Here is a 54,240-nt window from a genome sequence, read left to right as displayed (position 1 = left end):
CCCGACAGCGAGGCGCTCCGCACCGCACCTCACGCCTCCCCAGCCTCGTCGGCTCGGCTTTCACGACCGCCGCGCCGACTCCCTCGCGTTCCGGTCGCGGCCCGTCGGCCGCTCGTAGGCGCGCGCCACCGCGTCGATTTCGGGGGAACCGAACCGTGTTCTCCTCCGGCTCGTCCCTCCTCGACCGCCGTTCCGTTAGGCCTTTGCGCGGCCGTCCCCTCCCTGCGGTAGATGGAGTACCTGGAGCGCCGGGTCGCGCTGGTCGAGGAGCGGATCGAGGGGGTCATCGACCGCGTCGAGCCCGAGGAGCTGTCCGACGAGCTCGCGCACGTCGTGCTCGCGGGCGGCAAGCGCGTGCGCCCGGCGGTGACGATCCTCGCCTGCGAGGCGTTCGACGGCGACCCGGACGACGCCGTCGACTTCGCGGCCGGCATCGAGTTCGTCCACAACGCCTCGCTCGTGATCGACGACATCATCGACCGCTCGGACGTCCGTCGCGGGACCCCCTCCGCGTGGGCCGAGTTCGGCTACGGTCCGGCGATGATCACGAGCGACGGGCTTCTCGGGGAGGCGTTCGCGCTCTTCTCGGCCGACGAGCGGGCGATGCGGACCGTCGCCGAGGCGATGGTCGAGCTCGGCGAGGGGGAGGCGACGGAGCTCGCCGCCCGCCCGACCACGGAGGCCGAGTACATGGAGCTGGCTCGCCGGAAGACCGGCGCGCTGTTCCGCGCGGCCGCGGAGCTCGGCGCGGTCGCGGGCGGCGCGGAGCCGGCCGCGATCGAGTCGTTCGGCGAGTACGCCGAGCGCGTCGGCGTCGCCTTCCAGATGCGCGACGACGTGCTCGACGCCACCGCCGACGCCGACGACCTCGGGAAGCCGACGGGCCAGGACGCCGAGATGGACCGGCCGTCGGTCGTCCAGGTGACCTCGCTCTCGCCGGCGGAGGTCGACGAACGCGCGCGCGAGCAGTCCGAGCTCGCGCTCGCCGCGCTCGAGGACGCGAACCCGCCCGAAACGGAGGCGATCGAGTACCTCCGTGACCTCGCGGAGTTCGTCGTCGTCCGCGAGCGATAGCCGCCCCGGAGTTCGTCGTTCGTGGATACACTCACGCGATGGAACTTCGATGTATTCATACTTGTGCGATCACGATCATTAATATGAACCGCGCAGAGAAGGCGGCCCTCCAGTTACAGGCGGTCGCCGTGTTGCGGACGTTGAAGGAGACGCGGACGTACGAGGAGCTGTCGACGCTCACCGGGCTGCCGGCGGGCGACCTGAACCGGTACGTCAACGGCCACGTGCTCCCCGGCGCCGACCGGGCGCGCGAGGTGGTCAGCGAGGTCGGCCGCGACGCGCTCGCCGACGAACTCGTCGCCCGCGTCGCCTTCGACGACGAGGGATACGTCGACAACAGCGGCGTCGTCTTCGACCAGTCCTTCCTCGACCTGGTCGCGCCAGTCGCGGCCGAGACGTTCGAGTTCGCCTCGCCCGACGTGGTGCTCACCGCCGCGACCGACGGGATCACTCTGGGTGCGGCGATGGCCTCCTTCTTCGACGCCCGGCTGGCGTACGCCAAGAAGTCGAAGGAGACCGCCGTCGAGGAGTTCATCGAGTCGCGCCAGCGGCTCGCCTCCGGCATCGAACTCACCTACTACCTGCCGAAACGCGCCATCGAGGCGGGCGACACCGTCCTCGTCGTCGACGACCTGATCCGGTCGGGCGAGACCCAGGAGCTCCTCCTCGACATCGCGTTACAGGCCGACGCCGACGTCGGCGGCGTGTTCACGCTCATCGCCGTCGGCGACGAGGGCATGCGCCGGGCCCGCGAGATCACCGACGCCCCCGTCGGCGCGCTGACGACCTTCGAGTAGGAACCGGACCCGTCGCGGCACCGCGCCGTTCGCACGTTCGACCAGTTTTTGACGATGAAACGACAGCTCGACGAGATCTATATGCACATTTGTGTATCTCTGCTCATTTCAGGTAGAAATACTTATGTTTGACACCGGGAGTATCCACGAGTAACCAATGGGGATCGCAGACACGTTGGCGACACGGTTCGACGTCGAAGGGCACGGATCGGACTTCCGGACCGAGTTGGTGGCGGGGCTCACGACGTTCCTCGCGATGTCCTACATCATCGTGGTGAACCCGTTCATCCTCGCGGAGGCGATCCAGATCCCGGGATACGAGTTCATCGAGGTGGTCCAGATGATCGCCATCGCGACGATCCTCGCGTCCGCGGTCGGGACGCTGGTGATGGCCGTCTACGCCAACCGACCGTTCGGGCTCGCGCCCGGGATGGGGCTCAACGCCTTCTTCGCGTTCACCGTGGTGATCGGTCTGGGCATCCCGTGGCAGACGGCGCTCGCGGCCGTCTTCGTCGAGGGGCTGTTGTTCATCGCGTTGACCGCGGTCGGCGCACGCAAGTACGTGATCCGGCTGTTCCCCGAGCCGGTCAAGCGCTCCGTCGGCGCGGGTATCGGGCTGTTCCTCCTGTTCATCGGCCTTCAGGAGCTCCGACTCGTCGTTCCCGACGACGCGACGCTCGTCACGCTCGGCGCGGTGTTCGGAAACCCGTGGTCGATCCTCGGGATCCTCGGACTGGCGTTCACCTTCGCGCTGTGGGCCCGCGGGATCACGGGCGCGGTCATCCTCGGCATCCTGACCACCGCGCTCTCCGGCTGGCTGCTCACGCTCGGCGGGGTCTTCGAGCGCGGCGTCGTCACGCCCGAGTCGCTGCCGGCCGCCCAGTACGACATCACCCCGCTCGCGGGCGCCTTCCTCGAGGGGCTCGCCGACATCGAACCGCTCACCTTCACGCTCGTCGTCTTCACGTTCTTCTTCGTCGACTTCTTCGACACCGCCGGGACGCTCATCGGGGTCTCGCAGTTCGGCGACTTCCTCGACGAGGACGGCGACCTCCCGGAGATGGACGAGCCGCTGATGGCCGACGCGGTCGGCACCACCGTCGGCGCGATGCTCGGCACCTCCACGGTGACGACGTACATCGAGTCGTCGGCCGGGGTCGAGGAGGGCGGACGCACCGGTCTCACCGCGCTCGTCGTCGCCGCCGGCTTCCTCCTCTCGCTTCTCGCGGTACCCGCCGTTGCGGCCATCCCCGCGTACGCCTCCTTCATCGCCGTCATCGTCGTCGGCGTGATGATGCTCCAGGGGGTCACCGAGGTCGATTGGTCCGACCCGGCGTGGGCGGTGTCCGCCGGACTCACCGTCACCGTGATGCCGTTCGCCTACTCGATCGCCGACGGCCTGGCGGCCGGGATCGTCGCGTACCCGCTGATCAAGGTCGCGACCGGCGAGTACGACGACGTCGACCTCGGCCAGTACGCCATCGCGGCGCTGCTCGTCGTCTACTACGTGCTCCAGACCCGCGACGTGATCCTGTAGCGCCCCCCTCGAGCGCCGCGATCGGTGCCGCGGTCAACGGCGGCCGCGACCCGCCCGTGCGCGTCCCTCCACCGACCGCGGAGGTTCTTTACCTCCCGAGCCCGTATCCTCGGGCGATGACGGACCTGAAACTCTACGAACTGGAGGGTTGCCCCTACTGTGCGAAAGTCAAGGAGACGCTCGCCGAGCTCGACCTCGAGTACGAGTCGATCATGGTCCCGCGCCCGCACGGAGAGCGGACCGAGGTCGAGGAGGTAAGCGGCCAGACGGGCGTCCCCGTCCTCGTCGACGAGGCGAACGGGATCGACGCGATGCCCGAGAGCGACGACATCGTCGAATACCTCGAGGAGACGTACGGCAACGCGAGCTAAACGGACCGGGACGAACGGTCGTCGTTTCCGAAGGCCAACGTTGATACGTTCCGAGACGGATCCGTCGGCATGGATCTCCCTCGCCTCCCGAAACAGCGATGGGCGAGGGCGACGCTCGGGCTCTCGCTGCTCTTTGCGGTCGCCGCGTTCGCGTACTTCGCGTCCGACGGCGCGCTGTTTCAGGGCGTCGTGTTCGCCGTTCTCATCCTCGGTGCCGGGTACTGGGAGTACAGAAAGAAGCTGCAAGAGAAGCGAGTGGCGAGGCAGTACGAGGCGGAAGCGGAGGAACAACGCCGGAGAAACGAACGCTGATCCGCACGACGCCTCGAGTTCACGGATCGCCGAACAGTCCTTCCGGAAGTCACGGGTTTCATGTGTGAGAGCGGCGATCACACCGTTATGACCGACGAACGTGAGGACGTGTTGGACGCGATGGACTGGTTGCTCGACAGCTTGGAGGCGAACGATGCGGTGTCGTACGCGGAGGTCGGCGGCGTCTACCAGGAGAAGACGGACGCGGTCGTCACGGGCGATGGCCCGCGGAGCGCGACCGAGTTCACCGAGACCGGCGTCTGGCTCCGGGTCTTCGCGAACGGCGCGGCCGACTACCGGTACACCAACTCGATCGACGAGGAGAGTCTCACCGACGTCGCCGACCGCGCGATCCGCAGCGGCGAGGTGCTCGCCCAGGACCAGCCCGGCCGCTTCGACGCCTACACCACCCACCGAGCGACCCACGGCGGCTGGTCCGAGGAGGGGATCGAGTCGGTCGACGTCGACGAGAAGGTCGCGGCCGTCGAGGCGGGCTTCGCGGCCGCCGCCGACCTCGATCTCGACCGTCGGTGGGCGAACTACGTCGACGCCCATATCGAGGAGGCCGTCGGAACCACCACCGGAAGCGTCATCCAAACGACGCTCGACCGGGCGAGAGTGGAGTTCAGCCTCACGCTCGCCGACGGGGCGAAAGTGAGACGTCACGCGGGCTCGACCGAGGGAGCGGCCTTCCTCGAGGAGATACCGGACGCCATCGAATCCGCTGCGGCGGACGCGCGTACGCTCGCCGATGCCGATCCCGTCGACGTCCCGTCCGGCGAGACGACGGTCGCGTTGAGCCCCCAGGCGGCCGGCCAGCTCTTCCACTTCGTGTCTCACTACCTCGAGGCCGACGCCGACTACATGGGAATGAGCCCCTACGAGGTCGGCGACCGGATCGGCCCGGAGACGCTTTCGATCGAGGACACGGTTCACGCCGGATCCTTCGCGGCTCGTGCGTACGACGCCGAGGTGAAACCGACCGCGCCGACGCGACTGGTCTCCGACGGCCGGGTCCGGCGTCGCCTCCACAACACGACCACCGCCGCCGAGGAGGACACGTATCCGAGCGGAAACAGCGTTCCCAGCCTCGGGTTCACCGAACCGCCCCGGATCCACGCCCGGCACCTGGACGTTGACGCCAGCGACGCGACGGCGGCGGGGCTCGAAGCCGACGCCGACGTGTACGTCGAGCGGTTCAAGAAGCCGTGGCTCCGCGACGAGTTCGAGCGCGTCCAGCGGGCGGGCGTCTTTCCGGCGAGCGCCCTATACGCGAAGGACATCGACGACATGACCGAGGATCGGCCGGAGTGCGGGTCCGCGGAGTTCCCGCTCGCCGAGGCCTACCGTCTCGACGATGGGGAACGGAACGGCCGCGTCGACGGGATGTTCCTGGAGTATACGCCGGACGTGCTCCGTAGCGTCTCGCGGATCGGCGATGCTCGCGGGACGGTGACGGGCGTCTGTGAGAAGCACAAATCACAGATCCCGTTCGCGGTGACCGCGCCGGGGCTCCTGCTGGAAGCACCCATCGAGAAGGGAACCTAGTCCTTATCGACGGAGACGAGCCGTCGACGGGGAACGGAAATTAGTCGTCCGCGGGCGTGGATTCGGGCTCGTCGCCCGTCTCCGCCGCGCTCGGACTCCCGGTCATCTCCTGATAGGGGTCGTACCCCTCCGCGCTGTCGTAGAGGTGACAGGCGACGTCCTGTTCGAAGTCCGTCTTCGCCTCCAGCGGCGGGACGACCTGGTCACAGACGTCGCCGATGTACTCCGAACACCGGTTCTTGAACCGACAGCCGGTCGGGATGTCGATGACGTCGCCGACCTCTCCCTGAAGCTCGACCCGCTCGCGACCCACGGCGGGGTCGGGAACGGGAACGGCGTTGATGAGCGCCTGCGTGTACGGGTGTTGCGGGTTCTCGATGATCTGGTCGGTCGGTCCCTTCTCGACGATCTTGCCCATGTACATGATCGCCAGCCGGTCACACATGTGCCGGAGCAGCGAGAGGTCGTGACTGATGTATACCACCGAGAGGCCGAACTCGTCGGTCATCCGGTCGAGAAGCGAGAGCACCCCCGCACGGAGACTCACGTCGAGCATCGATACCGGCTCGTCCGCGACGATGAAGTCAGGATCGAGCACGAGCGCCCGCGCGATCGCGACCCGCTGTCGCTGCCCGCCGGACAGCTCGTGGGGGTACTGATCGAAGTAGTGCTCGGCCGGGAGCAGCTCCGCGAACTCCAGCGCACGCTGGACCCGCGCCGTCTCGTTGCGGATGTCGTGGATCCGCAGCGGCTCGGCGACGGTGTCGTACACCGTCATCCGTGGGTTCAGGCTCTCGAAGGGGTCCTGGAAGATCATCTGTGCGTTCTGGCGGAACTGCTTGATCTCCGCGTCGCTCGCCTCCGAGAGTCGCGTGTCGTCGTAGACGATGTCGCCGGCGGTCGGGTCGTGAAGCTTCACCAGCGACATCCCGGTGGTCGTCTTCCCGCAGCCGGATTCGCCGGCGAGCCCGAGGGTCTCCCCCTCGCGAAGCTCGAAGCTGACGCCGTCGACCGCGTGGACGTAGTCGGGTTCGCCCCTGCCGAAGGACTCAACCAGGCTGGCGATCCAGCCCTGATTGACCTTGAAGTGTTTCTTCAGGTCGTCGACCTCGAGGAGGACCTCGTTGCCGCTCATTCCTCGACACCTCCGTCGGTCGCGGCGGCCGCTTGATCCCACGTCCCCGGATCGTCGGCGTACGGCCGGAGCTCGGTGTCGATCTCGTCGGCGTAGTGGCAGTACGAGCGGAGCCCGTTCTCGTAGTGCGCCTCCGGCTCCTCCTCGCGGCACCTGTCGGTCGCCATCGGACATCGCTCGGCGAACCGACACCCCTGTGGCGGATCGATGAGTTCGGGCGGGTATCCCGAGATCGAGAGCAGGTCCTGGCTGCTCTTCCTGATGTTCGGGAACGCACGCTTCAATCCGATCGTGTACGGGTGATACGGCTGGTTGAAGATCTCATCGACGGGACCTTCCTCCGCGATCTTCCCCGCGTACATCACGATGACGCGGTCGCAGGTCTCGGCCACGACGCTCACGTCGTGGGTGATCACGAGCATCGAGGAGTTGATCTCCTCCTGGATCGAGCTCATCCGCTTGAGGATCTGGTCCTGCATGATCACGTCGAGCGCCGTGGTCGGCTCGTCGGCCAGCATCAGCGACGGCTCGAGCGCGAGCGCCATCGCGATCATGGCCCGTTGACGCATCCCGCCGGAGAACTGGTGTGGGTAGTCGTCGGCGCGCTCCGGATCGAGTCCGACGAGTTCGAACATCTGGGTCACGATCTCGGTGGACTCGACGCGACCGGTCCCGGGACGATGCGTCTCGATGGCTTCGACGATCTGCTCCCGGATGGTGTACACCGGGTCCAGCGAGTTCATCGCCGACTGGGCGATCATGGAGATCTCCTCCCACTTGAGGCGACGCCGTTGGGCGTTGGTCATCTCCGTCAGGTCGTCGCCCTTGAAGTTGATGCTCCCGTTGTTGATGTAGCCGGCGTCGGGAAGGATCCCGATGATCGCCTTCGCGAGCGTGGTCTTCCCACAGCCGGACTCGCCGACGATGCCGATGTTCTCGCCCTCTTCGACTTCGAAGGAGACGCCGTCGACCGCCTGTGCCGGCCCTTCTTCCGTTTCGTAGTAGACTTCGAGGTCTTCGACTTCCAGTTGACTCATTGTATCTTGGGGTTAGTGATCTCTTCGTAGCCACGGCCGATGAGGAAGCCGCTGATGACGAGCAGGCCGATACAGATTCCCGGCGGCACGAACCACCACCAGGCGCCGAACGAGAGCGCCGAGTACGCCCGGGAGGCCTGCAGCATCGTTCCCCACGAGACCGTGTTGGGGTCGCCGAGACCGATGAACGAGATGCCCGCCTCGGCGAGGATGGCCCACGCGATCCCGAACGAACCGTAGAGGAACGTCATCGGGAGCACGTTGGGCGCGAGGTGTCTGCTGATGATGTGCCAATCGCCCGCCCCGGCGACCTCCGCGGCCTTCACGAACGGTCGTTCACGGAGCGACAGCGACTGCGAGCGGATGACGCGGGCGGTCGAGCGCCACTGGAGAATGATCAACGCGAGGATGATGTTCCAGAGGTCGGGTCCGAGCACCGCGACGAGGACGATGACCGTCGGCAGAAGCGGCATCCCGTACAGGAAGTCGACGATACGCATCAGCGCGTCGTCGACCTTCCCGCCGTAGTAGCCCGCGACGAGCCCGACGAGCGTCCCGATACCCGCGGTGAAGAACGCGGCGATGAGCCCGACCAACAGCGCGGCGCGCGTGCCGTACACGAGCTGGCTGAAGATGTCGAACCCCTCCGCGGTCGTTCCGAGGAGATACTCGGTGTCCCCGCCGAGCAGTGAGGGTTCCGCCCACTTGTCCTGTATGATCCCGGCGTCGCCCTGGAACTGGCGCTGGAGTGGCTGGTGGGTCGCGATGAACGGCGCGAAGATCGCGATGATCATGAATCCCGCAACGGTGAGCATCGAGAGCTTGACCGACAGCTCGTCGGTCAGCATGCCCCAGTGTTCCTTCAGCGTCTCCCGCCAGAGACGGAACGTCCGCTCCCACTTGTTGATCTCCTCGTCGGTGCTGGCGTCGTCGAGATCGGTGTATATCGACCGCGTTGATTGTTCTTCTTGGGCCATTGGTCTAGTCGTAAGTCACCCGGGGATCGAGGTAGCCGTACGCGAGGTCGGCCACGAAGTTCAGGAAGATGATGGTCGACGCGAGCACGATGAACGTGCCTTGCGCGACCGGGAAGTCACGCCGAAGGACCGCACGGACCATCTCCCGGCCGATACCCGGCCACGCGAACACCGTCTCGATGAGGACGCTCCCGCCCACGGCGTAACCGAGGGCGATCGCGGCCGCCGTGATGATCGGCAAGAGCGCGTTGCGAGCGGCGTGTTTGAACATGATCGTCCGCTCCTTGAGCCCCTTGGCGCGGCAGACGTCGATGAAGTCCTCGGAGAGGACCTCGAGCATGCTGGTCCGCATGATCAGCAGTGGGTATCCCATGTAGTAGAACCCCAGAACGGCCGCCGGTGCGATGAGGTGACGGAGGAAGTCAAGGGTAAAGACCATATCGAGGAATCCCGTGTTCTGTCCCCCCGTCCCCAAACTGGTCATCCCGCTCATCGGGATGACGCCCAGTTCGGCGCCGAAGATCCACAGAACGATGAGCCCGACGTAGAAGGTCGGCACGCTCCGGGCGGTCAACGCGGTGATGACCGTGCTCCGCTCGAACCGGGACCCGCGGTACCACCCCGACAACACGCCGAGCGTGATGCCGAGGGCGTACGCGACGATGAACGCCGTCAACATCAACACGAGCGTGTTCGGCATGTACGTCGCGATGATGTCGGTGACGGGTTGGTTCGAGTGGAACGACTGGCCGAAGTTCAACACGACGAGGTTCTCGAGGAACCGGATGTACTGGACGTGTAACGCGTCGTTGAGGCCGTAGCTCTCGATGAGCTGTTGGCGGGCCTCCTGTGTCATCTGTGAGGAGACGACGTACGACGTCGGGTCGCCGGGCATGAGCCTGAACAGCCCGAACAACACCGTTCCGACCGCCCACAACGTCACGACGAGTTGGAGCGTGCGTCTGACAACGAAGCTAGCTTTTCCCATGTTACTTAGTCACTAATATCCTTGTGGTTGTTTTAAATATTGCGCCGCAGGGTGGGTGATACACCCGTTCGCGTTTTATTCGGGTGCCTGGAGCGCGCCGGCGTCGGTGTAGCTGTAGCCAGCCTCCTCGAGGCGGCTACGCGCCGCTTCGACGCTCTCTTCGTACTCCGTCACGTCCTCCGTGTGGAGCGGACCGAACGCGGGCGACATGATGTTGAAGCCCTTCTCCGGGAAGCCGAACAGGATCTGGTCGACGATCGGCGTCCGCGGGATGGACTCGTACAGCGCCCGCCGGAGAACGGGATCGTCGAGTCCCTCCTCTCGCTCGTTCGCGGTGAAGTGCCAGAACGTCGGGGCGAGCTCGGAGTTGACGCTGATGTTGTCCTCGTCCTGGTTCTCGTTGAGCTGGCGGTCGAGCCGACCGAACGGCTCGTAGTTGAGGTCGCCGCTGAGGAGGTTCGACCACACCGTCGACGCCTCGGGAATGACGCGCCAGAACCGGCGCTCGAAGTCGACGGGAGCGAAGTGGTCGTCGAACCGAGTCATGCCGAACTCGCTGCCCTGCTCCCAGTAGTCGAACATCATCGGACCGCTGCCGACGGGTTCCTCGATGTTCTGTTGGCTCGGGTTGTCGCGGTCGGCCCACTTGTGCTCGGGGATGATCGGGATGATGCTCGCGATACCGAGATTGAAGGGCCCGTACGTCTCGGACATGTTGATCCGGACCGTCTCCTCGTCGACGACCTCGGCTCCCTCGAGGAACCGCGTCTGGGGCGAGTAGTACGGCACCTCGTTGTCGATGATGTAGTTGTACGAGAAGGCGACGTCCTCGGCGGTGACGTCCTCGCCGTCGTGCCACGAGTGGTCCGTCCGGATGGTGTACTCCATCGTGGTCTCGTCGACGCGCTCGAAGTCCGTCGCGAGGCTGACGTCCGTAGCCACCTCGGCGTTGTTGTCGAGCTGGACCAGATAGTCGTACATCATGTTGAACTGGTAGACGTGCTTGTTCTCGCCGTTGTGACCGAGCACGTTCATCGTCGAGAGCGTCTCCGGCCAGTACCCCTTCAGGACGGTCTCGCCGCCCTGCATCTCCAGGTTGACCATCGTCCAGTAGGAGTTGAACCCGTTCGCGAGGTCCGCCTCCAGGTTGTCGACCTGGTTGTTGTTGTAGACGCCGAGCATGGGCATGTGGGTGATCGGCATCATCGGCACGTCGTCCACGATCGTCCGCTGGATGTCGTGTGCCAGGTCGATCCGGGTGTCGTCGTCCGGCTCGCCCAAGTAGTCGGCCATCATCCCGTCGAGGTCCTCGTTCTCGTAGCCGGAGTAGTTCCCCTGGCCCGGGTCCGTGTTGTCGGAGTTGAGTAGGTTGTTCAGCTCGGTGACCGGCTCCGTCACGAAGAACGTGTGCCACGTCGCGAAGCTGTAGTCGTACTCCTCGGAGACCCGACTGAAGAGCGTCCCCCACTCGAGCACGTCGACCTCCATGTCGAGGCCGAGCTCGTCGTCGAACTGGCTCGCGATGAGGTTGATCGCGTCGTGTCGCGGCGGGTTGTAGCTCTGCGCGTTGTTGACGTAGGTGTACGTCGGGAGGTTGCTGTCGCCGCCGCTGGACCCGTCGTCGTCGCCGCTGGACCCGTCGTCGCCGGATCCGTCGTCGCCGGATCCGTCGTCGCCGCCACCGCCACCGCCGCCGGAACACCCGGCGAGGGCCGTGATGCCGACCGTTCCGCCGGCGGTAGTCGCTTTCAGGAAGTCGCGCCGTTTCATGTCCGCTTCTGACCTAACCATGGATCAACCCATCGTTTCACAAGGAAGTATATAAATATGTGGTTCATCCACTCCGCCAGTCGTCTATTACCGGATCATGAAGGAGGACAGTAATGATCTGTGCGTATATCCGTCTCAATAACGTATTACTGCCGATTTTCTTTCCATCATGGTCGTTACTGATCTATGATCGCGAATCCGACGCCCGCGTTCGATCGTCGTCGTGATTCGTTTGCGGAGGGGTCCCGGGCGAAACGCGCGACCGATCCGGCCGGTCACGAACGTATCGGAGAGGTGATTATTTCTCTCGTCGATCCCACGCCCTGGTCAATCCCACGATCCCCCGTTCCGGTCAATCCCAAAACGATTGCGTCCGCGCATACTCGCGCTCCTGCCGCAACACGTCCCGATAGAACTCGTCCTCGTCCTCCCGGAGGCGGTTGATGATCCTGGCGGCGTTGTGCGGGCCGACGCCGCGCGCGGCCATCGCGATCACCGCACGCTTCCCGTGGGTCTGGACCAGACTCGCCGCCCGATGTGCCCGTTCGGTGCGACGCTCCTCCTCGTCGTCCTTGTCGGTCGCGCGGACGGCCGCGACGGTCTCCTCGTCCCAGGGGTTCAACGACGCGATCCGCGTCGATCCGCACTCGGGGCACTCCGGTCGCTCCCCGACCCTCCTGACCTTGGTGGTCCGCTCCCAGTCCGTACAGTGGAGACAGAACAGCCGCACCCGGTCGTTCCGGATCCGTTCGCGGACCGTCTCGATCACGTCGGCGTCGGCGTTCTCCGGCACGAGGAACTCCGTGCCGGCCGACCGGCCGGCGGTGCCGATCGGTGTTCGTTCGCGGGCGGTCTCGAGGCCGATGCGTCCGGACCGGACCCCCTCGAGAACGTCGGCCGTCTCCGCGACCGCGAGGTCGGCGTGGAACACCTCTCGAAGCGCCTCGTCGTAGACGGGCGTTCCCTCCAGGGCCGCGAGCAGGCGGTCGCCGCCGAACTTCCCGCGACCCTCCCGGTAGCGTTTGACCGACCCGAACTTCGCGGCGACCTGCGCGAGCGTGAACTTCAGCGCCTCGGAGTTCTTCACGGCGATCTCGAGGTACGCCTCCAGGCCCGCCGGATCGGTCGTCTCGAGGACCTCCCGGAACGTCCCGGGGCCGACCCCGCTCGGCACCTCGAACTCGACCCGGTAGGGGTCGACGTCCATCCCGACCGACGACCCCGCGCGCTGCCCGACGAGCGCGGCGAGCAGACGCGCGAGCGTCTCGTTGACCTCGTGGCCGAACGTCGCGTTGACCGCGACGGTTCGCGCGCTTCCCTCGATGGCGATCCGCTCGTCGGTCGGTACGGGATGGCCCGCGTCGACGTGGTCCGCGATCGTCCCGATCGCCTCCCCGACGGTCCGTTCGTCCGTCGGGTATCGTCCGGCCAGATCGCCCGCGACCGCCGCCGGCGTCGACCCGGCCTCGAGCGCGCTCGCGACCTCCCCGCGGATCCGGCCGACCTCCTCGGCGACCGGCTTCGGCACGGGGATCTCCCGGCCGGTCCACGAGGGCACCTCCCCGGCGGGGTCGGCGATCGGGGTGACCTCGACGCGCTCCTCCTCCTCGTCGACCTCCGTGATCCGCCACATCTCGCCGCGCTGGACGAACGTCTCGCCCGGCCCGGCGAAGTTCACGACGAACCGCTCGTCGAGGGTCCCGATCCCCCGCCGGGAGGACATGTCGTACACCTCGTAGGTGGACTCGTCGGGGATCATCGAGAGGTTCGCGTAGAAGTACTGCCAGGTGCCGCCGGACTTCTCGAGGGTGTCGGTTTCCTCGTCGAGCCACAGTAAACGGTTCCCGTCGAGCTCGCGGACGATCTCCTGAAACGTCGGCTCCGAGAGCCCCCGGAAGGGGTACGCGTTCGTGACCGTCTCGTAGACCGCTCTGGCGTGGACCTCGCCCTCGTCCATCACCACGCCGACAACCTGGTTGGCGACCGTATCGAGGCTGCCGTGATGGATGTTCGCGGGTTCGACGAGGCCCTCGCCGGCCCGCCGGGCGATCGCCATCGCCTCCAGCGTGTCGTCGCCCCCCTGCGTCACCACGGTCCCCTCGGAGACCAGGTCCCGCCGGTGGCCCGCCCGCCCGATCCGCTGGAGCAGCCGGGCGACCTCGCGGGGGCTCCCGTACTGGACCACGTGGTCGACGCGGCCCACGTCGATGCCGAGCTCCATCGAGGACGTACAGACGAGCCCGTCGACCTCGCCCGCCTTGAACCGGTCCTCGACGTCGACGCGGACCTCCTTCGAGAGCGAGCCGTGGTGGACCTCGATCGTCGCCGCCCCCTCGTCCGGGTCGCCCGCGGGGTCGCCGTCCCGGTCGTCCGCCGCGAGCGTCTTGAACCGCGACCCGAGCGCCTCCGCGGTCTGTCGCGTGTTGACGAAGATCAGCGTCGACTCGTGGTCGGCGACGATCTCGCGGATCGTCCTGACGTGGCTCGCGGTCGTCTCGTCGGTCGCGAGCTCGCCGGCCAGCCGCGAGTCCGCCTCCGTGATCTCGGGATCGAGCACCCGCACGTCGGTTCGCGTCCCGGCCGCGACCTCGACCGTCTCGAACTCGCGGTCGCCCTCTCGGTCCGGGTCCCGACGGCCGCAACCGACGAGGAACCGCCCGACCTCCTCGGGCGACCCGACGGTCGCGCTCAACCCGATCCGCTGGAACGGGCCGGCGACGCGTCGGAGCCGTTCGAGCCCGACGGTGAGCTGGGCGCCGCGTTTGGCCGACGCCAGCTCGTGGACCTCGTCGACCACGACGTGGGCGACGTCCTCCAGGGCGATCCGCATCTTCGATCCGGTCAGGATCGCCTGGAGCGTTTCGGGCGTCGTGATCAGCACGTCCGGCGGGTCGTCGGCCTGTTTCGACCGCTCGTACCGCGTCGTGTCGCCGTGACGCACCGCGACCTCGACGTTCAGCCGGCCGCCCCACCACTCCAGTCGGTCCATCATGTCGCGGTTGAGCGCGCGGAGCGGAGTGACGTACAGCGCCGAGATCCCCTCGCGCGGCTCCTCGCCGGGGGCGTCGCGGGCGCGATGGATCGCGTCGAGGACGGGCAGCATCGCGGTCTCGGTCTTTCCGGTGCCCGTGGGAGCCAACACGAGGGCGTTCCGTCCCGCGGAAAGCGGCGGGATCGCCTTCCGCTGCGGCTCCGTCGGCGTCGAGAAGCCCCGCTCCGAGAGCGCCTCCCGAACGTCGCTTCCGAGGTGCGTGAACGCCTCCATACCCGACGATTCCGACATCACCGAACGTTGGGCGTTCGGCCGATTAAGCCCGTCGCCGTCCGTGCTCCAGTCGTCGGAACGACGCCGTCGTCATCGCCCTCCCTCACCTCACAGCTCGATCGTCGCCGCGACCTCGCGGAACTTGGGGTCGTACAGGTCCAGCGCATGGACCCGCCACCGGATCGGGTCGAACTCGACGCCGGCGTCGACGAGGCGGCTCGCGGCCGCCGGGGATCCGCCGCGCGCCAGCGTGACGTGAGGGACGTACGCCTCGCCCTCGATCCCCTCGATCGCGCCGTACTCGACGCACAGCCGACGGTGGAGCCGGAGGAGCGCGTCGCTCTCGACGGCGAGGTAGACGACGGGATCGGATCCGGACGCGGGCGTCTCGAACGCGCCGACCCCGGTGACCGCGACCGCGAAGGGGTCGACCGGCGCGAGGAGCGGCCGGAGTCGGTCGCGGATGCGGTCGAGGGCCGCCGGGCGCGGCGGGGGGTCGTCGGCCGCGGTCACGGCCGAGACGCCGAACCGCTTACACACGAGCGTGTGTCGGTCGCGAACCCGATCGTACCCCGAGAGTTTCGGCTGGAGATCGCCGGCGAGCCGCTCCACAGGGGGCGGGAGCGGGACGTTGAGGCTGAACACGGCTCGGACGCGATTAGATCCGATCGGCGAGCCGTAATACGATCAGGACGACGATGACGAGGACGATCAGCGTCGGCAGGGCGTCGAGCAGCGCGAAGGTCAGATCCAAAACCGTCCCGAGGATCTCCAGGAGAAGCCACACGATCGCGAGCCCGAGAACGATCTTCAGGAGGTCGTCGACGTCGATCTCGGCGCGGTTCATGTCGGCGAGGACGTCCGGAGCGGGCAAAAGCCCACCGGAGCGTCGGGACACCTCGTCGAAGCGGGTGGCCGCGGTCGGAGACGGCAACCGATCAGGCGGTTAAAGACCCTTGCCGGACCAACGACGGGCATGAGCCTGATCGCGTTCGACTTCGACGGCACGCTCTCCGACTCCGAGATGACGGTGTTGCTCGCGGAGCGCGGGGGCGTCGCCGACGAGATCGCCGAGATCACGGAACGCGCGATGAACGACGAGATAAGCTACGCGGAGAGCCTCTACAGCCGCGCTGAGCTGCTCGGCGGCCTCGACGAGGGGGCCGCGAACGAGGCGTTCGACGCGGTCCGGCTCCGGCCGGGCGCGGCGCGGCTGATGAAACGGCTCCGGGCGGACGGCCACCACGTCGCGGTGCTCACCGGCGGCTTCGAGCGCGGGGTCGAGCGCGCGCTCGAACGCGAAGGTGCCGAGGCCGACACGATCGTCGCCAACCGACTGCCGATCGCGAACGGAAAACTCACCGGCGAGGCGGAGGGGCCGCTGATCGAGGGTACCAAGGACGACGCGTTGGCGGAGCTCGCCGCGGATCTCGGCGTTCCGATGGCGTCGACGGTCGCGGTCGGCGACGGCGCGAACGACCTCCCGATGCTCGAGGTCGCGGGTCTCTCCGTCGGGTTCGTCCCGAAGCCGGCGGTCAGGCCGGTCTGTGACGCGGTGGTCGCCTCGATGTACCGCCTCGGGAAGGTGCTCGAGGCCCACGGCGTGCTCTCGGGATCGGAGTGAACGGCAGCCGATCACGGATCCGATCGAGATGATCGGGACCGATCTTTCATGAGGACCGACCCGAACGTCACGACATGGCCGGTTCCGTTCGGGTGGTATGGTGATCCCCACTCCGACCGATCTTCAGTTCCACCTCGTCTTCACCCTCCCCGCTCTCGCGGCGACGCTCGGTACGGCGGCGTACCTCTGGGTCGTCGACCGGATCGCGATCGGGCTGGGGACCCGGCAAACATCCGCGGATCTCACCACCGGCGTGACCGTTCTCGGTCTCCCGATCGAGGAGATGTACTTCTTCGTCGCCGCCGGGCTCATGACCGTCAACGGCCTCGTCCTCCTCGAGCGGGTGTTCGATCGGCATGAGACCCAGTGGTCCGCGTCGAGCGGGCGACACGGCACCGGGATCGAGCGACACGGGACCGCGGTCGAACCGGACGTCGAGCTCGATCCCGTCGATGACTGACGCCGGAGGCGACGACCGTGCCGCGCGCGCGATCGTCGACGGCTGGTTCGCACGATATCCCGCGATCGCGATGGGAGCGCTGGTCCCCTTGGGGGCCGTTACCCCTCTGTTTCCGGTCGAAGTCGGCGTCGCGACGTTCGCGCTCGGCACGCTGGTCGTCGGAATGGCTCACGGCGCGGTCGATCACCTGGTTCCGCTGCGTGCGGTCGGGGTGGGCCGGACGTCGCTGCGGCGGTCGGTGGCGACCGTCTCGATCGCGTACGCGCTCCTCGGCGGCGCGGTCGTCGCCGCGTTCTTCGTCGCGCCGCTCGCGGCGTTCGTCGGATTTGTCGGACTCACCTGGATCCACTGGGGGCAGGGTGACGTGGCCGCGCTCGTCCTCGCCGGCGTCGACCACCTCCAGTCTCCCGGCGAGCGGGCGCTGACCCTGTTCGTCCGCGGCGGGCTTCCGATGGGCGTCCCGCTCGTGAGCCATCCCGAAGAGTACCGGCTCGTGGCCGAGTGGATGATCGGTCTGTTCGCCGCCGATGCGACCGGTGGGGCCGGTACGACCGGTGTGACCGCCGCCCTCGATTCGCTTTTCGGCCCGTCGACGCGGCTCGCGGTCGGCGTGGTCATGGCGGTCGCGACGCTGCTGTCGATGGCGCTCGGCTACCGCCGGGTACGGGCCGGCGCGGACCGACGGGGGTGGCTCCGCGACGCCGGCGAGACGGGCGTGTTGTGGGCGTGGTTCCTGCTCGCCGCGCCCGTCTTCGCCATCGGCGTCTACTTCGCCGCCTGGCACTCGCTCCGGCACGTGGGGCGGCTGACGTTGCTCGATGAGGAGTCCGCGAGGCGTCTCGCCGAAGGGGACGTCCGCGGGGCGCTCTCCCGGTTCGGCCGCGACGCCGCGCCGCTCACGCTCGGCGGGTTCCTCGTCGTGGGGGGCGTGGGACTGGCCGTCCCGTCGGGGGTCGCCGCTCCGGGGGACGTCCTCGCCGTCTCGCTCGTCGCCATCGCGGCCCTGACGCTCCCGCACGTGGTCGTCGTCGCGTGGCTCGACGGGAAACAGCGGATGTGGCGGCCGGGCGGGTCCAACTGACTCGATCCGGCAGACTCGACCGACTCGCCCCCGCGGGGTCAGGAGTCGACCCCGTCCCACCCCGGCGTCCCCGGCGCGCCCGCGCCGTCCTCCAGCTCTCGAACCAGCCGCTCGCGAGCCGAGTCGTCGAGATCGACGGTCCTCCCGTCGGCTCCCGCTCGCTCGTGCCAGCCGCGGATCGCGTTTCCCGCCCACGAGTCGGCCTCGCGGGCTCGGGCACGTGCGTCGCCCATGCGGTCACGGTCCACGGAGAGCGATCCGGGACGCGAGCCGGCGGCCGCCCCGACGAACCGAGCACGGTCGCCGACGGTCGTCTCGCCGTCACGGATCCGCGCGATCACGCCCTCGAGGTCGTCCGGATCGGGGTACGCGAAGACGGTCGATCCCATCGCCTGCGGACCGAACGCCGGCGCGGGGAGGTCCGCGGGCGGGTCGCCGTCGAGGAGGCGCTCGCCGCCGCCCGCGGCCTCGACGCGCTCGCATTCGGTCTCCGCGTCGAGCGCGAGGTTGTGACCGGGATACGTCGAGCAGGTCCGCGGGTACGCCTCGTCGCCGTGGATCCGACACTGGAGGGTGGTCGGATCGAGGAAGACGCACGCGTCGAGCCAGCGGACCGTGTCGGTGCCGATCGGCGCGACCGGCTTCGGCGGCTTCCTGAGGCCGACCACGAAGACCGGTCGGCCGTCGACGGCCGCGAGGTCGGTCCCGTCGATCCGGACGCGGTCGTCCCCCTCCGCGGGCTCGAAGAGACGGGGCGCCATGGCGTCGCCGAGCCCGCGGTCGAGGAAGCCGACCGCCTCGTCGCGGGTGAGCGGCGCGAGGCCGTAGACGTCGTCGAGCGGCGGCCGGCGGCCGTCCCGGTCGGAGCCGGCGGCCTCGGGCGCGAGCGGCCGCCAGTCGACACAGCAACCGGCACACCCCTCACAGCGGAGATCCATGGGTCGTGCCTGGGAACGACTCGCACGGGTAAAAGGGATCGGTCGGAGGGTGTCGGCTCGAGATCGATCGGTCGGCCGACCTAGTGGATCCCCTCGGAGATCCGTACCGACCCGTTGATGACCTCGACGACGATCGTCCGATCCGAGTCGTCGGAGACGCGAACCGTGGCCGTCTCCGTCTGGCCGTCGTCGACGGCGGCCGTGACGGCGTATTCGCCGGGCTGGAGGAGGTTCATCGAGCTCCCCGACTGGTCGGGAAGCAGGTGGTACTCCGCGCGGTGGCGGCACTCGCCGTCACGGCGGATCGTCAGTCGGACGTCGTGTGCGGTTTCGGGGTCGTGGTTGCGGACGTGGAGGTCCTCGCTCTCGAGTCGCCAGCGGGTGCTGTCGTCGGTCGTCGAGGACGTCCGGAGGAGGTCGGACGGGGACAGTCGGACCATACTCCGTGGTCCGACCCGAGGGGATATGGCTGTCACGGAGGGTCAAACTCGCCTTTGTGGGAGTCGATGGCGTACGGCGGTTGGGCCCCTCGCGGGCGCGATACCGCCTACAGCTCCCCCTTCGTGCTCGGCGTGTCGCTGCGTCGCTCGTCGATCCGCGTCGCGTCGTCGAGCGAGCGCGCCAGCGCCTTGAACAGCGCCTCGACCTCGTGGTGGGCGTTGTCGCCCGTCTCGACCGCGGCGTGGAGCGTGAGTCCGGCGTTGTGCGCGAGCGAGAGTGCGAAATGGTCGGCCATGACGCTCGTGAACCCGCCGATCGATTCCTGGGAGAACTCGCCGGAGAAGTCGTAGTACGGCCGTCCCGCCACGTCGACGACGACGCTCGCGACCGCCTCGTCGAGCGGGACCCGCCGGTCGGCGTACCGCCGGATGCCGCGCTTGTCGCCGAGTGCCTCCTCGAACGCCTCCCCGAGACAGATCGCCACGTCCTCGACGGTGTGGTGGTCGTCGATGTGGGTGTCGCCGTCACAGCGGACGGTGAGGTCGAAGAGGCCGTGTTTCGCGAATGACTCGAGCATGTGGTCGTAAAACCCGATCCCGGTGTCGACCTCGCTCTCCCCGTCGCCGTCGATCGCGAGGGTCAACTCGATCGTCGTCTCCGCCGTCTCGCGGGAGACGGCCGCGGTCCGGTCGTGCTCGCTCATACCCGACCGTCGGCGGGGGATCTTAAGGCGGTTGCGGGTGGGACGATGCTCGCGAGCGAACCCGGCGGTGGCTATTTGGTCCGTGCGGGAGTCGTTCCTCGCGACATGGACGCTCCGAACGGTTCCGATGGCTCCGGCGATCCCAACGGATCCGGCGTCCCCGACGCCTCCGGACCGGGGATCGTCGGTCCGGCGGCCGAGGTCGACGTTCCGGACGCGCTCGCCGACGTCGTCGACGCCGACACCGGCGAGGGGGAGCTCGAACGGACGATCGGACTCACCGGGGGGCTCGCGATCGGGATCGGGACGATGATCGGCGCGGGGATCTTCGTGTTCCCCGGGCTCGCGGCCGAGAACGCCGGCCCGGCCGCGTCGCTGTCGTTCGCCATCGGCGCCGTCGTCGCGCTGCTCGTGGCCCTGCCGACCTCCGAGCTCGCGACGGCGATGCCGCGAAGCGGCGGCGGCTACTTCTTCATCTCGCGGGGGCTCGGCACCGCCCCCGGCGCGATCGTCGGTCTCGGGCTCTGGCTCGGGCTCGTGTTCGCGTCCGCGTTCTACCTCGTCGGACTCGGGAGCTACGCCGGGCAGGTGTTCCTGGAGGCGGGGATCGCGCTCCCGGTGGATCCGGCGGTCCCCCTGGGGGTGGCCTTCGGGGTGGGGCTCACGGCGCTCAGCCTCTTCGGGACCGAGAACACCGCGTCGCTCCAGAACGGGATCGTGATGGTCCTGCTCGTCATCCTCACGCTGTTTCTGAGCTACGGAAGCCTCGACGCGCTCGGCGTGTTCGGGACGGAGAGCACGCCGGAACGCTTCTTCCCGCCCGGCGGACTGTTGCCGGTGCTCCAGACGGCGGCGCTCGTGTTCACCTCGTATCTCGGCTTCGCACAGGTGGCGACCGTCGCCGGCGACATCAAGGACCCCTCGCGAAACCTCCCGCTGGCCATGGTCGCGTCCGTCCTCGTCGTCGGCGTGTTCTACGTCGTCACGGTCTTCGTCGCGACGAGCGCGTTCGGCAGCGCCCGCCTCGGCGAGTTCGGCGAGACCGCCATGGTCGAGGTCGCGCGTGAGTTCATCGGGTTTCCCGGAGCGATCGCCATCGTGATCGCCGGCCTATTGGCGACGTTCTCGAGCGCGAACGCGTCGATCCTCAGCGCCTCGCGCGCCGTGTACGCGGTGAGCCGCGACGACCTCATTCCCGCGGCCGCGAGCCGTATCAACCTCCGATACGGGACGCCACACGTCGCCCTGGGGCTCGCCGGCGGGCCGATCGTCGTCCTCGCCGCGACCGGGCAGGTGGAGCTGCTCGCGGAGGTCGCCTCGTTCCTCCATCTCGTGATGTACGGGCTGATCTGCGTCGCGCTGATCCGTCTCCGGCGCGAGCGACCCGACTGGTACACGCCGTCGTTCCGCTGTCCGGCCGGGCTCGCGGTCGCCGGCGTCGGCGCGTTCGCGAGCTTCGCGCTCATCGCGTTCATGCAGCCGGCCTCGATCGGCATCGGGATCGCCGTCATGGTCGCGGCCTACGGCTGGTACCGGTACTACGGGACCGACGTCGAACTCAAGGGGCGGTTCTAACCATGACCGACACGACACCACCGGACGACCCGACACGAACCGAGAGCGACCGACCCGCGGTGCTCGTCCCGCTCGAAGTGCTGGAGGGCGAGTCGCTCCCGACCGGCACCGCGGACCTGCTCGCGAACGCGCACGTCGTCCTGTTGGGGTACCACGTGATCCCCGAACAGACGGCCGCGGAGCAGGCGAGAGCGCAATTCGGCGAGGTCGCGATGTCGAAACTCGACGAGTTCGCCGGCACGCTGGCGGACGCCGGCGCGTCCGTCGAGACGCGGCTCGTGTTCACCCACGACGAGGGGACGACCGTGGATCGGCTCATCTACGAGCACGACTGTCTGGCGGTGCTCGTTCCGAACAGCACCGAGCGCGTCGAGTCCGTCCTCGTCGCGCTCCGAGGAACGGTCGGCGTCGGGCGGAACACGCGGCTCGTCGCCGGCCTGTTCGCCGAGTCGGACGTCGAGGTGACGCTGTACCACGCCCTCGACGAGAACGAGTCGATCGCGGACGGCGAGTCGTTCCTGAACGGGGTGAGAGCCGATCTCGTCGAGCGCGGGATGGCTCCCGACCGGATCGGGGTCGTCGTCGAGGACGCGGATGCGGCGGTCGACGCGATCGCCGGTCACGGCGAGTCCCACGACGCGGTGGTCATGGGCGAGACGGACCCGTCGGTCACCACGTTCGTCTTCGGAATGCCCTCCGAACAGGTGGCGGAGCGATTCCTCGGTCCGGTGTTGGTCGTCCAGCGCGAGCGTCCCGAGGAGTAGCCGGGGCGGGACCGATTCGCGGTGACCCCTCCGTCTCAGACCGCGTCGGCGGCCGCCTGTGCCTCCCGCAGCGTGAACTCCCCCTCGTACAGCGCGGTTCCGACCACGACGGCGGCCGCGCCCGCCTCCTTCAGCGCGACCACGTCGTCGACGCTCGCGACGCCGCCCGAGGCGATCACGGGGATCTCGACCGCGTCGACCACGCTCGAGACCGCCTCGCGGTCGATCCCCGACAATCGCCCCTCGACGTCGACGTTCGTGAAGAGGACCGCGCCCGCGCCCAGCTCCTCGTAGCGCGCGGCGGCCTCGGCGGGATCGAGGCCGGTCCCCTCGGTCCAGCCCGAGACGACGACCTCGCCCTCCTTCGCGTCGAGCCCCACGACGACGCTCCCCGGGTGCGTCCCGCTTATCTCCTCGACGACCTCCGGGTTCTCGACCGCGGCGGTACCGAGGATCACGCGATCGATGCCCGCGTCCAGCAGCCCGCGGGCGTCGTCCGCGGTCCGGATGCCGCCGCCGAGCTGGAGGCCGATCCCCTCGTCGACGGCGTCGACGACCGCCTCGATCGCGTCGGCGTTGGCGCGCTCGCCCTCGAACGCGCCGTCGAGGTCGACCAGGTGGAGCGTTCGCGCGCCCGCGTCGATCCAGTTCGACGCCGCCTCGACCGGGGCGCCGTAGCGTTTGCCCGTGCCGCGCTCGCCGCCGACGAGCTGGACGACCTCGCCGTCCTGGACGTCGACCGCGGGGATCACCTCGAACTCGGAGAAACGGGTTCGACTCATATCGAATGCCAGTCGCGGCTGCCGATTAAACGGGTCGGTTCGGCGGGCCCGAGGGGAACCCGTCGATCGGGCGGATCACTCCACCGAGACGAGCAGCGCGTCGATCTCCTCGTCGAAGGTCTCGGGCTCGGTCGAGAGCGCCGCCGCGGTCTCCTCGTCGGTCGCCGACCCGAGCGCCGTCTCGGCGTCGATCACGTCGGGGAGCGCCCCGTCTATCGCGTCCGAGAGCGGCTCCGTCGGGTACGCTCCGCCGGCGACGAGCACGTCGGTCCCGTCGTGCCAGACGCCGAGTCGAGCCTTGATCTCCGCGGTCTCGTCGATCGTCGTCGTCGACCCGTCCGGCAGGGGGAGCTCGCCCTCGAAGGCGAACTCGCCCGTCAGCCGCCACGCCGTCGCGGAGTGGCCGGTCTCGACCGTCGTCGTTCCCTCCTCGACGACCTCGGTCCCCTCGATCCCGCTCGACCGCAACTGCCCCCGGAACGCGTCGAGCGCGGCGGTCTCGACCTCCCCCATCAGCCGATCGCGGCCGACGCCGCCCGGGAGCGTGTCGATCGCGGGTCGGAGGTCGATCCGGGTCGAGAAGAAGACGACCGGCGAGCCGCCGACGTCGAACGTCCCCGAGAGCGCGTCGGCGACGGAGACGTACTCGTACACGCGGGTGTGCTCGAGCGCCCGCACGGTGACCGGACCAAACGCCTCCTCGAAGACCGTGCTCTCCGACTCCTCGAGCAGTCGCCATCCGTCGTCGATCCGGTCGCTCGTCACCGTCGGTGCCGGCACCGGCCCGTCGCGGGTGCCGAGACAGCCCGCGAGCCCGACCGCCGCGACGGTCGCGCCGCCGGCGAGCAGTCGTCGTCGCGTGACTCCGTCAGTTCGTTCCGCCCGTTCGTCGGTCATGCGAGTCCGGAGGTCGCGTCGGGGGAAAGCGGTGTCGGCGACGGTATCGGATCCGATACCGCCGTCGACACGGATCCCTTATGTAACCACCCAGTACAACAACCAAGTAATGACACACGACGCGACCGAGACCGACCGATCGGCGGACCGACACACGCGGCGACGGTTCCTCGCGCTCGGGGGTGCGGCGGGCGTGGCGGGGTTGGCGGGCTGTAGCGCGGAGCGGACGGCGGACGACGGGGAAAACGACGGCGACGGAAGCGACGGCGACGGAAGCGAGGACGGGGGAAGCGACGGTGACGGGGGCGCGGGCGACGACGGCGAAAGCGAGACGCCGACGCTGACGGTCGCGACCTACGGGGCGTTCATCGACGCGCCCTCCGTGAGCCCGGGCGAGTGGCTGAAAGAGGAGTTCGAGTCGCGCGTCGACGCCGAGTTGGAGTGGGCGACGCCCGACAACGAGGTGAACTACTACGTCGAGCGCGCCGCCTCCGGCGCGTCGATCGACGCCGACCTCTACGTCGGGCTCACCGCCGAGGACCTGGTCCGGGTCGACGAGGAGGTCGACGACGACCTCTTCGCGTCCGCCGGCGAGGTCGAGGGAAGCGACGCGGTCCGGGAGGGGCTCCGGTTCGATCCCTTCGAGCGGGCGGTCCCGTTCGACACCGGCTACGTCAGCCTCGTGTACGACGGCACCGAGACGGAGGCCCCCGAGACGTTCGAGGGGCTGCTCGCGGAGGAGCACCGCGGCGACCTGATCGCCCAGAACCCCGGCGGCTCCTCGACCGGCCGAGCGTTCATGTTGCACACGGTCGCCCGGTTCGGCGACGGGGGCGTCGCCGGCGACGGGGAGGCCGTCGAGGGCGACGACGGGGACCCCGACTACGACTACCTCGACTACTGGGCGGAGCTCCAGGACAACGACGTTCGCGTGCTCGGTTCCTGGGACGACGCGTACACCTCGTGGTCGGAGGGAGAGGCCCCGATCGTCGTCTCGTACTCCACCGACCAGGTGTTCGCGGACATGGAGGGCGCAAATCTCGAGGAACACCAGATTCGGTTCCTGAACGACCAGGCGTACGCGACCCCGGAGGGGATGGCGGTCTTCGCCGACGCCGACGAGCCCGACCTCGCGCGGGAGTTCATGTCGTTCATGCTCGAACCCGACGTACAGGGGGAGATAGCCCAGCGCAACGTGGCGTTCCCCGCGACCGACACCGCGGAGCTCCCCGATGACTACGCCGAGCTGGCCCAGGAGCCCGCCGAACCGGTCACGTTCACGTACGACCAGCTCCAAGGGTCGCTCGACGGATGGATCTCCGAGTGGGAACGGCAGTTCGCGGGCAACTGATCCCGAACCCGTGAGCCACGGATCCGGCGGTCGTGGGGGACCGGACGCTCCCGAGCACCGGCGGAACCGGACGGCGCGGCTCCGCGACCGGATCGAACGACACGCGCTGGCCGGCCTGACGGTCGCGACGGTCGCGGTGTTGGCCGTGGTCTTCTACTACCCGGTGGGAACCGTCCTCGTCGAGTCGGTCGTCGTCGACGGCGCGGTCACGCTCGGCGTGTTCGTCGATCTGCTGCGGGACCCCTTCTACTTCGGCGAGCTCGCGCGGCTGTTCGCGGGCGAGAGCCCGCTCACGGTCGCGCGGGCGCTCGTCGATCCCGACCGCCGGCTCGGGATCGTCGGGTTCACCGCCTACCAGGCCGCCCTCTCGACGGTCGCGAGCGTCGCGCTCGGCCTCCCCGCGGCCTACCTGCTCGCGCGCTTCGAGTTCCCCGGGCGGCGGACGCTGCGCTCGCTGACGATCGTCCCCTTCGTGCTCCCGTCGATCATGGTCGCGGTGGGGTTCGTCGCCACCTTCGGCCGGAACGGGACGCTGAACGCCCTCCTCGCCGCTGTCGGGCTCGGTCCCGTGGAGCTCATGTTCTCGCTGGAGGCGATCGTGATCGCCCACGCCTTCTACAACGCGCCGCTCGTCGCGCGAGTGACGACGGCCGCCTGGGAGTCCGTCGACGCCGGCGCGGTCGAGACCGCCCGGAGCCTCGGCGCGGGGCCGCTCCGGTCGTTCCTCGACGTGGTCGCCCCGCAGGTGTACCCCGCGGTGTTGATGGGGGCGGCGCTGACGTTCGTCTTCACATTCGGGACGTTCCCGATCGTGTTGGCGCTCGGCGGCTTCGAGCTGGCGACGGTCGAGGTGTTCGTCTACCGGCTCGCGCGCGACCTGAACTACGCGGAGGCGGCGGCGCTCGCGGTCGTCGAGCTCGTCATCTCGCTGGCAGTGCTCGGCGCGTACCTCCGGTACGAGGCGAGACACACGGTGACTTCGCGGGGCGTGCGGCCGCTCCCGCGGCGACCGCTCGTCCCGTCCGCGCCGACCGCGGGAGCGCTCCTCGCCCGTCTCGGACTCGGCGTCTACGGCGTCGTCGCGGCGCTGGTCTTCCTCGCGCCCATCGCCTCCATGGTCCTCGCGAGCGTCACCGGGGGCGACGGGACGCTCACGCTCGACCACTACCGGTTCCTCGTAGAGCGCCAGCGCACGGGCGCGGCGTTCCAGGTGCGCCCGTGGCCCGCCATTCGTAACTCGCTCGTCTTCGCGGCGGCGTCGGCGCTCGTCGCGCTCCCGATGGGCGTCGTCGTCGCGGTCGTGACAACGCGCCGGTACCGCGGCCGAAAGCTCGTCGACGCGGTCGCGATGGCCCCCTTCGCCGTCTCGGGGATCCTCGTCGGGCTCGGGCTGCTCCGCGGGCTCGTGTTCGGCGTCGAGGTCGCAGGATGGCGGATCGCGGTCGCCGGATCGGCGGCGATCGTCGCCGCCCACGCGGTGGCGGGCTACCCGTTCGTCGTCCGGACGGTCGCGCCCGGGCTGGAGTCGCTCGACCGGTCGCTGATCGAATCGGCGCGCGCGCTCGGCGCATCGCGGGCGCGCGTGTTAGGCGACGTCGAGCTCCCCCTGGTCTGGCCGGGCGTCGTCGCCGGCGCGGCGTTCGCGGTCGCCATCTCGATGGGCGAGTTCACGGCGACGGTGGTGCTCGCGACCGGCGCGGACGCCTACACGATGCCGGTCGCGATCGAACGGTTCATCGGGCGGCGGCTCGGACCCGCGACCGCGATGGGCTGCGTCCTCCTCGTCGTGACCGGGCTGAGCTTCGTCGTGATCGAGCGGCTCGGGGGTGAGTACGATGGGATCTGAGCGAGACGAACGGGGAGGCGAAGGCGAACCTCCGATCGCCGTCGAACTCGAGGGCGTGGGAAAACGCTACGACGGGACGGTCGCCGTCGAGGACGTGGACTTGGCGGTCCGGGAGGGCGAGTTCTTCACGCTGGTCGGTCCCTCCGGCTGCGGGAAGACGACCACGCTCCGACTGATCGCGGGCTTCGAGGAACCCACCGCGGGAACGGTCCGTTTCGGCGGGCGGGACGTCTCCGGCGTGCCGCCGGAGGGGCGAAACGTGGGCGTGGTGTTCCAGAACTACGCGCTGTTCCCGCACATGACCGTCGGCGAGAACGTGGGGTACGGGCTGCGCTTCTCGGACCCGCCCGGCGACGTGACCCGCGCGGAGCGCGTCCGCGACCTGCTCGACCTCGTCGACCTCCCGGGAACCGCCGACCGCGACCCGGAGAGCCTCTCCGGCGGGCAGAGACAGCGGGTGGCGATGGCGCGGGCGCTCGCGCCCGGTCCCGACCTCCTGCTCCTCGACGAACCGATGAGCGCGCTCGACGCGCGCCTCCGCGAGCGCCTGCGGCTCCAGGTGCGGGAGATCCAGCGCGAGCTCGGGATCACCACCGTCTACGTCACCCACGACCAGGAGGAGGCGCTCTCCGTCTCCGATCGGGTCGCGGTGATGCGCGGGGGAACCCCCGAGCAGGTGGCGGAGCCGCGAACCGTGTATCGGCGGCCGGCCTCGCGGTTCGTCGCCGAGTTCGTCGGCGACAACAACGTGTTCGAGGGGGTCGTCGCGGGAGAATCCGGCGACGGTGAGAACGGGGACGAGGACGGAGACCGGGAGGGCCCCGTTTCCGTCCCGGTGGACGTCGACGGCGCGACCCTCCGCGTCGCGGTCGGCGGCAACGACCGCGCTACGGACGGAGATCCGGGCATCGGCGACCGGATCGTCTTCTGTGTCCGCCCGCAGCACCTGCGGGTCGGCCGGACCGAAAACGGACTCGAAGCGACCGTCGAGAGCGCCGAGTTCCTCGGGGAGACGACGCGGATCCACCTCGCGTGGGGCGACCGGGAACTCCTCGTGCGAACCGAGGACCCCCTCTCCGGGACGGTCGTCGTGGGGTTCGACCCCGCGGACGCACACGTGATCGGCGTCGACGGGAGGTAGCTCGACGCCAAAACACCATTGTGGTACCTATCGTTAGGGTGCGGTGGCGCGTGCCCGTGAGCGCCCGCCAGGGCGCGAGCCGGCCCGCGCGAGGGAGGGCGGCGGCGGCCGCGACGCGGTGCGGTCCCGCGGCCGCCGCCGGCCGAGGCTGGGGAGGCGTGAGGTGGGGGACCGTCCGATCCGCCGACTCCGCCCGCGGCCGACACGTCTTAACCGTCCGGCCGACAAGGCCCGACATGGCCTCGGAGGCGTGTGACGTCTGTGAGCGGTCCGTCAGGATCGCCGGCGGGATCGGCGACCTCTGGAACTTCGCGTTCGAGTCGACGCAGGGTATGACCCTGGAACTCGCCGACGGCTCCGAGTTCTTCCTCTGTTTCGAGTGTATGGAGTCGTTACCCGAGGACACGGAACCGACCGCTGGCGACGTCGCCGACCTCCGCGAGCGGACCGAGCCGGTCGACGAGGACCGGAACTCCTTCTGGCACTGGGGCTGATCGGACCGAACCACCGCTACGGGGTGGAAGGCCGGGAAAACCGGAAAAGCCGGAAGATCGCGTCGTTCGAACCGGTCTCTCGTGGAAACGTCGTTCTACGGGCCGTGAAACGGAGTCCTACAGCCGGTAGCGGCGGCGCGGACCGAATCGGACGATCCGGACCGGTCGCGTCGAAGTCATCCACGTGGAAAACAGGTGGCGAACGACTACTGCGGTGCCGACGACGGTGAACGCGGCCGCGACGGCGACCGGGTGTTCGATGGCCAGGAGCGCACCGAACACGACCGCGAGGAATCCCGCGAGTACCGCGAGCGAGTCGATGAGCGGGGGCGACGTGGTGGTGAGTCTGGACGTGCGGGCCGATGATCGGTCAGTTGGTGCTACCATACCATCCCTTCGTGTCGAGCGGGGATAAACTTTCATATCTCAAATATATTTTGATAAATGGTAACGTACAACATGCATTTAGATGGTCTGAAACACACGATAACTCCATGTAAGAGATACCATGGTACTAGACATGGAATAATATGTATTATGATATATACTGATCGATCATGTTCGGACGACGGCGATCGGGAGAGTCTCATGGAACGCTTCACGACCCGTTGGTTTCACCTCGTACTATCCACGGTCATCCGGTAGATCGAGCGTGCTTGTCGGACGGATGATTTGATCGAGAGTGGATCGTTGCTGGCGCGGTGGCCGTCTCCAAAGCCCCACTCGCGAGGGCTCGCGCGACTCGCTGTGGTCCTCGTCGCTCTCTTCGTTCGCTCCTGCGGTCCTTACTTCGTCGAGCGTCGCCCTCGCAACTGCCCCTTTGAGTCCCACCCCGCACAACCCCGCACCTCACGCCTCCCCAGCCTCGTCGCTCACTTCGTTCGCGACGTCCCTCGCGGGCCGGTCGCGGGCCGGCGGCCCGCTCCCGGGCGCGCCACCGCAATACGGATCGCCCGTTTCTCCGCCTGTACTGAGCATACGCCGAGCACCGCGAGGCGTTTCACCGACGGAGCCGTCGGACACGGCGGAGTCGGCTTTTTCCCTCCAGGTTTTTCGAGGAGGGGTTCTCGAAGCGAACGCAGTGAGCGAGCGAACCTCTCCTCGAAAAAGGTGGAAGTGAACTGGTGCGCTTTTGAACGCGGGGGGCTTGCGTTCGAACATGACCGAGACCCTCATCCTCGCCACTCGCGGGTCGGAGCTGGCCCTTCGACAGGCCGAGACCGTCCGCGACGCGCTCGCGACTCGACGGCGGGAGGTCGATATCCGCCGCGTGGAGACTCGTGGCGACCAGATCCCGGACGAGCTGATCCACCGGCTCGGCCGAACGGGAGCGTTCGTCCGCGCGCTCGACGAGGAGGTGCTCGCCGGCGACGCCGACCTCGCCGTCCACTCGATGAAGGACGTCCCCACGGAGGGCGGCGACGACCTCGTCGTCGCCGGCGTTCCCGAGCGCGCCGCCTCCGGCGACGTCCTGGTTCATCCCGAGGGGGCGGCGCTCGCGGACCTCCCCTCGGGAGCCGTCGTCGGCACCGGGTCGCTCCGGCGGACCGCCCAGATCAAGGCCACACGGCCGGACCTCGTCGTCGAGCCGATCCGCGGCAACGTCGACACCCGGATCGAGAAGCTGCTCGCGCCCGGGCTCCAGGCGGAACACGAGCGCCGACTGATCGCTTCCGGGGAGGACGCCGCGTTGACCGCCGAGGAGGACGAGGAGACCACTGAGGACGACGAGGAGACCGCCGATCCGGACGACCCCGAGGAGTTCGATCGGAGCGTCGAGGAGTGGTTCGACTCGCTGTCGGACCTCGAACGCTCGGCGATGGAGCGGAAAGTCGAAGAGGAGTACGACGCGCTCGTGCTGGCGGAGGCGGGGCTCCGGCGGTCGAACCTGCTCGACGAGGTCGGGACGACCCGGCTCTCCCGCGAGGAGTTCGTCCCCGCGGCCGGGCAGGGTGCCATCGCCGTGACCGCGACGGACGACGAGGTCGTCGAGGCGGTGCGGTCGGCGGTCGATCACCCCCGAACCCGGGTCGCGGCGACCGTCGAACGGACGGTGCTCGCCGAGCTCAACGGCGGCTGTATCGCGCCGATCGGCGTCTCGGCGCTCGTTCAGGGCGAACACGTCCACGTCCGGGTCCGCGTGCTCTCGACGGACGGCACCGAGGAGGTGAGCGGGACGCGCGACCTCCCGATCCGATCGCACGCGACGGCGGCCGCGTCGTTCGCGGCGGACCTCGCCGACCGCGGCGCGGCGGAGCTGATCGCCGAGGCCCGCGAGGAGGTCGACGCGGATGCCTGAAGACGAGCCGGACTCGACCGCGAACGACCGCGCTCCCGACGACCGAGACGTCGCTCCCGACGACGACGTCGGCACGGTGTACCTCGTCGGCTCCGGACCGGGCGACCCGGACCTGCTGACGGTCAAGGCGGCGCGGCTGATCGACGAGGCGGACGTCGTGCTTCACGACAAGCTGCCCGGCCCGGAGATCCTCGGGCGGATCCCCGAAACGAAACGGGAGGACGTCGGCAAGCGCGCGGGCGGCGAGTGGACTCCCCAGGAGTACACGAACCGGCGGCTGGTCGAGCTGGCCCGCGAGGGGAGGTCGGTCGTCCGGCTCAAGGGCGGCGATCCGTTCGTCTTCGGCCGCGGCGGCGAGGAGGCCGAACACCTCGCGGACGCCGGGATCCCCTTCGAGGTCGTCCCCGGCGTCACCTCCGCGATCGCGGGGCCCGCGGTCGCCGGGATCCCCGTTACCCACCGCGATCACGCCTCCTCGGTCTCGTTCGTCACCGGCCACGAGGACCCGACGAAGGACGAGTCGGCCGTCGACTGGGACGCGCTCGCGGCGACCGGCGGCACCGTCGTCGTCCTGATGGGCGTCGGGAAACTTCCGGCGTACACCGCCGAGCTTCGTGCGGCAGGAATGCCCCCCGACACGCCGGTCGCGCTCGTCGAGCGTGCGACGTGGCCCGACATGCGCGTCGCGACCGGCACCCTGGAGACGATCGTCGACGTCCGCGACGACGCCGGGATCGAGCCGCCCGCGATCACGGTGATCGGGGACGTGGCCGCGACCCGCGACCGCGTCGTCGAATTTCTGACGAACGCGGAGGCTTCCGCGGAACCCGAACAGGGCGGTGACGACGCGTGAGCGACGACAGCGAGGCGCGACGCGCCTCCGGCAGTCGGGCTTCGCCCGACGACGGAGTCGACGCCGGCCCGCGCGTCGCGGTCTTCCGCCCGGACGACGAGCGGATCGACGAGGCGGTCGACCTGCTCGCGTCGCTGGGAGCGACCCCCGTACCGGACCCGATGCTCGCGGTCGAGCCGACGGACGCGGTTCCGGCGGATAACGCCGCGTTCGTCGTACTCACGAGCAAGACGGGCGTCGAGCTCGCCGCTGCGGCGGGATGGACTCCCGGCGACGCGACGCTCGTCACCATCGGCCCGTCGACGGCCGCCGCGGCTCGCGAGGCCGGCTGGGACGTCGATCTCGTTCCCGAGGAGTACACCTCCGCGGGGCTCGTGGCGGCCCTCCGTGACCGGATCGCCGACGAGCGCGTCGAGATCGCGCGCTCGGACCACGGGAGCGACGTGCTGCTCGAGGGACTCCACGACGCCGGCGCGGACGTGACCGAGACGGTCCTCTACCGACTGACGCGGCCGCCCGAGGCGGGCGAGTCGGCCGAACTGGCCGCCGCCGGAGACCTCGACGCGCTCGCGTTCACCTCCTCGCTCACCGTCGAGCACTTCCTCGCGGCCGCCGACGATCGGGGGATCCGTGAGGCGGCGCTCTCCGGAGCGAACGACGCCGTCGTGGGCGCGATAGGCCCGCCGACCGCCGAAACCGCGAGGGATCTCGGATTCGACGTCGACGCCGTCCCCGACGCGGCGGACTTCGAGGCCCTCGCCGAACGCGTGGTTGAGGTGGTTCGCGACCGCGCTGGCGACGAGTGACTCCGAGGACCGGATCCCGTCCGATCCCGGAACGTGATAACGAGAACTCACACGGATATCCGCGGATTCTCCGTCCGCAGGATGATCCCTTCCGGATCGGTACCGTGCCCTCCATAATTACCTGATCTGATATTCGGGTGCGAGCGTTTATGCTCCACGGTCCGCGATCCGATCGCATGGAATCGGGCGAGCGATGGTCGACGCGGGTCGATGACGGAGTTCTCGTCGTGGAGTTCCCGCACGGGACGGGGATCAGCCCCGCCGCCGGCGAGGCGCTGCTCGACCGATGGCGGACTCTCATCGCCGACCGCGACGTCGACGCCGTCGTGATCGCCGTGCGGACGAGTCGGCCGTGTTCGGACGCGGGTCGACTGACGCTCCGCGAGTCCACACAGATCGCGGTCGCCCACGGCGTCGACCGCTTCGCCGTCGTCGGGGAACGGTCGAAACGGCAGTACATCCAGCGGACGATCGCCATCGAGGACATCACCGTCGAGGCGTTCAACGACCCCGCGACCGCCGTCCGGTGGGCGCGGTCGGTGCCCGAGTCGCCGTCCTCGGTCAGATCGTCTCCCTAGCGGCCGATCGCGTCCGACGCCGTCTTCGACCCACTCAGTCGGCCGTCGACGGCTCCGCCCCCGCGGCGGCGTCGGCGGGCGGATTCGCCGAGAAGTAGCTCGCCAGCGCCGGTCCCGAGACGTTGTGCCAGACCGAGAACAGCGCCGGGATCAGCGCCGCCTCCGGGCTGAAAAACGACGTCGCGAGCGCGACCGCGAGCCCGCTGTTCTGGAGGCCGACCTCGAACGCACAGGCGCGGGCCCGGTCCTCGGACATCCCGGTCGCCTGCCCGATGCCGTAGCCCGCGCCGATCCCGATCCCGTTGTGGATCACGACGGCCGCGAACGCCAGCGCCGCCGCGGTCAGGATGTTCTCGACGTTGAGGCCGACGACGGCGGCGACGATGGCGACGATGGCCGCGACGCTCACCGCCGGGAACACGTCGAGGCCGACCTCGGCCACGCGCGGGGCCTTCCGGTCGAGGACGTACCGGATCGCGAACCCGAGCACGACCGGGATCACCACGATCTGGACGATGGTGACGAACATCTCCATGAACGTCACCTCGAGGCTCTCCCCGAGGATGAACACGACCCACGCGGGCATGACGAGCGGCGCGGCGAGCGTCGTGACGGTCGTGATCGCCACCGAGAGGGCCACGTCCCCCTTCCCGAGGTAGGTCATCACGTTCGAGGCGGTCCCGCCGGGGGCGGCGCCGACGAGTATCAGTCCGACCGCGAGCGCGTTCGGCAGGTCGAACGCGACCACGAGCGCCCACGCCGCCAGCGGCATCACGAGCCACTGGGCGACCGCGCCGATCGCCACGTCGCGGGGTCGCTCGACGAGTCGCTTGAGGTCGACCGGCTCGAGCGTGAGCCCCATCCCGAGCATGATGATCCCGAGAAGCGGCGTGATGTACGGCGCGATCGGGGTGAACGTCCCGGGCGAGTACAGCGCCAGCGCCGAGGCGACGAGCACCCAGACGACGAAGTACCTGCTCGCGATCCGGCTCGCCCGTCGGATCCCGTCGGTTCCGATGCTCACGAAATGACCCTCCGTTTGCGGTCCATACTGGACGTTCGTTGGATCCGGCCTTTCACTCCGTCGCTTCCGGGAAGGTCGTCCGGATCCCCGAGTCAGCTCTCGATCCCGGACGAGGTCAGTCCTCGATCCCCGCCTCGGCGACGACCCGTTCGGCCTGCCGGGTCGCACGGGCGCGGACCGCCGCGGCGTCGACTCCGACGTGTTCGCCGCCGTCGTACCGGACCTCGCCGTCGACCATCGTGAAGACCACGTCGTCGCCGTGGGCGGCGTACACGAGATGCGAGACCGGGTCGTGGACCGGGGTCGCCCGCGTCCGCTCGGTCGTGATCCCGATCAGGTCGGCCGCGTATCCCGGCGCGAGCCGCCCGATCCGGTCGAAGCCCGCGGCGCGCGCGCCGTTCTCCGTCGCCATCTCCAGGACCGTCCCGGCCGGCAGACGGGTCGGGTCGCGGGCGTCCACCTTCCCGAGGAGGCTCGCCTGCCGCATCTCCGTGAAGGGATCGAGCGTGTTGTTACACGGCGGCCCGTCGTTGCCGAGCGCCACCGTGATCCCGCGGTCGAGGTAGTCGTGTATCGGGGCGATCCCCGAGGCGAGTTTCATGTTCGAGGAGGGGCAGTGGGTGACCACCGTGTCCGTCTCGGCGAGGACCTCGCGCTCGCTCTCGTCGGTGTGGACGCAGTGCGCGAGCGTCACGTCCGGCCCGGTGAGGCCGACCTCGTCGAGCCAGTGGACGTTTCGCCTCCCGGTCGCGGCCTCGACCGTCTCGATCTCGTCCTCGTTCTCGCTGGCGTGGGTGTGGATCGTCACGCCGTCGTGGCGGTCGGCGAGGTCGCGACAGCCGCGGAGACACGCCTCGCTGCAGGTGACGGCGAACCGCGGCGTGACCGCGTAGCGAACCCGACCGTCGGCCGCGCCGTGATACCTCTCGATCAGCGCCTCGCTCTCCGCGAGGGCCTCGTCGGTGTCCTCCAGCAGTCCGTCGGGCGACTCCTTGTCCATCAACACCTTGCCGAGTCGCCCGCGGATCCCCGTCTCGATCGCCGCCTCGAACGCCTCCGCCGCGTGGTTCACGGAGAGGTGGTCGACGACGGTCGTCGTCCCGGACTCGAGACACTCGAGGTAGCCGAGTTCGGCGGCCGCCCGCGTCGCCTCGGCGTCCATCGCCGCCTCCATCGGCAACACGGCCTCGAAGAGCCAGTCGAGGAGGGCGTCGTCGTCGGCGATCCCCCGCCCGAGCGACTGGACGGAGTGGACGTGGCCGCCGACCAGCCCGGGCGCGACGAGGTCGAACGCCCGTCGCTCGTGGTCGGGGTACGTCTCACGGAGGGTTTCCGCGTCGCCCACCGCGGCGATCGTGTCGCCCTCGACGACGACCGCCCCGTCGTCGATGACGGTCTCGGCGTCGGCGATGACGGTCCCGGTTACCAACATGTCCGTCCGTTCCTGGCGGGTGTGACTCAAGAGTCTTGTCGATCGGATCGCGGCGTTCCCGCTCGCTCACGAGAACCGGTCCGTGTCCGCTATCGAACGGTTCGAACGCGATCGGTTCGCGATCCCGTCGTATCTCGTCTCCGACGACGTCGTTAGCCGAGTCGAGGAGCTACATGATCCGCTGTTTCGGACGAAAACGACCTGAAGAGTGGACCTCGACCGTACTGAACCGATCGGGGAAGTACCGTACGCCCGTACTGTCCCGTGATAGCATTGGTTAAGTAACGTATTTATTTTGAGAAGTTCTGAAGTCCGTGTGACACGCTGTACGCATTGCGGCAAGCCCTCTTCGGACCGATTCAGCCTCGTTTTCGAGCGGGAAGCGGAGCAGCGTGAGATGGATCTGTATCTCTGCGATCAGTGTCTCGATCGGTTCAAGGCCGCCCCGGACGTACGACTGTCCGACTGACGACTGTCCGATCGAGTCCTCCCCGTGCTGAAGCGCGAGGCGTTCTCCGTGGATCTCCGTGAACGCCACCGGAGACGATCCTCCGATCTCCTCAGGGCGACGTGGAGTCCGACTCCAACTCCGCCTCGAGGTCCGAAGTCCCGCCGTCCCGCTCCCGGGATCCGCCCCGGTCGACGGTCCCCTCGAGTCCCTCGGTCTCGAGGAGTCGATCCAGCCGCCGTTCGAACTCCGCCTCGTCGATCTCGCCGGTCGCGTACCGGTTCCGAAGGGCGGCGACCGGGTCCTCGTGGGTCGATCTGCTCCTCGCGGCCGTCGTCTCCGCCCCGTCGGCGGGCTCGACGAGCGGGAAGTCCTCGCCGAGTATCGCGACGACCGGGAGCAGGACCAGGAAGCCGAACACGAACGTCGCCGGGATGAGAACGCCGAGTTCGAGCACCGCGAACAGCGACGTCAGTCCGAACGAGAGGACCGCGATGAGCCCCATGAGCCGTTTCTTCTCGAAGCGTGGGAGGGCAGCCATGGGCGGTCGTTTCCGGTCGCCGGCGCAAAAGCGTGTCGCCGCGTGGAGCCCGCATCGACGGGTATTCCCGTCGCGCTCGCGCAGTCGTCGCCGAATGCTGCGATACGTGACGACGAACCCGGGCAAGGTCCGCGAGGCGGAGCGCTACCTGGCGGACGGCTCGGTCAGCCAGTTGAACTTCGACTACACGGAGATACAGGCCGCGGAGCTCGCGCCGATCGCGGCACGCGGTGCCCGCGAGGCGTATCGGGAGGCGGGCGAACCCGTCCTCGTCGACGACGCGGGACTGTTCGTCGAGGGGATCGACGGCTTTCCCGGACCCTACTCCTCGTACGTCGAGGACACGCTCGGGATCGACCGAGTCTGGGAGATCGCCCGCTCGCTCGAGGATCGTCGGGCGGCGTTTCGGTGTACCCTCGCGTACTGCGACGGCGAGGGGTTCGCCGCCAGTCCCGACCCCGTCGACCGGGGCGACCGCGTCGCCGCCGCGGCCGCGGGACCGGGAGACGCGAACGCGGACGGGGTCGGCGGCGACACCGAACGCGCCGATCCCCTTCCGGTCAAGCTCTTCGAGGGCTACGTCCCCGGCCGGATCGTCGCCCCGCGCGGCGACGGCGGATTCGGCTACGACCCGATCTTCGAACACGACGGCGAGACGTTCGCGGAGATGGACACCGACCGGAAGAACGCGGTCTCCCACCGCGGGCGGGCGTTGGAGAAGTTCGCGGAGTGGTACGCGGATCGGTAGCGGGGAGTCACCTCCTACCACTCCCGCGTGTCCCGGTCCGGTCCGGGGTACTCGCCGCCGACGACCTCGGGGTAGAGCCGCGCGGGCGAGAACACGGTCGCGAACGCCCGCGGCTCGCGCACGCTCACGGGGAACCGGTCGCGGAGCCCCGCGGCCGCTCCCGGGCTCGTCAGCGCCGGATCGAGGCTGATCACCTGCATCGCGCCGCCGTGATACGCCGACGCCAGCGCCGGATGGTCGCCGGCGGGATGGGACACGGGCTCGCGCCACGCGGCCAGCCGTGCCCGCCAGTCGCGCGCGAGTCCCGGGTCGGCAAGCGTCGCCACCACCGCCTCCACGTCGTCGAGGAGGGCGTCGCTGGCGACGAGCGTCGTCCAGGAGTGTCCCCGGAGGTGATCGAGCGCGTCGCGGGCGGCCCCGCCGACGAGGAGGTCCGCCGCCAACACGTCCGCGTCGGCGACGACCCGTGCGGGACTGGGCTCCGGTCGATCGTCGTCCGGCACGCTCATTCGTCGTCGTCCCGCTCCGTCCCGTCGCTCCGTCCCGTCCCGTCGTCCCGCTCCGCGCGTCGCGAAGCGAGCGCGCGCGAGATGGCCTCCTCGTCGACGTCGGATCCGTCGGCCCGGTCGAACAGGTCGCCGAAGGTCATGTTCACACCCTCCGTCGCCGCCCATATCGGCCTTCCGGCCCGCGTCCGGGATGGACCTCGAATCTCCGTTCGCGTGTCCGCGTCGTCTCCGGCGGCACGCGATCCCGCCGCGGCGTGGGACGCCCGTCGGACGTGGAGCACACGTCTGACGCGGGTATAAGTCGGTCCGGTCGGTCGATCCCTCCGGGCGCATCGCCCCGATCGGTTCGGGGTGAAGTGCCGATTCCCCCGGTTTCTCGGACGACGACGTGCGTCGCCGTCCCCGATATCGCTCGGATCTCGAGTCATGCGTATTCATACCAAACAACGATGTGGGAGGGGTCCGTACTCGAGGTATGGTAGACGACACGTCCGCGACCGCCACCGCGGGTCGAATCGGGTCGCTCACCGCTACGCACTGGGTCGGCGTCGCCGCCGCGGTCGTGAGCGCGCTCGTCCACCTCGTGTTGGGGGTCGGGTTCCTCTCCGACTTCCTCGAGGCCGGACTTCCGGTCTCGCTCGCGATGGGCGTCGCGTTCCTCGTCGCGAGCGGCGGCTTCCTCCTCGGGATCTGGCTCGTCGTCACCGGACAGTTCCTCCCGACGACCTATCTCCTCGGGATCCCCTTTACGGCCGGCCAGATCGTCCTCTGGTACGTCCTCAACAGCCCTGGGCTTCCCGCGCCGCCGTCGATAAACCCGCTGTCGGCGGCCGACAAGGTCGCCCAGATCGCGTTGATCGCGGTGCTCGTGGTCCTGTACCGTCGGGAGTCGTAAGCGGGGAGGGGGGAATCCACGTCAGAGCCGACCGCTCGCGACGAGCCAGTCTCGCACGAAGGAGGCGACGACCGGAACCGTGACGGCGGCCGCGAACAGCCGCGAGGCTCCCTCCCCCGGAACCGGCGACAGCGCGAGCCAGGTCGCGAGCATCGTCGCCGCGCCGATCGGTCGACGGAGCCGGCTCGGCCGCAGGTCGTGGGTCGGGAGTCCCCGTCGTCGACGACGGCGGAGCCCGTAGGCGAAGGCCGGCCGGGCGAGTCCCACCGCGAGGAAGACGACGGGAGCCGCGCCGGCGACGACGGCGACCGCCGCGCCGACGAGAACGGTCGCCCCGTCGACCTCGACGTCGAGCTCCGCGCCGAGTTCGGTCACCGCGTCGGTCGCGCGCGCCACCGCCCCGTCGACCGCGTCGCCCCCGGCGGCGACCGCGAACAGCGCGCCGGCGAGCCAGCCGTTCCCGCCCGCGGCGGTCGCGGTCGGGTCGACGACGAGGTACGCGCCGAGCAGCGCGAGCGCCGACGCACGAAGGATCGTCACCGCGGTCGCCGCCGTCACCGGCTCTCTGCCGCCGGACTCCCGAGCTCGACCGGCCGCGACCCGGATCGCCGCGAGCGCGACCGCTCCGCCGAGCGCGACGCCGCCGAGCCCGACCGTCGGGAGGCCGACGGCGAGCAGTCCCGCGGCACCGAGTCCGGTCGGGACCGCCCATAACGCGACGAGCGGGAGCCAGCCGCCGCCGATCGAGAACCGGCAAGCGACGCGGTCCGTCGGAGCCATCGATCCCACGAGGGGACCGTCGGGAAAACCACTTTCGACGGCGGATGGCACGTCGGAGCGGAGGGCTCTCGCCGCCGCGGAGGGCGCTCGACGGCCGATCAGACGAACCGGCTCGGGTCCAGGTACGACGCCGTCTCCGGGTCGACCGTCTCGCCGGCGATCCGCCTCGCGAGGAACTCGCCGATCGCCGGCGCGACCGTGACGCCGAGGCCGTTCATGCCGGCGGCGACGTAGAGGTCGTCGACCGCGGTCTCGCCGACGGCCGGGACGCCGTCGGGCGTGAGCGTCCGGACGCCGACCCAGTCGGCGACGACCTCGGCCCCTCCGAGCCGCGGGATCGCCTCCTCGATCCGCTCGCCGACCTCGAGGTAGAACTCGTGACCGACCGACCGGGCGTCGGTCGGATCCAGCTTCCCGGCCTCATCGTAGCTCGCGCCGAAGTTCCCGGCGAACGCCTGGTTCCGCCCCTCGCCGCGGACGTAGAGCCCGTCGCCGAACTGGACGAAGGGGAGCGAGAAGGGCTCGTCCCTCCCGAGCACGACGACCGGCCCGCGGTTGTGTCGGAACGGAAGCGAGACGCCGGCCATGTCGTTCACGGTCGGCGCCCACGGCCCCGCCGCGTTCACCACGGCGGCCGCGGATCGCGTCCCGTCCGCGGTCTCGACGCCGACGACCGACCCGTCCTCGACGAGGACGTCCGTCACCGCGGTTCCCGTCTCGACGTCGACGCCGGCGTCGGCCGCCTCGCGGGCGTAGTACTGGACGATCTCCGCCGGGTCGAGGTAGCCGTCGTTCGGCGTCCACATCGCCCCGGCGACCGCGTCGGGATCGAGCCCGTGGTCGGCGAGCGCTTCCCGCTCGAGCATCGACGCCTCGACGCCGAACTCCGAGAGGGTCTCCGTGGCCTCACGGCGGTCGGCCAGCTCGGCATCGGTTCGCGCGACGTCGAGCGTCCCGATCCGCTCGAACGAGAGGGTGCCGTCCTCGACCAGCGGCTCGTAGTGTTCCCACGCGCGCTCGCGGAGCGCGTGGCTCAGTCGGTCCGGAGTCGACTGGTGTCTGACGAAGATCGCGACGGAGTCGCCGGTGGTCCCGGAGCCGAGCGCGTCGCGCTCGTAGAGCACGACGGGTCGGGAGCGGTCACACAGGCGATACGCGAGGTTCGCGCCGACGATGCCGCCGCCGACGATCACGACGGGATCCATTACCGTCTCCGTCCCCGCGGTCGGGTAAAAAGCCCCACGCTCGGCGGGGAGAACGCTCGTGGTCGCCTGCCGTCCTCAGCGGGGATACGCTTTTGATCGCTCGACCCGTGGTGATCCCGTGTACACGGTTCGCGTCTCGCGACGGTTCATCGCTCAGCACTTCCTGACCGTCCCCGACGCCGGCCCGGAGAGCGAGCTCCACTCGCATCGCTTCGAGGTCGAAGTCGAGGTGGCCGGTCCCGAGTTGAACGAGCACGACTACCTCGTCGACATCGACGACCTCGCCGGCCGGATCGACGAACTCGTCGACGAGTACGCCGACGCGACGCTCAACGACCGCCCCCGGTTCGAGGGATACAACCCCAGCGTCGAGCGGTTCGCCCGGGTGTTCTGCGACCGGCTCCTCGCGGGGATCGACACGGACGGCATTGAGTCCGCGACCGTCAGGATGTGGGAGGACGAGACCGCCTCGGCGAGCTACGAGACGACGGTCGAGGGGTGAGTCCTCCGCTCCCGTTTCGATCGCTCCTCGCTCTCTCAGTACGTCAACAGAACCCCCACCGCCTCGTCCGGCCGTTCCTCGAGCAGCTCGTAGGCGTCCCCGGCCTCCGCGAGCGGGATCCGGTGGGTGAGTATCGGGTCGAGATCGAGCCGGGCGAGCCGCTCCCAGGCGACCTCCCGGCGGCGCTCGAGCGACCACCGACCCCGAAGCGCCGGCTCGATCGTCGACACCTGGCTGCTCTCGACGGTGATCCGGCCCCGGTGGAAGGTCCCCCCGAGGTCGAGTTCGGCGGGTTTCGTCCCGTACCACGACCCGACGACGACCCGCCCGTCGTACCCGGTGGCCGCGATCGCGTCGTCGAGGGCGGCCGGCGCGCCGCTCAACTCGTAGGTGAGGTCCCGTCCCGGCGGGTCGCCCTCACGGAGCCGGTCGACCGCGTCCGTCCCCGGCGGGAGGCTCCGGTCCGCACCGAGACGCTCGGAGCGCTCCCGGCGGGCGGCACACGCGTCGACGGTCACGAGCTCGGAGAGCGACGATTCGGCGAGCAGCGCGGTCGTCGCGAGCCCGACCATTCCCTGACCGAACACGCCGGCGCGCTCGCCGATCCGGGGGTTCCCGTCCATGAGGAAGTTGACCGCGGTCTCCACGGTCGGAAACAGCGCGGCCTGCGCGTCGGTGATCCCCTCGGGAACGGGCTGGAGCTGTTCCGGGGCTGCCGTGAACGCGCTCGCGTGCGGCTCGAACGCGAAGGTCCGCCGTCCGAGCCAGTCGGGATCGACCTCGTCGCCGACCGCGTCGACCTCGCCCACGGCGGCGTAGCCGTACGACAGCGGAAACGAGAGGTCGCCGTCGAGCGACTCCAGCGCCGGGTCCGCCGGGAGATCGGTCGGCGCTTCGCCGCGGTAGACGAGCCGCTCCGTGCCGGAACTGATCGCCGAGACCGTCGTCCGCACGCGGACCTCGTCGGGCGCGGGGGTCGGATCCGGGATCGACTCGATCTCGACCGTCCGCGGTCCGGTGAACCGGAGTCGACGCGCGGTCATCGCCCGTCCCGTCCTCGGCGGTCCGGTTCGGTTGGATCGACTGACCGACTTCGGGGACGACCCGTCCGTCCGATCGGACGGCGTGGTGGGTACATAGATAAAGAGAGGAGGTGACACACCTAAACGTTGGCCGCGACGATCGGGTAACAGCGGCTCCGCAGGTGGCGGCGACCTCGCGGGCGACGGCGGCTCCGTGGTCGACGTCCCGTTCCCGACCGACGGTTCCGTGGACGATGACGCCACCATCGGCGTCCCGATCGTTTTCACCCCCTCGGGCGTCCCACGACGCGTTCGCGATCCGACTCCACGATCCGGACCGTCGTCTCCGCACGCAGACCCTCCGATTCACCGTTCGCGGCGTTCACCGCCGCCCCGATGGTGTGTTCGCCGGGTTCGGCCGGTACCCACTCCGAGTCGGTCACCCGAAACAGTCCGCTCCACCGCCTGCGGAAGCGCTTCCGCTCGCCGCGGTCGAACGCGAACCGCCCCGGTTCGTCGGGCGGATCGCGGAGGGAAACCGCCGCGGTCGCGGCCTCGACGTCGCCGTCGACGGTCCACGTCCACGGGAGGGGCGACGCGGTCGGGATCGAGACCGGAAACGGAAGCCCGTTGCGGAAGGTGACCGTGAACGGGATCGACTCGCCGGTCGCGTACTCCCGCCGCGGGGTCTCCACGTCGACGGAGACGGCTCGACGACGCAGCGCACGCGGGACGAGCCGATCGCTGAGCGCCGCGGCGGGGACCGAGCGCAGCGCCTGGATCTTCCCTCCGTCGTTCCGCTCCGCCGAGGCATGCGGGTCGTCGTCGCGGCGGAGCGCGCCCGACTCGTAGATCCGTCGCATCGGGCGGGGTTGAACGCGGGAGGACTAAACCGATCCGGCCGGTTCCGCTCCCTCCTCGAACGTCCCGGCTTCCTCGTCGAACCCGTCGTCGTACCGGAGACACGCGATCCCGTGGTCCACGCCGACCTCGTACTCCGGCGGGTGGTGTCGCTCGCACGGCGAGGTGAACGCCGGTTCGAGCAGCGTCGCGGCCGTCCCGATCCGGTCGTCGTACAGCGCGTCGATCGCCTCGCCGAGCGTCTCCTCCGCGTCGGCGTCCGGAAGCGTCTCGGGAAGGTCGAACTCCTCGCGAACCAGTCCGCCGAACGTCTCCCGTGACGCCTCGGTCGGGCCACTTCCGGTCGCGGGGTCGGATCGCGGGCTCGAGCCGCCCGATCGCCGAGTCGACTCGCCGAGTCGGGCCGTTCGGTCGTCCGCTCCCCTCGTCGCCGTCAACGACGTCACGTCGTCGGCGCTCGCCGCTCGGCGCGCCAGGGCCGCCACGGACCGCCAGACGTCCGCCGGGAGGTCGGAATTCGCGTCGGGGACGAGCCGCGGACACCGGGTGTGGAACCGGCAGCCGTCGGGCGGATCGATCGGGGACGGAACCGTCCCCGTGAGCCGGATCCCGTCGCCGTCCCACAGCGGATCGGGTTCGGGGATCGCCGAGAGCAGCGCCTCGGTGTACGGGTGATGCGGCGGTTCGAACACGGCGTCGGTCGGTCCGCGCTCGACGAACTCGCCGAGATACATCACGGCGACGCGGTCCGAGACGTGCTCGACCACGCGGAGGTCGTGGGCGATGAACACGTACGAGAGGCCGAACTCCTCCTGGAGGTCCGAGAGCAGGTTGAGGACCTGCGACTGGACGCTGGCGTCGAGCGCGCTCACCGGCTCGTCACAGACGATCACCTCCGGCTCGACCGCGAGCGCACGGGCGATCCCGAGCCGCTGCTGCTGTCCGCCGGAGAACTCGTGGGGATAGCGGTCGGCGTAATTCGCGTTCAATCCGACCGTCTCCAACAGCTCACGGACCCGCTCGTCGCGTTCCGACCCCGTCGCGAGGCCGTGGACGTCGAGCGGCTCGCCGACGACGTCGCCGGCGGTGAGACGGGGATTCAGACTCGAGAGGGGGTCCTGAAAGACGTACTGGAGGTCCGTCCGGCGGTCGCGAAGCTCGGCGCTCGAGAGCGCCGTCAGGTCCTCACCCCGATGGTACACCGACCCGGCCGTCGGCTCGATCAGCCGGAGGACGCTTCGGGCGAGCGTCGTCTTTCCGCAGCCGGACTCGCCGACGACGCCGAGCGTCTCGCCCTCCCGAAGCTCGAAGTCCACGCCGTCGACCGCCCGAACCCGCCGTGACCGTCCGAACAACCGGTCGAGGAACCCGTCGGTCGAGTCGTAGTGCGTCTTCAGCCCCTCGACGCGGAGGACCGGCTCGGCGGAGTCACTCATCGGACCCACCCTCCTCGCGCTCGTCGATCGCTTTCTCGACGTGCTCGCCGGTCCCTCCCGCGACCTCGACCGAGTAGTCTAGCCCGCCGGAGAGCCCCTCCGTGTACTCGAGGCAGGCGGCCGCCCGGTCGTCGTCGAGCGTCGCCGCCTCGCCGGTCTCCGGGTCGACGAGCGCGGGATCGGTCCGGGTACACGCCTCCTCGGCGAAGGGGCATCGAGGGTGGAACCGACAGCCGGGGGGCGGATCGATCGGATCCGGCATCGTCCCCGGGATCGTCGGAAGTCGGTCGTCGTCGTCACCGACTCGCGGGATCGCGCTCATCAGCCCCGCGGTGTACGGGTGTTTGGGGTCGTAGTACAGCTCCTCGACCGGCGCCGTCTCGACGGCCTCGCCCGCGTACATCACCATCGCCCGGTCGCACGTCCCGGCGATCACTCCGAGGTCGTGGGTGACCAGCTGGACCGCGACGTCGAACTCGTCGGCCAGTTCGGCGAGCAGGTCGAGGATCCGTGCCTCGACGGTGACGTCGAGGGCGGTCGTCGGCTCGTCGGCGACGATCAGCTCCGGGTCACACGACAGCGCCATCGCGATGGCCGCCCGCTGGCACATCCCGCCGGAGAACTCGTGCGGGTAGTCCGAGTACCGCGTCTCGGCGTCGGCGATCCCGACGCGGTCGAGCAGGCGGATCGCCCGGTCGCGGGCCGTGGACGGGGCGTACTCCAGGTGATGTTCGATCGTCTCGGCGATCTGCTCGCCGACGGTGTAGACGGGGTTCAACGCGGCGCGGGCGTCCTGAAACACCGTCCCGATCCCGTCTCCCCGAACCGACCGGAGTGCGGACTCGTCCATCGAGAGGAGGTCCTCGCCCTCGAACCGGACCTCGCCGCCCTCGATCCGTCCGGGAGAGTCGATCAGCCCGAGCACCGACAGCGCGGCCACGCTCTTTCCCGCGCCGCTCTCCCCGACGACGCCGAACGTCTCGCCGGCCTCGATCCGGTAGGAGAGCCCGTCGACGGCGGTCACGACCCCTTCCTCGGCGTAAAACCGGACCGTCAGGTCCTCGACCTCGAGTACGGCCGTCACGACTCGTCACCTCCTCGGTCCGCTTCGCGTCGGCGTTTCCCCTCCCTCACGCCGGCCGCACGCGCGTCGAGCGCGTCGTTGATCCCGTCGCCGATCACGTTCATCGCCAGCACGAAGACGAAGATAGCTCCGCCCGGATACACCGTCGCCCACCACGGGATCCGTCCGCCGGGTCCCTGGATCAGCGTCTCGCGCGTCGCGTCGAGCATCGTGCCCCACTCGGCGGTTCCCGGGTCCATTCCGAGCCCGAGAAAGCCGAGCGCGGCGACGCCGATCACGACGCTGCCGACGTTGAGCGACGCCAACACGACGAGCGGCGACAGCGCGTTCGGCGCGACGTGTCGCCGGATCACGGCGCGGTCGCGCGCGCCGATCGCCTTCGCCGCCACCACGTACTCGCGTTCCGCGATCGACAACACCTCCCCGCGGACGAGCCGGGCGTATCCGGCCCACCCGAAGAGGCTGAACGCGATCACCAGCTGCCAGTATCCGCCGCCGAGGGTGGCGACGACGACGAGCGCCAACACGAGCCCGGGGAACGCGAATACGACGTCGACGATCCGCATCATGACCTCGTCGACGACGCCGCCGTAATAGCCCGCTATCGCTCCGTATGCCAGCCCGAACGACGCGGTCAGCCCGACGACCACGAAACCGATCGAGATGCTGTATCGTCCCCCGACGAGGACTCGAGAGAACAGGTCGCGTCCCGAGCCGTCGACCCCCATCGGGAACCGCCATGAGGGGGGGTCGTACGGGCTCACGCTCGGATCGACGGAGAGGTAGAGGATCGTCGTCGGGTCGTATGGCGCGAGCGCGAACGGCTGGACGACCACGCCGAGGACCTCCACGGGACGCGCGAGAAGCGAGACGAGCGCCATCGAGACGACGACCGCGAGCGCGGTCATCGCCGAGCGGTTCCGCCCGAACCGACGGAGGCCGCGTCGCCACCGGCCGTCCATCCCGGCCGCCGTCCCACCGTTCGTCCCGCCGGCCGCCTCGTCGCCCCACTCCGAGAGCGAGTCGCGGTCGCGGACGCGGTCCGCCTCGAACCCGGTGATCCGGATCCGACCCCGCTCGTCGGTTCGGCTGCGTGCTCGGCTCCTCGTCCCGTCGTCGTCGGCCGTGTCCGTCCCCGGATCGTCGTCGTCAGTCATACCTGATCCTCGGATCGAGTACCGCGTACAGGACGTCCGCGAGGAAGTTCGCGAGGACGACGGCGACGGCGGTCACGAGCGTGATCGCCATCACGACGTTGACCTCCCGCCGGTTGATCGCCCGAACGAACTCGGACCCGAGCCCCGGCCAGTTGAACACGCTCTCGACGACGACCGAGCCGGCGACGATGCCGGCGGTCAGCGTGGCCGCGAGCGTGACCACGGAGACGAGCGAGTTCCGCAGGACGTGTTTGAACACGACGGTTCGCTCGGGCAGTCCCCTCGCGCGCGCGGCGGTGACGTACTCCTCGTTCAGCTCCTCGGCCATCGACGTCCGCATCACTCGGGTGACGCTCGCGGCCGCCGCGGTCCCGATCGTCACACCCGGCAGAAGGAGGTATCGGAGCGTCTCCGGGTGATACAACGGCAGCCGCGACGGCGGTAACACCGGGAACAGCCCGAGATACAGCGAGAAGACCAGGATCAAGAGCAGACCGAGCCAGAAGTTCGGGATCGAGACTCCCGACAGCGCCAGCACCCGCGCCGCGACGTCGCCGAACCGCCCCTTGTTCACCGCCGCGTAGATCCCCGCCGGGATCGCGATCGCGATCGCGAAGACCCATCCGAAGGCTCCTAAGACGATCGTCTCGGGAAGTCGCCGCCAGAGGATGCCCGAGACCGCCCGCCCCGTCCGGAGCTCCCGACTGAAGTCGCCGACGAGCACGTTCGAGAGCCACGCGAGATACTGTCTCCATACCGGTCCCGAGAGCCCCCACCGCTCGCGGAGGCGCGCCTCCTCGGCGGCGCTCACGTCCGGGTTCAACGCCACCAGCTGTGAGACGGGATCGCCCGGGGTCAGGTGGAACAGCCCGAAGGTGATCACCGAGACGCCGAACAGGACCGGAACCACGGAGAGCGCGCGCCGTACCACGAACCGTCTGAGACTCATCGAGTGGGCTCCGTGCTCACGACGGCTCGTCGTACTCGGCGGCCATCTCGTCGAGCAACGCCTCCGCGCGCTCGACGTCGTACTCGTTCAGCGGCCCCACCGCGTCCTCGAGCGCCTCGTAGTCGGTCGTTCCCGCCCCGCGTGCGATCCGCGGGATGGGCGTCCAGGCGGGCTCCGCCCAGCCGTTCAACACGTTGTCGACGATCCGCTGGCGGGGGATCAGGTGGTTGACCGCCTCCCGGAGTCGCGGGTCGTCCCACGGCTCGACGTTCAGCGGGTACTGGAGGTAGTCGTAGCCGCCGGCCTCGACCGCGTGGACGAGGAAGCCGTCGGCGTCGTCGAAGTCCTCGAGCGTCGCGGTCGCGACGTCGTAGGTGAGGTCGATCTCGCCGCTCCGGAGCGCGCCGGCCCGCGTCGCGTCGTCGGGGACGACCTCCACCTCGACCGCGTCGATCACGGGGCCGTCCGGGAACGAGTCGGGACCGTCGAACCACTCGAACGCGTCCGTGACGCCGCGGGATTCGACCCAGTAGCCGTCGAACTTCGAGACCTCGAGGTACTCCTCGTCGACGAACTCGTCGAACTCGTACGGCCCGGTACCGACCGGAGTGACCCCCTCGCGCGGGTCGATGCCGCCCTTCTCGACGTCGGCGATCTGGTCCGCGCTGAGGACGGAGATCCCCGGTAGTTCTCGCTCCGCCTCCGCGTCGGGGACCTGCGCGTACACGTCCACGACGTACTCGTCGACCGCGACGGCGGCGAGCACGGAGTCGAACGTCTGCGGCGCGGTCGCCGAGTTCTCGTAGTACTCGTAGCTCGCAACGACGTCCTCGGCGGTCAACTCGCCTCCGCCGTGGAACTCGACGCCCTCCCGGAGCTCGTAGCGGAACCACATCCCGTACGTTCCGTCCGCGGCCGCCTCGCGGGCGTCCTCGGGCAGCAGCACGCGGACCTCGTCGTCGGCCGCGGGGTCGTCCTCGGGATGGCGGACGATCACCTGCTCGTCGACGTCGACGGCGCCCTCCGCCGTGGTTCCCGCGGGACGCATGTACTCCTCGTAGACCGTCCGGTCGACGTCTCGAACGTCGCGAAGCTCGTAGCGCTCCGCGAGCCACGGGTAGACGTTTCCCTCGGCGTCGTTGGCGACGAGCGCCTCGAAGAGGAGGTTCTGGACGATCGTCGACGTCGTGTCGCTGCTGTGGGGCGGATCGAAGGAGTCGGGATTCGTCGAGACCGCGGCCGTCAACGTTCCGCCCGTCGTGAGGTCCGCGAGGTCGGAATCGCCCGCGGGGCGCTCCCCGTCGATCCAGGCGACCTGCTCGTCCTGCGGGGAGAACAGGCCGTAACTGAACACGCCCTCCGGGAACGGCCACATCGCGAACCCGTGGAGGTCCGCGTTGCTCACGGCGGTCTCCACCCCGAAGTGGACGAAGGAGGTGTACCGCTCCTCGGCGAGCGTCCGCCAGATCTCGTCGTACGTCTCCGCGCGGAGCCGCGAGTCCTCGGCGACCTCGATCCCGTACCGGGCGGAGTCGAGCAGCTCGTCGAGCTCCGGGTCGGCGATCCCGGTCAGGTTACAACACGCGCCGACGTTCGCCGAGTTGTGGATCGGGTTACAGAAGCTGTGGGGGTTGAACGTCCCGGAGAGCCCGATCGCCGGGAGGTAGCCGTTGTCCTGATACGCCGGGTTGATGACCCGGTCGAGGTACGCGTTCCACTCGTAGGTCTCGACCTCCGTCTCGAAGTACCCGGTCTGTTGGAGCGACTCGGCGATGAGCTCGACCATCCGGATGCGCTCGTCCGTCCCGCCGGTCTCGAGACGGACCGAGAGGGGAAAGGGGCCGCCATCGTCCGAGTCGGAGTCGGCGGACCCCGAGGGCTCGGTGGCTCCCTGACCACCGCACCCGGCGAACCCGGCGGTCCCCGCGGCCCCGATCGTCGCGAGGAGGTTCCGCCGGTCGAGACGCCGACTCTCGTCGGCGGCTTCGTGTCGATTTGCCATGCCGTGAAAAATTCTCCCGCCGGTATAATATGTTACGGAGACCCACCCGATCGTCGGTCGTTCGATTCAACGGATCGAGGGTTCCGCGCCGCGGACTTCGCTCCGCTCAGACGTGTTCCGCGATGTAGCGATCGATCCGTCCCACGAGTTCGGGTCGAAACGTCCAGAACCCGTCCCAGACGTTGGGCTCGTCCTCGAGCGCGACCAGCGCGGCGTGGTCCCCGGTCCCGGGGCGATCGCCGCTCTCGGCGTCACTGCCTTCCGGCGGCGTGAAGACCACGAACCACGATCGACGGTAGGGATACGAGGTCCCCGTGTGGACGGTCACCGGCAGCTCTCCCGCCGGGTCGGCGTCGTCCACGCCGTAGACGTGGACGTCGACGCCGCTTCGCGCGACCGACTCGTACACCTCGTAGGTCCCGCGCTCGTCCCTGAGCCTCGAGAGCCGCTGGAACGACGACCGGAGCCTCCCGCCGCCCGTCTCGTTCGCGATCCGCTCTATCACCCGCGAGATGACGATCAGAAGCAGCTTCTCCTTGTTGGACTGGGGGTACCCTCGGAGTCTGAAGGGCACCTCGTCGAGCCCGCGAAGCACCTCGGGAAGCTCGACGTCCCCGAGATCGATCGCGCCCGTCTTGTACAGGTCCGAGTTGATGAGAAGCACCGACTCCAACAGGTCGTCGAGCGTCGACTGCGCGAGCACCTCGCCGTTCTCGACCAACGCGACCACGTCCCCGTCGCCGTCCGGAACCTCCGCGTCGCGTATCGACACGGGCTGCCCCTCGAGCAGCGAATCGAGCAGGTTCCGGACCGGATCCGGCGACGATCGGTTGAGCACGACGAGGGACCGATCCGGGGCCTCGATCTCCCCGAAGAACGCACGCAACGAATCTGCCATGTCCGTCTGGTCGTGGATCCGGCAACGACTTGAGTGTGGCTCCTCTCCGTAGACGACCGTCGGCCCTCGGACCCGTCCCGATGAACGGGTTCCACCGACCGACGTGGGGATAACGGAGCGTTCGGTCCCGGTGAAACGCGCCCGATCAGAACCGTTGCGCGACCGAATCGATGGTCGCGAACTCGACGTCCGGTTTCTCCCGCATCCATCGGACGAGCGATTCGAGATAGCGAAGGCGCGGGGCCTGGCCGACCACTTGCGGGTGGAACGTCAGCGGAAAGACGCCGTTCTCGACGTGGTCGTACATCCAGTCGAACTGCTCTCTCCACATATCGAACACCTGCTTCTCGTCGGGAGCTCCCCCTTGGGAATCCGCTCCCGAGACGTACTGGAACGGCGGCCAGTCGTCGCGCTTCCAGGAGACGGGAACTTCCACGACCTCCGTCGGTTCTCCCCGGTCATACGGCTCGTCGGGGTCGGCGGACCTGCCCTCGCGGACGTAGTACGGGCGGAAGTCGTGACCCATCTGACTTGAGTCCCACTCGAAGTCGAGCTCCTGGAGGATCTCCAGGGTGTTCGTCGAGAAGTCCCAGGCGGGCGAGCGGTAGCCGGACGGTTTCTCGCCCGTCAGGTCGCGAATGCTCTCGATTCCACGCTCGACGTCGGCTCTCTCCGCGTCCTTGGACTCGAAGCTCCCGGGGTGTCTGTGGCTCCAACCGTGGTGTTGAACGTCGTGACCTCGGTCGTGGACCTCGCCCGCTCGCTCGGGGAAACTGTCGATGGTGTGACCGGGCGTGAAAAACGTCGCCTCGACGCCGAGTTCGTCGAGCAGATCGAGGATGCGCGGGACCGCGACGGTCGCGCCGTACTCGCCCCTGGACAGTTTGGTCGGACTGTTCTCCGCACCGTATCCGTGGATCCACACCGACACCGCGTCGAAGTCGAATCCTAGACACACCGTCACGTCTCCCATCGATGGACCGTGTGATCGCCGAGACGTCATATAACGTTGAGGGTTCAGGTGTGGGGTAACCCTAAACCGCAGGTACACGAAGTGCGGCGTCATGGACGTACTGGTTACCGGTGCGGGTGGGCGAGTCGGGACGGCGATCACGGACCATCTCTCGGACGACGAATACGACTTCACGCTCCTCGACGTCACCGAGGTCGACGGCCCCGGGGAGACGGTCGTCGCGGACGTCCGCGACTACGAGGCCATCCGCCCGAGCTTCGAGGGACAGGACGCGGTCGTTCACCTCGCGTTGATCCGGGAGGGTGACGAGTTCGGCGCCGACTCTCGAGGTGTGGGGTGGTCGACCGATCTCCAGTCCAATCTCGAAGGAATCAACAACGTCTACGAGGCCGCGATCGACGCGGGCGTCGAGTCGGTCCTCTTCGCGTCCTCGAACCACGCCGTCGGCATGGTCGAAGTACGGAACAGCCCGGCGGTCTACCACGACGAGGGGATCGTCGCCGGGCACGACGAACCGCATCGGCCGGACTCCCGCTACGGGCTCTCGAAGAGCTACGGCGAGGACCTCGGGCGGCTCGCCGCGGAGGCACACGGGATCCGGTTCTACGGGCTCCGGATCGGCGCCGTTCGTGCGCCCCGATACGACCATCCGTACGGCGACGCCGAACGCGGCGTGGACGCGGGACGCTGGGAACGCGGCAGCGACGCCTACGAGGAACAGGTCGCACGCATGAAGGGCCTCTGGCAGTCCCGACGCGACCTGGCGCACCTCGTCGAGTGCTGTCTGCAGGACGACACCGTCGAGTGGGACCACTTCTACGGCGTGAGCGCGAACGATCGGCGCTGGCTCGACGACCTGCGGTACGCCCGCGAAACGATCGGGTACGACTCCCAGGACAACGGCGAGGAATGGAACGCACCGCCGGAACCCTCGGAGAGGGAGTGATCTCCCCGAGTTGAAACCAGTTCTGACGCCGGTTGCCGATTCGGACGGACGTCGACGTTTTGGCGGAATCTCGCTCGCTACGTGCTCGTCATGGATAGCCGCAGCGAAGCATATTATATCATAGAAATGATTGCAGCTCACTCATCTCACTACGAGCGCGAATCAGCGAGATCCAAGGTGTTTCTGAAAAATGCGCTCCCGATCTGTTTCAGACTGACCCCGACGCAGCCTCCAGGTTAGTTTGTGTGCCATGACACGTTCTCGAATCGCAAGACTGCGCGGCTATCGGCTTGTAGTGTTTTCGGACGTTCTTGAACGTCGGTGGACTCTCCTGAGAAGGACGAAACCAACCGAGAGAGTCTGTAAGACCGCGTAAGCCTAGGCCGAGATTTGAACTCGGGGTCTCGTCCTTACCAAGGACGCGCTTTACCGCTAAGCTACCCAGGCCCGCAATACGTCGTTGACCGGAACCGACTTTAGGGGTTTCGATTCAGGCCGCCCGTGTCGTCGGATTCCACGCCTACCGGTCCGTCGCGCTCACGGCCCGGTCGGAGATGTCGGCGATCCGGTCGGCGGTCGCCTCGGGCAGCGCCCGTCCGGGCGGCGGGAACTCCCGATCGCAGTCGGCGGCGAGCTCGCGAGCGTACTCGAGCAGCTCCGTCGGCGGATCCCCCCCGACCGCCGTCGTTCCCGCGACGACGGCGAGTTCGAGGGCGTCCACCTCCAGATTTCGGTCGAGCGCCGCCGCCTCGTCGGGATCGAGGCCCGCCGCCTCGCGTCGCGTCTGGTCGCGGCCGAACGCGCGCACGACCTCGACGGCGGCACCCGCCGCGCCGGTGTGTGCGAGAAGCGAGAACCCGCGAGAGACGAGCACGTCGGCGGCGAGGACGTCCATGTCGGCGTCGATGTCGGACTCGTGGGTGGCGGCGGTCGCCCACGGCTCCTCGTGGGCGAGCCGCCGAGTGAGCCGGAGCCCCTCGTAAATGAGTTGCACGCCCGCGGCCCGGTCGACGACCGTCTCGAGATCGACCTCGGGATCGAGCGCACGGGCGGTGATCAGAGAGAGGACACCGGGGGTTACCGCGGCGTCGGCGAGCCGGTCGTCGAGGGTCTCTCGGAGGCGTTCGGGCTCGACGTTCGCGAGCGCCTCGCGTGCGGCGTCACGCGCCCGCGCGACATCGTCCATTACCGATCCGTTCGGCAGGCAAGGGCAAAGACCTTTGGAAACCGCCCACGCGACGGCGACGATCCGGGCCGCGATCCGCCCGATCGACGGGTCACGTCTCGCGGACCGTCGGCCCGATCGTTCCGGGATCGAGTCGGCGACCCGACCGCCGCCGACGCGATGTGACAGATTTAAATATCCGACCCGACCACCTCCGAA

Annotated in this window: 53 protein-coding genes, 1 tRNA gene and 2 pseudogenes; 23 read left to right on the top strand and 33 right to left on the bottom strand. The window is 69.1% G+C overall.

Annotated elements, in window-relative coordinates; all coding sequences use genetic code 11:
- The first annotated feature begins 231 nt into the window (after window positions 1-231).
- The 6 genes from OKW78_RS08355 (at window position 232) to OKW78_RS08330 (ending at window position 5,639) form a co-directional block, all read left to right on the top strand.
- Window positions 232-1,074 (top strand): polyprenyl synthetase family protein, encoded by an 843-nt coding sequence (locus OKW78_RS08355; protein ID WP_122104075.1) that lies wholly within the window; start codon window positions 232-234, stop codon window positions 1,072-1,074.
- An 83-nt stretch (window positions 1,075-1,157) separates the two neighbouring features.
- The gene (locus OKW78_RS08350) at window positions 1,158-1,871 is read left to right on the top strand and encodes a phosphoribosyltransferase family protein (RefSeq protein ID WP_122104074.1); all 714 of its coding nucleotides are present in this window, start codon (window positions 1,158-1,160) and stop codon (window positions 1,869-1,871) included.
- A 157-nt stretch (window positions 1,872-2,028) separates the two neighbouring features.
- Window positions 2,029-3,408 (top strand): NCS2 family permease, encoded by a 1,380-nt coding sequence (locus OKW78_RS08345; protein WP_281194723.1) that lies wholly within the window; start codon window positions 2,029-2,031, stop codon window positions 3,406-3,408.
- Window positions 3,409-3,524: 116 nt separating this feature from the next.
- Complete coding sequence (locus OKW78_RS08340) at window positions 3,525-3,779, top strand: glutathione S-transferase N-terminal domain-containing protein (protein WP_122104072.1); 255 nt, start codon at window positions 3,525-3,527, stop codon at window positions 3,777-3,779.
- Window positions 3,780-3,848: 69 nt separating this feature from the next.
- The gene (locus tag OKW78_RS08335) at window positions 3,849-4,091 is read left to right on the top strand and encodes a hypothetical protein (protein ID WP_281194722.1); all 243 of its coding nucleotides are present in this window, start codon (window positions 3,849-3,851) and stop codon (window positions 4,089-4,091) included.
- An 87-nt stretch (window positions 4,092-4,178) separates the two neighbouring features.
- Complete coding sequence (locus tag OKW78_RS08330; protein WP_281194721.1) at window positions 4,179-5,639, top strand: TldD/PmbA family protein; 1,461 nt, start codon at window positions 4,179-4,181, stop codon at window positions 5,637-5,639.
- A gap of 40 nt (window positions 5,640-5,679) precedes the next feature.
- On the opposite strand, the gene OKW78_RS08325 is transcribed toward OKW78_RS08330, so the two are convergent.
- The 8 genes from OKW78_RS08325 to OKW78_RS08290 all read right to left on the bottom strand — a co-directional run bounded on the left by OKW78_RS08325 (window position 5,680) and on the right by OKW78_RS08290 (window position 15,658).
- Window positions 5,680-6,774 carry an ABC transporter ATP-binding protein gene (locus OKW78_RS08325; protein WP_122104070.1) on the bottom strand — a complete coding sequence of 365 codons (1,095 nt, stop codon included), beginning with the start codon at window positions 6,772-6,774 and terminating at the stop codon, window positions 5,680-5,682.
- On the bottom strand, window positions 6,771-7,811 hold the full coding sequence (locus OKW78_RS08320) for an ABC transporter ATP-binding protein (RefSeq protein WP_281194720.1): 1,041 nt from the start codon (window positions 7,809-7,811) through the stop codon (window positions 6,771-6,773). Before OKW78_RS08320 ends, OKW78_RS08325 begins: the two co-directional genes overlap by 4 nt.
- A complete protein-coding gene (locus OKW78_RS08315) occupies window positions 7,808-8,788 on the bottom strand; it encodes an ABC transporter permease (RefSeq protein ID WP_281194719.1) in 981 nt (326 codons plus the stop codon). Before OKW78_RS08315 ends, OKW78_RS08320 begins: the two co-directional genes overlap by 4 nt.
- Window positions 8,789-8,792: 4 nt before the next feature.
- Complete coding sequence (locus tag OKW78_RS08310) at window positions 8,793-9,776, bottom strand: ABC transporter permease (protein WP_281194718.1); 984 nt, start codon at window positions 9,774-9,776, stop codon at window positions 8,793-8,795.
- 75 nt (window positions 9,777-9,851) lie between these two features.
- Entirely contained in the window at window positions 9,852-11,567 is a 1,716-nt protein-coding gene (locus tag OKW78_RS08305) for an ABC transporter substrate-binding protein (protein ID WP_281194717.1), read from the bottom strand.
- 331 nt (window positions 11,568-11,898) lie between these two features.
- A complete protein-coding gene (locus tag OKW78_RS08300) occupies window positions 11,899-14,829 on the bottom strand; it encodes a DEAD/DEAH box helicase (protein ID WP_281194716.1) in 2,931 nt (976 codons plus the stop codon).
- A 90-nt stretch (window positions 14,830-14,919) separates the two neighbouring features.
- The gene (locus OKW78_RS08295; RefSeq protein WP_281194715.1) at window positions 14,920-15,456 is read right to left on the bottom strand and encodes a 2'-5' RNA ligase family protein; all 537 of its coding nucleotides are present in this window, start codon (window positions 15,454-15,456) and stop codon (window positions 14,920-14,922) included.
- A 13-nt stretch (window positions 15,457-15,469) separates the two neighbouring features.
- Window positions 15,470-15,658, bottom strand: coding sequence for a hypothetical protein (locus tag OKW78_RS08290; protein ID WP_281194714.1), 189 nt, complete (start codon window positions 15,656-15,658; stop codon window positions 15,470-15,472).
- 129 nt (window positions 15,659-15,787) lie between these two features.
- Here OKW78_RS08290 and serB point away from each other — a divergent pair, with 129 nt between their 5' ends.
- The 3 genes and pseudogenes from serB to OKW78_RS08275 all read left to right on the top strand — a co-directional run bounded on the left by serB (window position 15,788) and on the right by OKW78_RS08275 (window position 17,976).
- The gene (gene serB, locus OKW78_RS08285) at window positions 15,788-16,435 is read left to right on the top strand and encodes a phosphoserine phosphatase SerB (protein ID WP_281194713.1); all 648 of its coding nucleotides are present in this window, start codon (window positions 15,788-15,790) and stop codon (window positions 16,433-16,435) included.
- A gap of 154 nt (window positions 16,436-16,589) precedes the next feature.
- A pseudogene (locus OKW78_RS08280) lies at window positions 16,590-16,895 on the top strand (lycopene cyclase domain-containing protein); the annotation flags it as partial.
- On the top strand, window positions 16,888-17,976 hold the full coding sequence (locus OKW78_RS08275) for a Brp/Blh family beta-carotene 15,15'-dioxygenase (RefSeq protein WP_281194712.1): 1,089 nt from the start codon (window positions 16,888-16,890) through the stop codon (window positions 17,974-17,976). The pseudogene OKW78_RS08280 and the gene OKW78_RS08275, both read left to right, overlap by 8 nt.
- A 38-nt stretch (window positions 17,977-18,014) precedes the next feature.
- On the opposite strand, the gene OKW78_RS08270 is transcribed toward OKW78_RS08275, so the two are convergent.
- The 3 genes from OKW78_RS08270 to hisB form a co-directional block, all read right to left on the bottom strand.
- Window positions 18,015-18,914, bottom strand: coding sequence for a YkgJ family cysteine cluster protein (locus tag OKW78_RS08270; RefSeq protein WP_281194711.1), 900 nt, complete (start codon window positions 18,912-18,914; stop codon window positions 18,015-18,017).
- 80 nt (window positions 18,915-18,994) lie between these two features.
- Entirely contained in the window at window positions 18,995-19,354 is a 360-nt protein-coding gene (locus OKW78_RS08265; protein WP_281194710.1) for a hypothetical protein, read from the bottom strand.
- 107 nt (window positions 19,355-19,461) lie between these two features.
- Window positions 19,462-20,058 carry an imidazoleglycerol-phosphate dehydratase HisB gene (gene hisB / locus OKW78_RS08260; protein ID WP_281194709.1) on the bottom strand — a complete coding sequence of 199 codons (597 nt, stop codon included), beginning with the start codon at window positions 20,056-20,058 and terminating at the stop codon, window positions 19,462-19,464.
- A 105-nt stretch (window positions 20,059-20,163) separates the two neighbouring features.
- Between hisB and OKW78_RS08255 the strand changes: the two genes are divergently transcribed.
- Together OKW78_RS08255 and OKW78_RS08250 are read left to right on the top strand one after the other, a co-directional pair.
- Window positions 20,164-21,633 (top strand): APC family permease, encoded by a 1,470-nt coding sequence (locus OKW78_RS08255; protein ID WP_281194740.1) that lies wholly within the window; start codon window positions 20,164-20,166, stop codon window positions 21,631-21,633.
- Between the two features lie 2 nt (window positions 21,634-21,635).
- Window positions 21,636-22,397, top strand: coding sequence for a universal stress protein (locus tag OKW78_RS08250; protein WP_281194708.1), 762 nt, complete (start codon window positions 21,636-21,638; stop codon window positions 22,395-22,397).
- Between the two features lie 35 nt (window positions 22,398-22,432).
- On the opposite strand, the gene hisA is transcribed toward OKW78_RS08250, so the two are convergent.
- Both hisA and OKW78_RS08240 read right to left on the bottom strand, forming a co-directional pair.
- Complete coding sequence (gene hisA / locus OKW78_RS08245; RefSeq protein ID WP_281194707.1) at window positions 22,433-23,179, bottom strand: 1-(5-phosphoribosyl)-5-[(5-phosphoribosylamino)methylideneamino]imidazole-4-carboxamide isomerase; 747 nt, start codon at window positions 23,177-23,179, stop codon at window positions 22,433-22,435.
- A 75-nt stretch (window positions 23,180-23,254) separates the two neighbouring features.
- Window positions 23,255-24,076 (bottom strand): hypothetical protein, encoded by an 822-nt coding sequence (locus OKW78_RS08240; RefSeq protein WP_281194706.1) that lies wholly within the window; start codon window positions 24,074-24,076, stop codon window positions 23,255-23,257.
- A 109-nt stretch (window positions 24,077-24,185) separates the two neighbouring features.
- Between OKW78_RS08240 and OKW78_RS08235 the strand changes: the two genes are divergently transcribed.
- The 4 genes from OKW78_RS08235 (at window position 24,186) to OKW78_RS08220 (ending at window position 28,908) form a co-directional block, all read left to right on the top strand.
- A complete protein-coding gene (locus OKW78_RS08235; RefSeq protein ID WP_281194705.1) occupies window positions 24,186-25,427 on the top strand; it encodes a thiamine ABC transporter substrate binding subunit in 1,242 nt (413 codons plus the stop codon).
- Entirely contained in the window at window positions 25,309-27,273 is a 1,965-nt protein-coding gene (locus OKW78_RS08230; protein WP_369335031.1) for an ABC transporter permease, read from the top strand. Before OKW78_RS08235 ends, OKW78_RS08230 begins: the two co-directional genes overlap by 119 nt.
- On the top strand, window positions 27,263-28,414 hold the full coding sequence (locus OKW78_RS08225) for an ABC transporter ATP-binding protein (protein ID WP_281194703.1): 1,152 nt from the start codon (window positions 27,263-27,265) through the stop codon (window positions 28,412-28,414). The genes OKW78_RS08230 and OKW78_RS08225 overlap by 11 nt, the downstream gene beginning before the upstream one ends.
- Before the next feature lie 236 nt (window positions 28,415-28,650).
- Window positions 28,651-28,908, top strand: coding sequence for a hypothetical protein (locus OKW78_RS08220; protein ID WP_122104052.1), 258 nt, complete (start codon window positions 28,651-28,653; stop codon window positions 28,906-28,908).
- 117 nt (window positions 28,909-29,025) lie between these two features.
- Here OKW78_RS08220 and OKW78_RS08215 read toward each other — a convergent pair whose 3' ends face one another.
- Window positions 29,026-29,295: a hypothetical protein gene (locus OKW78_RS08215; RefSeq protein WP_281194702.1), complete on the bottom strand. Its 270-nt coding sequence runs from the start codon at window positions 29,293-29,295 to the stop codon at window positions 29,026-29,028.
- Between the two features lie 772 nt (window positions 29,296-30,067).
- Here OKW78_RS08215 and hemC point away from each other — a divergent pair.
- From hemC to OKW78_RS08195, 4 genes are all read left to right on the top strand, one after another.
- Window positions 30,068-31,207 carry a hydroxymethylbilane synthase gene (gene hemC / locus OKW78_RS08210; protein WP_281194701.1) on the top strand — a complete coding sequence of 380 codons (1,140 nt, stop codon included), beginning with the start codon at window positions 30,068-30,070 and terminating at the stop codon, window positions 31,205-31,207.
- Window positions 31,200-32,060, top strand: a complete 861-nt coding sequence (gene cobA / locus OKW78_RS08205) for a uroporphyrinogen-III C-methyltransferase (protein WP_281194700.1) — start codon at window positions 31,200-31,202, stop codon at window positions 32,058-32,060. Before hemC ends, cobA begins: the two co-directional genes overlap by 8 nt.
- Window positions 32,057-32,866, top strand: a complete 810-nt coding sequence (locus tag OKW78_RS08200; protein WP_281194699.1) for a uroporphyrinogen-III synthase — start codon at window positions 32,057-32,059, stop codon at window positions 32,864-32,866. Before cobA ends, OKW78_RS08200 begins: the two co-directional genes overlap by 4 nt.
- A gap of 176 nt (window positions 32,867-33,042) precedes the next feature.
- Window positions 33,043-33,444 carry a hypothetical protein gene (locus OKW78_RS08195; RefSeq protein WP_281194698.1) on the top strand — a complete coding sequence of 134 codons (402 nt, stop codon included), beginning with the start codon at window positions 33,043-33,045 and terminating at the stop codon, window positions 33,442-33,444.
- Window positions 33,445-33,478: 34 nt separating this feature from the next.
- On the opposite strand, the gene OKW78_RS08190 is transcribed toward OKW78_RS08195, so the two are convergent.
- The 4 genes from OKW78_RS08190 to OKW78_RS08175 all read right to left on the bottom strand — a co-directional run bounded on the left by OKW78_RS08190 (window position 33,479) and on the right by OKW78_RS08175 (window position 36,889).
- Entirely contained in the window at window positions 33,479-34,468 is a 990-nt protein-coding gene (locus OKW78_RS08190) for a bile acid:sodium symporter family protein (RefSeq protein WP_281194697.1), read from the bottom strand.
- Window positions 34,469-34,583: 115 nt separating this feature from the next.
- Window positions 34,584-35,900 (bottom strand): 5'-deoxyadenosine deaminase, encoded by a 1,317-nt coding sequence (locus OKW78_RS08185; protein ID WP_281194695.1) that lies wholly within the window; start codon window positions 35,898-35,900, stop codon window positions 34,584-34,586.
- Between the two features lie 277 nt (window positions 35,901-36,177).
- Window positions 36,178-36,438, bottom strand: a complete 261-nt coding sequence (locus tag OKW78_RS08180; protein WP_281194694.1) for a hypothetical protein — start codon at window positions 36,436-36,438, stop codon at window positions 36,178-36,180.
- Between the two features lie 22 nt (window positions 36,439-36,460).
- The gene (locus tag OKW78_RS08175; protein ID WP_281194693.1) at window positions 36,461-36,889 is read right to left on the bottom strand and encodes an SHOCT domain-containing protein; all 429 of its coding nucleotides are present in this window, start codon (window positions 36,887-36,889) and stop codon (window positions 36,461-36,463) included.
- A 94-nt stretch (window positions 36,890-36,983) separates the two neighbouring features.
- On the opposite strand from OKW78_RS08175, the gene OKW78_RS08170 reads away from it, so the two are divergent.
- Window positions 36,984-37,637, top strand: a complete 654-nt coding sequence (locus OKW78_RS08170) for a non-canonical purine NTP pyrophosphatase (RefSeq protein ID WP_281194692.1) — start codon at window positions 36,984-36,986, stop codon at window positions 37,635-37,637.
- Window positions 37,638-37,651: 14 nt separating this feature from the next.
- On the opposite strand, the pseudogene OKW78_RS08165 reads toward OKW78_RS08170, so the two are convergent.
- Window positions 37,652-38,119, bottom strand: a pseudogene (locus OKW78_RS08165) (hypothetical protein); the annotation flags it as partial.
- A 23-nt stretch (window positions 38,120-38,142) separates the two neighbouring features.
- Window positions 38,143-38,286 (bottom strand): hypothetical protein, encoded by a 144-nt coding sequence (locus OKW78_RS08160; protein ID WP_281194691.1) that lies wholly within the window; start codon window positions 38,284-38,286, stop codon window positions 38,143-38,145.
- Between the two features lie 335 nt (window positions 38,287-38,621).
- Here OKW78_RS08160 and OKW78_RS08155 point away from each other — a divergent pair, with 335 nt between their 5' ends.
- Window positions 38,622-39,041: a hypothetical protein gene (locus OKW78_RS08155; protein WP_281194690.1), complete on the top strand. Its 420-nt coding sequence runs from the start codon at window positions 38,622-38,624 to the stop codon at window positions 39,039-39,041.
- A gap of 21 nt (window positions 39,042-39,062) precedes the next feature.
- On the opposite strand, the gene OKW78_RS08150 is transcribed toward OKW78_RS08155, so the two are convergent.
- A complete protein-coding gene (locus OKW78_RS08150) occupies window positions 39,063-39,821 on the bottom strand; it encodes a CDP-alcohol phosphatidyltransferase family protein (RefSeq protein WP_281194688.1) in 759 nt (252 codons plus the stop codon).
- A 98-nt stretch (window positions 39,822-39,919) separates the two neighbouring features.
- Entirely contained in the window at window positions 39,920-41,026 is a 1,107-nt protein-coding gene (locus OKW78_RS08145; RefSeq protein ID WP_281194687.1) for an FAD-binding oxidoreductase, read from the bottom strand.
- A gap of 118 nt (window positions 41,027-41,144) precedes the next feature.
- On the opposite strand from OKW78_RS08145, the gene OKW78_RS08140 reads away from it, so the two are divergent.
- Window positions 41,145-41,528 (top strand): 6-carboxytetrahydropterin synthase, encoded by a 384-nt coding sequence (locus tag OKW78_RS08140; RefSeq protein WP_281194686.1) that lies wholly within the window; start codon window positions 41,145-41,147, stop codon window positions 41,526-41,528.
- 35 nt (window positions 41,529-41,563) lie between these two features.
- Here the strand turns inward: OKW78_RS08140 and OKW78_RS08135 are convergent, their stop codons facing one another.
- The 9 genes from OKW78_RS08135 to OKW78_RS08095 all read right to left on the bottom strand — a co-directional run bounded on the left by OKW78_RS08135 (window position 41,564) and on the right by OKW78_RS08095 (window position 51,910).
- Complete coding sequence (locus OKW78_RS08135) at window positions 41,564-42,571, bottom strand: zinc-binding alcohol dehydrogenase (protein WP_281194685.1); 1,008 nt, start codon at window positions 42,569-42,571, stop codon at window positions 41,564-41,566.
- Between the two features lie 263 nt (window positions 42,572-42,834).
- The gene (locus tag OKW78_RS08130) at window positions 42,835-43,413 is read right to left on the bottom strand and encodes a hypothetical protein (RefSeq protein WP_281194684.1); all 579 of its coding nucleotides are present in this window, start codon (window positions 43,411-43,413) and stop codon (window positions 42,835-42,837) included.
- Between the two features lie 24 nt (window positions 43,414-43,437).
- Window positions 43,438-44,847, bottom strand: a complete 1,410-nt coding sequence (locus tag OKW78_RS08125; RefSeq protein WP_281194683.1) for an ABC transporter ATP-binding protein — start codon at window positions 44,845-44,847, stop codon at window positions 43,438-43,440.
- A complete protein-coding gene (locus tag OKW78_RS08120) occupies window positions 44,840-45,931 on the bottom strand; it encodes an ABC transporter ATP-binding protein (protein ID WP_281194682.1) in 1,092 nt (363 codons plus the stop codon). Before OKW78_RS08120 ends, OKW78_RS08125 begins: the two co-directional genes overlap by 8 nt.
- The gene (locus OKW78_RS08115; protein ID WP_281194681.1) at window positions 45,928-47,088 is read right to left on the bottom strand and encodes an ABC transporter permease; all 1,161 of its coding nucleotides are present in this window, start codon (window positions 47,086-47,088) and stop codon (window positions 45,928-45,930) included. Before OKW78_RS08115 ends, OKW78_RS08120 begins: the two co-directional genes overlap by 4 nt.
- Window positions 47,081-48,037 (bottom strand): ABC transporter permease, encoded by a 957-nt coding sequence (locus tag OKW78_RS08110; protein WP_281194680.1) that lies wholly within the window; start codon window positions 48,035-48,037, stop codon window positions 47,081-47,083. The genes OKW78_RS08115 and OKW78_RS08110 overlap by 8 nt, the downstream gene beginning before the upstream one ends.
- Window positions 48,038-48,053: 16 nt before the next feature.
- Window positions 48,054-49,823, bottom strand: coding sequence for an ABC transporter substrate-binding protein (locus tag OKW78_RS08105; protein ID WP_369335034.1), 1,770 nt, complete (start codon window positions 49,821-49,823; stop codon window positions 48,054-48,056).
- 322 nt (window positions 49,824-50,145) lie between these two features.
- A complete protein-coding gene (locus tag OKW78_RS08100) occupies window positions 50,146-50,937 on the bottom strand; it encodes a DICT sensory domain-containing protein (protein ID WP_281194678.1) in 792 nt (263 codons plus the stop codon).
- 145 nt (window positions 50,938-51,082) lie between these two features.
- Window positions 51,083-51,910, bottom strand: a complete 828-nt coding sequence (locus OKW78_RS08095) for a polysaccharide deacetylase (protein ID WP_281194677.1) — start codon at window positions 51,908-51,910, stop codon at window positions 51,083-51,085.
- A gap of 91 nt (window positions 51,911-52,001) precedes the next feature.
- On the opposite strand from OKW78_RS08095, the gene OKW78_RS08090 reads away from it, so the two are divergent.
- Entirely contained in the window at window positions 52,002-52,856 is an 855-nt protein-coding gene (locus OKW78_RS08090; protein WP_281194676.1) for an NAD(P)-dependent oxidoreductase, read from the top strand.
- 375 nt (window positions 52,857-53,231) lie between these two features.
- On the opposite strand, the gene OKW78_RS08085 is transcribed toward OKW78_RS08090, so the two are convergent.
- Window positions 53,232-53,303 (bottom strand) — tRNA-Thr (locus tag OKW78_RS08085).
- A gap of 73 nt (window positions 53,304-53,376) precedes the next feature.
- Window positions 53,377-54,042, bottom strand: coding sequence for a hypothetical protein (locus OKW78_RS08080; protein WP_281194675.1), 666 nt, complete (start codon window positions 54,040-54,042; stop codon window positions 53,377-53,379).
- Window positions 54,043-54,240 lie beyond the last annotated feature (198 nt).

It is taken from the genome of Halorubrum sp. F4 (assembly GCF_027257195.1).
GTDB lineage: Archaea > Halobacteriota > Halobacteria > Halobacteriales > Haloferacaceae > Halorubrum.
Note: the sequence above shows the minus strand (reverse complement) of the source record. Positions and strands in the feature narration are given on the sequence as shown.

What these genes read in the sequence shown, in the direction of transcription:
- OKW78_RS08185 (WP_281194695.1), bottom strand. Translation starts at nt 35,900, where the DNA reads ATGTTGGTAACCGGGACCGTCATCGCCGACGCCGAGACCGTCATCGAC.
- OKW78_RS08145 (WP_281194687.1), bottom strand. Translation starts at nt 41,026, where the DNA reads ATGGATCCCGTCGTGATCGTCGGCGGCGGCATCGTCGGCGCGAACCTC.
- OKW78_RS08275 (WP_281194712.1), top strand. Translation starts at nt 16,888, where the DNA reads ATGACTGACGCCGGAGGCGACGACCGTGCCGCGCGCGCGATCGTCGAC.
- OKW78_RS08160 (WP_281194691.1), bottom strand. Translation starts at nt 38,286, where the DNA reads ATGACCTTCGGCGACCTGTTCGACCGGGCCGACGGATCCGACGTCGAC.
- OKW78_RS08240 (WP_281194706.1), bottom strand. Translation starts at nt 24,076, where the DNA reads ATGACCGACGAACGGGCGGAACGAACTGACGGAGTCACGCGACGACGA.
- OKW78_RS08225 (WP_281194703.1), top strand. Translation starts at nt 27,263, where the DNA reads ATGGGATCTGAGCGAGACGAACGGGGAGGCGAAGGCGAACCTCCGATC.
- OKW78_RS08315 (WP_281194719.1), bottom strand. Translation starts at nt 8,788, where the DNA reads ATGGCCCAAGAAGAACAATCAACGCGGTCGATATACACCGATCTCGAC.
- OKW78_RS08355 (WP_122104075.1), top strand. Translation starts at nt 232, where the DNA reads ATGGAGTACCTGGAGCGCCGGGTCGCGCTGGTCGAGGAGCGGATCGAG.
- OKW78_RS08320 (WP_281194720.1), bottom strand. Translation starts at nt 7,811, where the DNA reads ATGAGTCAACTGGAAGTCGAAGACCTCGAAGTCTACTACGAAACGGAA.
- OKW78_RS08265 (WP_281194710.1), bottom strand. Translation starts at nt 19,354, where the DNA reads ATGGTCCGACTGTCCCCGTCCGACCTCCTCCGGACGTCCTCGACGACC.
- OKW78_RS08155 (WP_281194690.1), top strand. Translation starts at nt 38,622, where the DNA reads ATGGTAGACGACACGTCCGCGACCGCCACCGCGGGTCGAATCGGGTCG.
- OKW78_RS08310 (WP_281194718.1), bottom strand. Translation starts at nt 9,776, where the DNA reads ATGGGAAAAGCTAGCTTCGTTGTCAGACGCACGCTCCAACTCGTCGTG.
- OKW78_RS08095 (WP_281194677.1), bottom strand. Translation starts at nt 51,910, where the DNA reads ATGGGAGACGTGACGGTGTGTCTAGGATTCGACTTCGACGCGGTGTCG.
- OKW78_RS08080 (WP_281194675.1), bottom strand. Translation starts at nt 54,042, where the DNA reads ATGGACGATGTCGCGCGGGCGCGTGACGCCGCACGCGAGGCGCTCGCG.
- OKW78_RS08270 (WP_281194711.1), bottom strand. Translation starts at nt 18,914, where the DNA reads ATGGATCTCCGCTGTGAGGGGTGTGCCGGTTGCTGTGTCGACTGGCGG.
- hisB (WP_281194709.1), bottom strand. Translation starts at nt 20,058, where the DNA reads ATGAGCGAGCACGACCGGACCGCGGCCGTCTCCCGCGAGACGGCGGAG.
- OKW78_RS08305 (WP_281194717.1), bottom strand. Translation starts at nt 11,567, where the DNA reads ATGGTTAGGTCAGAAGCGGACATGAAACGGCGCGACTTCCTGAAAGCG.
- OKW78_RS08235 (WP_281194705.1), top strand. Translation starts at nt 24,186, where the DNA reads ATGACACACGACGCGACCGAGACCGACCGATCGGCGGACCGACACACG.
- OKW78_RS08175 (WP_281194693.1), bottom strand. Translation starts at nt 36,889, where the DNA reads ATGGCTGCCCTCCCACGCTTCGAGAAGAAACGGCTCATGGGGCTCATC.
- OKW78_RS08195 (WP_281194698.1), top strand. Translation starts at nt 33,043, where the DNA reads ATGGAATCGGGCGAGCGATGGTCGACGCGGGTCGATGACGGAGTTCTC.
- OKW78_RS08345 (WP_281194723.1), top strand. Translation starts at nt 2,029, where the DNA reads ATGGGGATCGCAGACACGTTGGCGACACGGTTCGACGTCGAAGGGCAC.
- OKW78_RS08135 (WP_281194685.1), bottom strand. Translation starts at nt 42,571, where the DNA reads ATGACCGCGCGTCGACTCCGGTTCACCGGACCGCGGACGGTCGAGATC.
- OKW78_RS08220 (WP_122104052.1), top strand. Translation starts at nt 28,651, where the DNA reads ATGGCCTCGGAGGCGTGTGACGTCTGTGAGCGGTCCGTCAGGATCGCC.
- OKW78_RS08230 (WP_369335031.1), top strand. Translation starts at nt 25,309, where the DNA reads ATGACTACGCCGAGCTGGCCCAGGAGCCCGCCGAACCGGTCACGTTCA.
- cobA (WP_281194700.1), top strand. Translation starts at nt 31,200, where the DNA reads ATGCCTGAAGACGAGCCGGACTCGACCGCGAACGACCGCGCTCCCGAC.
- OKW78_RS08100 (WP_281194678.1), bottom strand. Translation starts at nt 50,937, where the DNA reads ATGGCAGATTCGTTGCGTGCGTTCTTCGGGGAGATCGAGGCCCCGGAT.
- OKW78_RS08335 (WP_281194722.1), top strand. Translation starts at nt 3,849, where the DNA reads ATGGATCTCCCTCGCCTCCCGAAACAGCGATGGGCGAGGGCGACGCTC.
- OKW78_RS08325 (WP_122104070.1), bottom strand. Translation starts at nt 6,774, where the DNA reads ATGAGCGGCAACGAGGTCCTCCTCGAGGTCGACGACCTGAAGAAACAC.
- OKW78_RS08105 (WP_369335034.1), bottom strand. Translation starts at nt 49,823, where the DNA reads ATGGTCGAGCTCATCGCCGAGTCGCTCCAACAGACCGGGTACTTCGAG.
- serB (WP_281194713.1), top strand. Translation starts at nt 15,788, where the DNA reads ATGAGCCTGATCGCGTTCGACTTCGACGGCACGCTCTCCGACTCCGAG.
- OKW78_RS08290 (WP_281194714.1), bottom strand. Translation starts at nt 15,658, where the DNA reads ATGAACCGCGCCGAGATCGACGTCGACGACCTCCTGAAGATCGTTCTC.
- hisA (WP_281194707.1), bottom strand. Translation starts at nt 23,179, where the DNA reads ATGAGTCGAACCCGTTTCTCCGAGTTCGAGGTGATCCCCGCGGTCGAC.
- OKW78_RS08340 (WP_122104072.1), top strand. Translation starts at nt 3,525, where the DNA reads ATGACGGACCTGAAACTCTACGAACTGGAGGGTTGCCCCTACTGTGCG.
- OKW78_RS08090 (WP_281194676.1), top strand. Translation starts at nt 52,002, where the DNA reads ATGGACGTACTGGTTACCGGTGCGGGTGGGCGAGTCGGGACGGCGATC.
- OKW78_RS08150 (WP_281194688.1), bottom strand. Translation starts at nt 39,821, where the DNA reads ATGGCTCCGACGGACCGCGTCGCTTGCCGGTTCTCGATCGGCGGCGGC.
- OKW78_RS08125 (WP_281194683.1), bottom strand. Translation starts at nt 44,847, where the DNA reads ATGAGTGACTCCGCCGAGCCGGTCCTCCGCGTCGAGGGGCTGAAGACG.
- OKW78_RS08170 (WP_281194692.1), top strand. Translation starts at nt 36,984, where the DNA reads ATGCTGCGATACGTGACGACGAACCCGGGCAAGGTCCGCGAGGCGGAG.
- OKW78_RS08215 (WP_281194702.1), bottom strand. Translation starts at nt 29,295, where the DNA reads ATGGTAGCACCAACTGACCGATCATCGGCCCGCACGTCCAGACTCACC.
- OKW78_RS08255 (WP_281194740.1), top strand. Translation starts at nt 20,164, where the DNA reads ATGGACGCTCCGAACGGTTCCGATGGCTCCGGCGATCCCAACGGATCC.
- OKW78_RS08250 (WP_281194708.1), top strand. Translation starts at nt 21,636, where the DNA reads ATGACCGACACGACACCACCGGACGACCCGACACGAACCGAGAGCGAC.
- hemC (WP_281194701.1), top strand. Translation starts at nt 30,068, where the DNA reads ATGACCGAGACCCTCATCCTCGCCACTCGCGGGTCGGAGCTGGCCCTT.
- OKW78_RS08130 (WP_281194684.1), bottom strand. Translation starts at nt 43,413, where the DNA reads ATGCGACGGATCTACGAGTCGGGCGCGCTCCGCCGCGACGACGACCCG.
- OKW78_RS08110 (WP_281194680.1), bottom strand. Translation starts at nt 48,037, where the DNA reads ATGAGTCTCAGACGGTTCGTGGTACGGCGCGCGCTCTCCGTGGTTCCG.
- OKW78_RS08300 (WP_281194716.1), bottom strand. Translation starts at nt 14,829, where the DNA reads ATGTCGGAATCGTCGGGTATGGAGGCGTTCACGCACCTCGGAAGCGAC.
- OKW78_RS08330 (WP_281194721.1), top strand. Translation starts at nt 4,179, where the DNA reads ATGACCGACGAACGTGAGGACGTGTTGGACGCGATGGACTGGTTGCTC.
- OKW78_RS08350 (WP_122104074.1), top strand. Translation starts at nt 1,158, where the DNA reads ATGAACCGCGCAGAGAAGGCGGCCCTCCAGTTACAGGCGGTCGCCGTG.
- OKW78_RS08115 (WP_281194681.1), bottom strand. Translation starts at nt 47,088, where the DNA reads ATGACTGACGACGACGATCCGGGGACGGACACGGCCGACGACGACGGG.